A 56,605-nucleotide genomic window follows, 5' to 3' on the forward strand; every position below is an offset into this window, starting at 1 on the left:
GGTTCCTGGGGCTTGCCGACGACAGTTACGGGTCCGAGACGCCCCACCACGACCACTTCTACACCGACAAGGCGATTCGCGCCTGCTACAAGGCGTTCGCCGCCCACGTCATCGGTCGCCGGAATCGCTACACGGGCCTTCGCTACCACCAGGACCCGACCGTCATGGCGTTCGAGCTCGCCAACGAGCCGCGGTGCCGCTCGGACAGGTCCGGGGACACCCTCGTACGGTGGGCGGCCGAGATGAGTGCGCACGTCAAACGACTGGCGCCGCATCAGCTGGTTGCCGTCGGCGACGAAGGGACCTACGGGGAGGCCGGTAACGCCGACTACCCGTACTCCGACTACGACGGCGTCGACTGGCGGCGGCTCAGCGCTCTGCGCACGGTGGACTACGCGACCTTCCACCTCTACCCCCAGGGCTGGGGGGAGACCTCGTCCGCGAAGCCCGGAACCGACGCCGGCCAGTGGGGCGAGCAGTGGATCCGCCGGCATCTGCAGGACGCCCGCAGGCTGGGCAAGCCCGCCGTCCTGGAGGAGTTCGGCGTGCGCATCGACGCCGACAGGGACGTGCCGGACAGTGCCGCCCGGGACGGGGTCTACCGCCGCTGGACCAGGGCCGTCGAGCAGGAGTCCGGAGCCGGATCCCAGTTCTGGCTGCTGACCTCGCGGGTCGACGACGGCTCCTTCTACCCGGACTACGACGGGTTCCGGATCACCTGGAACAACGAGGACGCCAACCCCGCACGTTCGACGGCCCGCGTGCTCAGCGAGCACGCGGCCGCCATGGCTCACTGAACCCGGTGGCGGCCGAGTGGAGGGACACCACTCGGCCACTACCTGTCAGGTATATGTCAACATCGACCACCTCGAGGAGAACGGATGCCTACCAGCCGGACGTCCCAGAGCCGCCACCTCACCTCACTACCGCTCACCCTTCTTGCCTTGTTCGCCCTGCTGGGTGCCCTGTTGGCGCTCGGCCACAACGCCACCGCCGCCGTCACGCGCCAGGACACGGCACACACCGCACGCCCGTCGTCGCAGGCCGCCGCGGCCGGCCTGCCCACCCGGTTGCGGGGCGTCAACCGCTCGGGCACCGAGTTCATGTGCGTGCAGAACCGTGGCATCTTCGACGGCCCTTCCGACGCCGCATCGGTGCAGGCGATCAAGAACTGGAAGACCAACGCCGTCCGCGTGCCTCTGAACGAGGACTGCTGGCTCGGCATCAACGGCGTCAACCCCGCCTACAGTGGCAGCGCCTACCGCAACGCGGTGGCCAACTACGTCAGCCTGCTGCGCCAGTACGGTCAGAACGTGATCGTGGAACTGCACTGGAGCAGCGGTGTGTACACGGGCTCGGGTTCCCAGTGCTCGACGTACGCCTCCAACTGCCAGAAGCCCATGCCCAACCGCGATCACACCCCGGCCTTCTGGAAATCGGTCGCGAGCACCTTCAAGAATGCCGGGGGCGTGTACTTCGACTTGTTCAACGAGCCGTTCCCCAACTCGGTCATGTCTGACTACAACGCCTCGTGGAGGTGCTGGCGCGACGGTGGGTCCGCCTGCACCGGCTTCTCGTACACGGTGGCGGGCATGCAGGAACTCGTGAACGCGGTGCGATCCACCGGGGCGACCAACTACATCATGGCCGGCGGCCTCAGCTACTCCAACGATCTGTCCCAGTGGCTGACGTACGCTCCGTCGGACTCGGCCGGAAAGGTGGCCGCCTCCTGGCACTCGTACAACTTCAACTACTGCAACACGCAGAGCTGCTGGGACTCCCAGATCGCCCCGGTCGCCGCCCGCTATCCGCTCGTCGTCGGCGAGATCGGTGAGAACGACTGCGCTCACGGCTACATCGACACGCTGATGAACTGGCTCGACGCCCGCGGTCTGAGCTACCTCGCCTGGACGTGGAACACCTGGGACTGCCGGTCCGGCCCCGCCCTGATCAGCAACTACAACGGCACTGCGACAGCCTACGGCCAAGGACTCAAGGATCGTTTGGCGCGCGGCTGACGTTCTGTCGGCTCGCGTACGCCGGCCTGTCGGCACGCGTGACCCGAAGCAGGCGGTCGGCCCGAGGGGCGGTGCCGGATATTCACGGCACCGCCCCCTCTGTATCAACTGCTTCTTCTACGCGCACCGCCGCTGTCGGCGGGGGACTTCACCGGCACGCCGGCGCCCCGGGGCCAGGTCCCCGGCATGCCAGGGACTGACGGCCAGGTCCCGCAAGCGGCACCGACCCTCACCGCGGCGGTGGCCCGGTGGACCCGCGGGGAGTGAGTGTGGGCGTGGGCACCTGGTGCGACCCGGGTGTCTGGCCGTCGATCACGGCGAACAGCGTCCGCGCTACTTCGGCCCCGAACCCGTGCACGTCGTGGCTCATCGCCGACAGCGGGGGGTGGGTCAGACGGCACAGCTGGGAGTCGTCCCACGCCACGAGGGACAGGTCGCCGGGCACCTTCAATCCCAGCTCCTGAGCCACGGCCGCGCCGGCCACCGCCATGATGTCGTTGTCGTAGACGATCGCGGTCGGCCGCTCGGGGGCCAGGAGCAGCGAGCGGGTGGCCCGGGCTCCCTCCTCGCCCGCGAATCCTGTCGCCACCTGCGCGGCGCTCTCCAGGCCGAGGCCGCGCATCGTCGTCTCGAACGCCTCCGCACGGATCAGGCTGTGCCCGAGGCCGCTCGGGCCGCCCACCCGTGCGATGCGTCGGTGCCCCAGCGCCGCCAGGTAGCGGACGGCTTCGGACACCGCGGTCGCGTCATCGGTCCAGACGGACGTGAGACCACCGGTGAGAGACGGATGGCCTACTGCCACGACGGGCAGACCGAGCGCCTCGAGAGTGCCGATGCGCGGGTCGTCGGCCTGGAAGTCGACGAGGATGGACCCACCGACCTGGCGCCCCTGCCACCACTGCCTGTGCAGCCCGGCCTCCTCGTCGAGGTCGCGCACCAGGCGCAGGAGCAGCGAGCAGGAGTGCTCGCTCAGGACGCTCTCGATTCCGGAGATGAACTCCATGTAGAAGGGTTCGAGGCCGAGCAGCCGGGCCGGCCTGCAGATCGCCAGTCCCACGGTGTCTACCCGGATACCGGCCAGACTCCGGGCCCTGGTGTTCGGCGTCCAGCCAAGTTCCCGGGCGGCTTCGAAGATCCGGTCGCGGGTCGCCGGGGAGACCCCGGGCTTGGCGTTGAAGGCCAGCGACACCGCGCCCTTGGAGACCCCTGCCCGCAGGGCGACCTCTCTGATGGTGACGCGGCTGGGCGAGACGCTCACGCGGGTTCCACGCAGAAGAGGGCGGCTCGCGCTGTCGGACTATCGGTCCCGGACCAGCCTCGGACCCGGATGCGCGCCTGTTCTCCGGGAAGCAGACTGGTCAGCCCGCGGTCCGCCTCCGCGTCCGGGGCGAGCCGGTCGGGCTGCAGCAGGAGATCACGTACCAGAGAGTGTGCTGTCACCACGATGTCGACCCTATCGCCCTGGCCCGCCACGGGCTCGACCTGGACGTCGAAGCGGGGCCGGGGGTAGGCGAAGTCGCGATCGGGCACCGCGAAGTGCAGCGCCCGCAGCCCGTCCGCGTCCGCGACGAGATACTCCTTGGCCGACCCCGGCGCGATCGCCACGGACTGCGGGATCTGCGAGCGGACGACGGAACGGGCTCCCACCTCGACACGCCAGGTGTGCTCGCCACTGACTCCGCCGTCCGCGGACAGCCGCCGCAGGGAGACCTCGGTGCTCCAGGTGTGCGCCGTCTGATTCACCAGGGCGAGCACCGGCCCTTCGGGGCCGGGCTGGAGGCTGAGCAGGCGATCGGCGTACAGGCGGCGCAGCTCGTAGTACAGCGGCTTGAGCCGGCCGTCGCCGTCGATGGCCGACCACGACGTCACCGGCCAGCAATCGTTCAGCTGCCACACGACGGTGCCCGCGCAGACCGGCCAGTTCGAGCGCCAGTGTTCGATGCCGGCGGCGATCGCGCGTGCCTGCACCAATTGCGTGAGGTAGTGCCAGCGGTCGAAGTCGCCCTCGGGCAGGATGAAGTGGCGGCTCACTCCTCGGTTCAGTTTGTCCTGGCCGTCCTCCGCCTTCTGGTGGTGCAGCATCCCCGGCGAGTCGACGGCCAGAGCCTCACCCGGCAGAGCCCGCTGCAGGGTGGCCATGGCTGGCGGCGCCTGCCAGCCGAATTCGGCGACGAACCGGGGCACACTCTCGCGGTACTCGGTGAAGTCGCGGCGGTTCCAGACCTCCCAGGAATGGTGGGTGCCGTGGTCGGGGTCGTTGGGATGGTGGTCCCAGCTTCCCGACCAGGGGCTTCCGGCGGCGTAGGGCCGGGTCGGGTCGAGTTCGGCGACGATTCGGGGCAGCAGGCCCAGGTAGTAGCCCTCGCCCCAGGAGGCTCCGGCCAGCTCGGGCTCCCAGCCCCAGTCGCGGAATCCCCACAGGTTCTCGTTGTTGCCGTTCCACAGGACCAGGGAGGGGTGAGGCATCAGCCGTACGACGTTCTCGCGCGCCTCGGCCTCGATCTCACCCCGCAGGGGTTGTTCCTCGGGGTAGGCGGCGCACGCGAACAGGAAGTCCTGCCAGACCATCAGGCCCAGTTCGTCGCAGGCGTCGTAGAAGGCGTCGTCCTCGTAGATCCCGCCGCCCCACACGCGCACGAGGTCGACGTTGGCCTCGACGGCCTGCTGGAGCCGGTGGCGGTATCGCTCGGCGGTGACGCGGGAGGGAAGGGCGTCGTCCGGAATCCAGTTCACGCCTCGGGCGAAAAGGCGTACGCCGTTGACCACGAGCGTGAACGCCGTCCCGTGCTCGTCCGCCGCGTGGTCGAGCTCGATCGTGCGAAAGCCGATGCGATGACGCCGCACATCCAGAACCTCGTCACCGTCCGACAGGGTCAGCTCCAGGTCGTACAGGTGCTGCTCGCCGTAGCCGCGGGGCCACCACAGCTCCGGGTCGGGCACTTCGAGGCTCACCACCGCTTCGTCCCCGGTGAACTGCGTCTCGTGCCGGAGGCCGGCAACTGTGACGCGGGCCGTCAGCCGACGTCCCGTGCCGGTCGCGGTCCTCTCCACCTCCAGGTGCACTTCCACGCGTCCCGTCTCCTGCGACACGGTGACCAGCGGCCGCATCCGGGCGATGCGCGCGGTCGACCAGTGTTCGAGCCGGACCGGCCGCCACATGCCCGCGGTGACGAGTGTGGGGCCCCAGTCCCAGCCGAAGCTGCACGCCATCTTGCGTATGTACTGGGAGGGAGCGGGGTAGACGTTCGGCCGCTCGCCGACGATGGCCCGTACGGCTTCGGCCTCCCCGTAGGCCGAAGCGAACCGCACGGTCAGCTCCCCGGAGCATCCGGTGACGTCGAACCGGTACGAGCGGTGCATGTTGCGGGTGCGGCCCAGTTCCCGGCCGGCGAGACCCACTTCGGCCGCCGTGTCGAGGCCGTCGAAGACCAGATCCGTGCGCTCGTGCACCGTACCGGCGTCGAGCCGGCGGGAGTACGTCCATGGGCGTCTGCCCACCCAGGCGACGTCCTCCTCGTTGCTGCCCAGGTAAGGGTCGGGCAGCAGCCCGTGGGCGAGGAGGTCATCGTGCGCGCAGCCCGGAACCCGGGCACTCAGCGCTCTCCCCTCGTGGTGCAGACTCCACCCCTCACTGAGCAGGGTGATGTCCCTCATAGCGCAACTCCCCTCACCGGATGCCCGCTGCCAGGTCCGCGGGCTGAAGGCACGCTAGCCCGTCCACTCACCACCTGTCCATAAACCGGTTGAGGCCGCGACAGGACTGAGGCCATAGCTAACCATTCGCCTTCTAACTGCATAAACTACACGCCTGATCTCACAAGCGGTAACAATTCGGCAACGCGATGAGCGCACGACCTTTACCGGTTCATGCGGTCGCTGCCATAGTTCCCGGCAGCCCGCTCGGGGGAACCGAGCCGCGACCTTGGAAGGAGCCGGGCACATGGCAAGGAAGTCAATGGCGACCGCCGTGTTCGCCGCAACGACACTCACACTCGCCGGATGCAGCGGGGCAGGGGCACCGTCCGGCGAGGCGGCCACCGCGCCCGCCGACGCCGGCAGCGTGTCCGGGGACATCACCGTCCTGACCCAGCGGACGGATCTGGTACAGAACGGCACCATGAAGAAGTACGCCGCCGAGTTCGCCAAGGCGTACCCGAAGGTGAAGGTGAAGTTCGAGGGCATCACCGACTACGAGGGCGAAGTCAAGATCCGTATGAACACGGAGCACTATGGCGACGTCCTCATGATCCCGGCGGCCATAGCGAAGGACGACTACCCGAAGTTCTTCGCGCCGCTGGGCGACACCGCCCAACTGAGTGCGAAGTACCGGTTCATGGACAAGACCGATGTCAAGGGCAAGGCGTACGGCATCGCCAGCTTCGGCACCGCCAACGGGTTCGTCTACAACAAGGCGGTGTGGAAGCAGGCCGGTGTGACCGACTGGCCCACCACGCCGGCCCAGTTCCTGGAAGACCTGCGGAAGATCCGGGAGAAGACGGACGCCGATCCGTACTACACGAACTTCAAGGACAGCTGGCCGCTGACCGCGTGGACCAACAGTCTCGGCTCCGTGAGCTGCGACCCTCAGTCGAGCAACAAGCTGGCCACGACCGACACGCCGTGGGCCAAGGGGAGCGACCTGAACGTCATCGACACACTCCTGCATGACATCGTGCACGAGAAGCTGTCGGAGAAGGACCCGACGACGACGAACTGGGAGAACTCCAAGGGCCTGCTGGCGCGAGGCAAGATCGCGAGTATGCAGCTCGGCTCATGGGCCATCACCCAGATGCAGGACGCGGCACGGCAGGCCGGGAAGAACCCCGACGACATCGGATTCATGCCCTTCCCCGTACAGAAGAACGGGAAGTTCTGCGCCACCCTGCTGTCCGACTACCAGCAGGCGGTGAACACCCACTCCGAGCACAAGGCCGCCGCTCGGGCCTGGATCGACTGGTTCACCGAGAAGTCGGGCTACGCGGAGAAGGAGGGAGCGGTCTCCGCCCTCAAGTCAGCGCCCATGCCGAGCACGCTGAAGGCCTACGCCGACAACGATGTCCAGTTCGTGGAGCGCTCTGAGTCGGGCACCGCCGCGGTCAACGCCATCGACGACGCGGCGGAGATCGGGCTCAACAAGCCCGACTACCGGCAGAAGCTCGTCGACCTCGCCCGCGGCGCGCAGAAGGGGGACCTGCCGGACTTCTTCACCGATCTCGACAAGCGATGGGCCGAGGCCAGGAAGACCGCCGGTTCCTGAGCAACCGTGACGGGGCCCGAGCGCGCCGAGCGTCAGCCGGGCCCCGCCCCCCTCTCCCCCCGGCCCCCACGGACGAGGAAAGGCCTCCCATGTCACACAGCACCCGGGCTCCGGCGGCTGTACCCGCGCCGGCCGGCGCCCATCAGGCGGCCCACGAGGAGTCACAGCCGACCCCCCGCTCCTGGCGCAGCCACCCGCTGCGGAAGGCCACCCCCTGGCTCTTCCTGCTGGTTCCGCTGGGCCTGCTGATCACGTTCACCTACGTACCCGTGGGGAACATGATCTTCTACAGCTTCACCGACTGGGACGGAGTCAGCCCCGACCGCAACTTCACAGGCCTGAAGAACTACACCGAGATCTTCACGCGACCCGAACTCTTCCGCGTCTTTTTCGTCAGCTTCTACTACCTCGCGGCGTCCGCGGTGCAGATCGCCGCCGCCCTCTACTTCGCCGCGCTCCTGAGCTTCGACGTACGTCTGCGCAACCTGTTCAAGGGGATCCTGTTCTTCCCCTACTTGATCAACGGCGTCGCCATCGGGTTCGTCTTCCTCTACTTCTTCCAGGAGGGCGGGACGCTGGACACCGTGCTGTCTTTGTTCGGCGTGGGGTCCGACCACTCATGGCTGGGCGACGCCGAATCCGCCAACGTCTCGCTTGCCGGCGTCTCCGTCTGGCGGTTCACCGGCCTCAACTTCGTCCTGTTCCTGGGAGCGATCCAGTCGATTCCGAGTGAGCAGTACGAGGCGGCGGAACTTGACGGAGCGAACCGGTGGCAGCAGTTCCGTCACCTGATCCTTCCGGGCATCAGACCCGTCATCGGCCTCAGCGTCATGCTCGCCGTATCCGGCTCCCTCTCGGTCTTCGAGATCCCCTGGATCATGACGGGCGGGGCGACCGGCACCTCGACCTTCGTCATTCAGACCGTGAAGCTCGCGTTCCAGTTCAACAAGACGGGGCTGGCGTCCGCCGCGGCGGTCGTGCTCCTGGTCATCGTCCTGCTGATCACCTGGCTGCAGCGCCGCATCCTGCCCGACGACAAGGTGGACCTGGTATGAGCTCCGTCGCCCCGCCTCCTCGTGTCCCCTCCGGCTCCCGGCTTCCCTCCGGACGCCGCCTGCTGTCCAGGACGTTCACCTACGGCTCCCTGGTCATCGCCTCGCTGGTCGTTCTGACACCGCTGGTCGTCGTCTTCCTCACCTCCTTGAAGACGTCGGGTGAAGTCACCGACGGCAGCGGGGCGTTGAGCCTGCCACGGCACTGGCTCAACTTCGACAACTACGCCACCGCCTTCACCGACGGCCACCTGCTCACGGCGTTCGGCAACACTGCCTTCATCCTGCTCTTCTCGATCACCGGAACGGTGATCATCGGCTCGATGACCGCGTACGCCATCGACCGCTACGTCTTCCGCGGCAGGAAGCTGGTGATGGGGCTCTTCCTCGTGGCCACACTCGTCCCCGGAGTGACTACGCAGGTGGCCACCTTCCAAGTGGTCAACAGCTTCGGCCTGTTCGACACTCGGTGGGCGCCCATCCTGCTGTACATGGGTACCGACATCCTGTCGATCTACATCTTTTTGCAGTTCATCCGGGGCATCCCGACCTCTCTCGACGAGGCGGCCCGGCTGGACGGGGCGAACGCCTGGACGATCTACTGGAAGATCATCCTGCCTCTCCTCAAACCCGCTGTCGCAACGGTCGTGATCGTCAAGGGGATCACCGTCTACAACGACTTCTACATCCCGTTCCTCTACATGCCGTCGGAGGATCTGGGGACGATGTCAACCGCTCTGTTCCGCTTCAAGGGCCCGTTCGGCGCGCACTGGGAGAACATCTCGGCCGGCACCATTCTCGTCATCGTGCCGACACTGATCGCCTTCCTCCTGCTGCAGCGCTACATATACAACGGCTTCTCGCAGGGAGCGACGAAATAGCGCAGACAGCACGACACACATCGGTCCGTTGAGGTCATGACTGCCGATGCGGCACCCGCACGGCACACCAGGTCCTGAAGGCCTGGTGACAGATGTCGTAGATTTCTCGTTCCACGGGGGTGGCGCCTTCTCTGTCGTCAGGACCGATACGGGGAGGTCCTGGTGGGCGGCCGGTGCCGGCAATCCACCAGGACTAGATCCGGGGCTCATGCGAGGGGGATGGCCACTACCTTGAATTCGGCGGCCGGGTTGCCGACATTGGAGTTGTTCTTGCCGAAGTTGGCGTCGACGACGTAGAGACGGCAGCCGAACGACTTGGCCGCGCTCGGCCATGCGGCGCCCGGCACGGTGGTCGTGCCGAGGACCCGTCCGTGCGTGAGCGACCGCGAGAGGCCGATCTCGACCACACCCTCGGGATCGGCCACTTCGAGGGTCCGCCCGGTCAGCTGCAGACCGTCGGCGGCGTCCATGGTGCCGTTGAGGATGATCCGCCGGGCGTCGACCGCCCCGCCGGCGGTGTCGGTGGGCACCAGGTAGAAGGCAGAATGACCGTCGGCGGCATCGGACTGGCCCACGATCAGGTGCCTGCCGTCGGGCGTGGCATCGATGCCATTGGCGTTGAAACCCGTGTTGGAGGGGGCCCAGTCGCCGCCCAGCGCCACCTTTTCCGGCACACCGATCTTTGCGTCGTCCCCGATCGGCACCCGGACGAGGGACGGGCGGAGACTGTCCGTCAGCCAGGCCGCGTCCCGGGTCACCGTCACGTCGTTGAGGTATGCGGCGTCGGGAACGGTGACGTCGGCCAGCAGCGCGCCCGATTTCGTGTCGTACACCCGGAAACCGGTGATGACGCCGGGGACGACGCTGCCGCCACCGCCTGTCACCCACAGTCGGCCGAAGCGGTCGATGTCCATGCCGGAGGCCAACTTGTGCGGGCCTGGCGAGGGAGCGAACGGCTTGATCATGCCGGTCTTCACATCGATGCGCTCGATCGAGCCGTCGACCAGCGACCCTGTGTAGGCCAGCCCCTTCTTCTGGTCGATGGCGAGGTTCTCGGGCGAGAAGCCGTTCGGCAGCCGCACCTCCTGGGGGAACGGCTTGGCCGCGTACGCGGCCGGGACCGACGCGGCGGAAGCCGGAAGGGCGGACAGGCCGGCGATCACCATCGTTGTCAGGACCGGGGCCAGAGCTCGCCTGACGGAGCTCTTGCGCATGCTTGTCATGGGATTCCTCTTCGAATTCAGCAGGTTCAATTCAGGTGTGACAACTCCGGCTCGCTGTCCGAACGGGCGTCACGGCGCGGTGTGATCGGGGGCCCGAGGAACGAGGATGGTGTCCGTCTGCGAAGTCCGTCTCGGCTGCGGGGCGTGGTTCGGTCGGCGGCCATCGGCCGGACCTGTACGCGGCCCGAGCTGGGGAGGTCCCATGCCGCGGAGTTCGTCCAGTGGCGCTGCATCGTGTCGGCCAGGCGTGGCCGGCCCGCGTTCAGGCCGGAGTGGTGGGGTGTGTCGGCGATGTTGAGGTACGTGGGCGCGAACCGGGACAGCGACCGGTCGAGGGTCAGGGTGTTGCAGGCGAAGTCGCCGTAGATGATCGCCGCGCCGAGCGCAATCGCTGGGCCGGAGTATGCACTCAGCCGGTATTCGGCCTCGATGGCGGGGACCTGCGTATAGGTGACGCCGAGGTTGGCCGGGGTCTGACTGACGTAGTTGTCGGCGATGACCGGGCTGCCCTGTAGCGGTGCACGTCCCCGGAGTACGTTCTCACGATCGGATTGCCCGGCTTTGGCCGGGCCACCTCGGCGTCGGCCGTCGTGCAACTCGGCAGCAGTACGGCACAGGCGAGCGCGCCGATGGCTTTCCGGGCGCGACAGGCGAGCGACTCGCGCAGGACCGTCGCATCGTTCCCTTCACACGCAGGACAGTTGGATGCGGAGTGAGGTCAGTGGGTGTGCTGGAGCTTGTCGAGGATGTCGGTGGTGGTCGTGGTTTCGCCGAGGCGGGGGAAGATGTGGTGGATGCTGTTGTGGTGTGCGTCGGGGTTCATGTCGGTCATCGCGTCTGCGGCCAGGACGACGTGGTAGCCGTGTTCGTGTGCGGCGCGGGCTGAGGATTCCACGCCGATGCTGGTGGCGACGCCCGCGAGCACGACCTGGGTGACGCCGGCTCTCTGCAGGTCGTCGTGGAGGGTGGTGGCGCCGAAGGCGCTCCAGCGCTGTCGCAGGACGCGCAGGTCTCCCGGCTGCGGGGTGAGTTCGTCCACCGGGTCGGTGAAGTCCGGCTGCGGGGTGAATCCCGCCGGTCCGCTCACGTCGGTGCGTCCGGGGGCGTCGCCCAGGATGGTGACCAGTGCCACCGGCAGGCCGCGGGAACGGAAGGCGGCGGTCAGCTCGGCAGCGTGTTCGATGACCTGCTTGAGGTCGTCGGTGTCCCCGCCCGGCATGGCGAGGATGCCCTTTTGCAGGTCGATGACGACCAGGGCGGGCTTGGCATCAATGGCGGAGAGTGTCACTTCGGTTTCCGTTCTCTTATGCGGGGGGGGGGGGCGTTCGGGTGCCCGCCCGAGCATTTCGACACAGTGTAACGATACGCCGTAACGTAACAATGTTGCGTTACGCTGTCAAGCATGGGACGACCACGCGAGCACGACGAGCACACCGCTACGGCCCTCCTCAAGGCGGCGGAGCGCGCCATCGAGCAGTCCGGCCCGGAGGCGATCTCCATCCGCGGGGTGGCCAGCGACGTCGGCACCACCACCCGCGCCGTCTACAGCCTCTTCGGATCCAAACAGGGCCTCGTCGCCGCGCTGGCCGCCCACGCCTTCGACCTGCTGGGCACGGGCATGGAGCAACTGCCGGACACCTCCGCCCCCGACGACGACCTCATCGAAGCCGGCCTCGTCATCCGCCGCTTCGCCCTGGAACACCCGTCCCTGTTCCGCATCGTCTTCCGCAACACGGCGGACCCCTTCATGCGCAGCCAACCCACCGTCCGCGCCTCCTCCGTACAGGCCCTGACCGTCCTCAAGGCGAAGGTGGCGCGCCTGGTGACCGCGCAACTGCTGGACGCCACACGCGTCGACGAGGCGACCCTGCACTTCCGCGCACTCTGCGACGGCCTCGCCGGGCTCGAACTCGGCGGCGCAGCAGCCTTCCCGGCCGACGACGGCGAACAACTCTGGCGCGCAGGACTCCGCACCCTCGTACGAGGCTTCACCCAGCCCTGAGCCCCGGCTCGCTGCGACCCTGCGCTGCCGTGGCCCGGAGGAGGTGAAGCGGGACGGGTAGCTCTTGGTGAGGGTCCCCCCCCCCTGAATCTGGCCTCCGCCGCCCAAGATGGTCCTGCTCGCCGAGCAAGAGATCGTGGGACTGCTTGCTCGACACGTCGGCGTGCGCAGCGCCCGCCACCTCCTAGCCGCGGGGAGCGAGCATGCAAGCCGCCGAGACACTCATGGGGATAGGCGCCCCGGCCCATTGCCGGGCGCACAGGGGAAACGGCCTGCGATGCGGAGTCCGGGCAGGTAGACGGTCGCGGTCTTCTCGTGGTGGGTGGCAACACCCCGCCGCCGCTTGAGCGGGCTGAGGCAATGTTCGACGATATCGGGGACCTTCCAGGGACCGCGGACGGCGGTACCCGTCATCAGACGCGTCTCCCTGACCATCGGATCCACCGTCGTTTTTGCACTCCCCTTCCCACGAGAACGGACGGCCCCGGCGCGGGTGCACCGGGGCCTACGTGCGTCATGTCTCAGTGAGTTGCGCGGCTCACTCGGTGTGGAGCTCCAATGCCGCACGCACGGCAGACTCCACGGCTCCCTCGATCCACGCCGGCTTGACGGACGTGTGGTCGCCGGCGAAGTGCAACGGCCCTTCGCGCACGGGGATGGCGGGAAGCAACTCGGTGTGCTGCCCGGGCAGGAGCACGGACGCCTCCCCGTAGGCGTAGGGGTCGCGCAGCCAGCTCTGAGTGCGGCCCGCCCCGGTGTAGAAGACCTCGATGCGCTGGCCGTACACCTGCTGGAGGCCGCACAGAGCGTGTGGGTAACGTGCTTCGTCGTTCAGGGAGTCCCAGCGCAGAGCGTCGTCCGCCCAGCTGTAGGAGGCCAGGACCACTCCCCCCGAGCTGCCCGGGACCGGATGGGAAGGGTGGAACATGAACCGGTTGGCGTTGTCCGACACGGAGCCGCCCCCCAGCACGTCGACCGCCGCCGGCTGGTCGCGCGCGACCGCGCGGTTGGCGGCATAGTGGGTGCGCTGAGCCCCAGTGATGTGCCCGGTGGGCACAGAGGGATGGGCGCCGAGCAGGCGCCCGTCCGTGGCGGCGCGGCCGGTGCGGTAGGCGTCGTACAGGCCAGGGTCGACGGCGTTCAGCTCGCGTTTCCAGTCAGCCTCGTCGAACTCCCACCAGCGGCGGCTGAACTCCAGCAGCACCTTGGTCGCGCTGTCGTAGTGCAGTTCGCAGACGGCGCGGCGCTTGCCGTACGACATGGGCGGGGCGATCTGCACGTGGCGCAGTCCGGAGAACGGCACCGTGACGATGGCGGCGTCCGCGGTGAACTGCTCGCGCACGACGGGACCGTCGCGGCCTTCGGAGACGGTGTCCACCCATACGTGCGGGCCCTTGATCCGCACGTGCTCGGTGTCCGGCGAAGGGCGGTCGGGGTGATGGTACTCGATGCGCGTGACACGACGGTCGAACCGCACGTCCTTGCGCACGCGTTCCAGGAGGGCGTCCGGCAGCACGGCCGTGCCGCCCTCCAACTCGTAGAAGGGCGTATCCGGGCTGATGAGGGACGAGCCGGTGAAGCTGTGGATGAAGGACAGAGGAAGGCGTGAGGTGAGGTTCTCCAGGGTGCCGATCAGGTCAATGGTCCGTTCGTCGAGGCCGGCATGCTCGGTCAGGAAGCGGAACATCGACCAGTCACCGAATCGCTGCACCACGCGGGCCCAACCCCGCACCCGCTCAGCCAGCGGCTTGTCGACCCGCTTGCCGTCTCCGTTGACATAGCTGAACTCGTCGCGCACCGGGTCCAGAACGGAGCGCAGGATGGCGGCGGCAGGGGTGTCCCAGCGGGCCCGGGGAACGCCGAAGGACCGGTTGACACGCCGGGGCGCGCGGGCGTAGTCGGCGCGCCGCACGCGGATCCCGTTCACGTGGATCCAGGTGCGGTTGGCAGGACGTCCCTCGTGGTCGACGTCCACGTAGTGGAAACTCCGCTTCTTCAGGCCGAACTGGTCGATCAGCTCCATCACCAGGGGATGGCTGCCGGGGATGCGCATCGCGCCGGCTTCGGCGTACTGGCGCGGGTCGGCGAAGGGCTGCTGTGCGTGTTCGTGGCCGCCGTTGCGGAAGGTCTTGATGCGGCCCCCGGCGCGGTTGCCGTTGGCCTCCAGCACCGTGACACGGTGACCTGCCTTCTTCAGCAGCCAGGCACTCACCAGTCCGGCCGGACCGGCTCCGATGACCAGAACGTCCTTCGGGCGTGTCCGCCGCTGAGCCGGCAGGCCCTGCTCGAGGATGCGCTGGTAGCGCGGCACGAGGGGGCGGTTGTCGGAGTCCAGTACGAGCAGTGCGCGAGCGACGGCCAGGCATCGGTCGAAGTCGGCGCCTCGGCCGGCGCTCGGAGTGGTCGGCGCGGGCAGGGCCGCGGAGACACCGCCGGTCAAAGCCGTCGCAGCCGTGACCGTGCCGGCCAGCGCCGCGAAGCTTCGACGGGAGAAGCCGCCGGCTGAGTGCACCACCTCGTGATCTTCAGTCATGGCGGCCTTTGTACCGGTGGCCGTGACCAGGCGCCCGCTCTCCGCTGCGGCGTTGACTCGAAGGAGCGAAGACTGCGACAAACCCTGACGCCGAGCAGGTCGTCGGCGTGCACGGCTCGGGCGTCCCCGAAGGGATGAATGCCGAGTAAACCCCCTGTGCCGTCACAATCGGTCCCACACACTGCCACATGCGTATTCGCATCCATGCTCTTCGGCGGACCTGAGATCGCGTCAGACAGGCGAGTTGCCGCGCGGGGCTCACCAAAGAGCGGGTCGGTGGAGGGGGAAGGGTGGCCCAGCGGCGCACTCCGTTCGGTGACAGAGCCCGTTACTGGTTCGACAGCACGCTGGCCCGCGGCGCTCCCGCTCTCGTCGGCTGGATGGCGTTGTTGTGTCTGGCTGTCGTCGTCCCCGCCAGTGCGGTGCTGGTGTGGACCGACCCCCACGCACCGGCACCCCTGGCGGACCGGTTGGCGGAGGTATGGCGCCTCACCGGGCAGACACTGCGGCTGGGCGGTGTGACCGGGGCGCCGGTGCGCGTGACGATGTCGGTGCTGCTCGCACTGGTCGCTCTGCTGTACGTCTCGACGCTCGTCGGCCTGATCACGACGGCGCTCACGGAGCGGCTCACCGAGTTGCGACGGGGGCGTTCCACTGTGCTCGAACAAGGGCACGCCGTGGTCCTGGGGTGGTCGGAGCAGGTCTTCACCGTGGTGAGCGAACTGGTGGCCGCCAATGCCAACCAGCGACGCACCGCGGTGGCCGTTCTGGCCGACCGGGACAAGACCGCCATGGAGGAAGCCCTCAGCGCGAAGGTCGGTCCCACCGGCGGCACACGGCTGATCTGCCGCAGTGGTCCCACCACCGACCCGGCTGTGCTCACCCTGACCAGCCCGGCCACGGCCGGTGTCGTCCTGGTTCTACCTCAGGACGAGCCCGACGCCGACGCCGAGGTGGTCAAGACGTTGCTTGCGCTGCGGGCAGCCCTGGCCGGGGAAGGGACCCGCCCCCCTGTCGTCGCCGCCGTCCGGGACGACCGCTACCGCCTGGCCGCCCGTCTCGCCGCCGGCCCAGGTGGCATCGTCCTGGAGAGCGACACCGTCACGGCCCGGCTGATCGTCCAAGCTGCTCGCGGGCCCGGACTCTCCCTCGTTCACCAGGAACTGCTGGACTTCGCCGGGGACGAGTTCTACCTGATCGCCGAACCGCACCTGGCAGGCCGACCGTTCGGCGACGCGCTGCTGTCCTACCCGACGTCGAGCATCGTCGGGGTGATGCGAGAAGGCACCCCCCTGCTCAACCCGCCGGCGCAGACGACCTTGGCCGCCAACGACATGCTCATCGTCATCTCCCGTGATGACGACACGGCCTGGCCGGACAACTGTGCGGAGTTGGTCGAGAAGGCGGCGATGGCATCCGGCCCTTCGACACCCCCGCGACCGGAGCGAGTTCTCCTGCTGGGCTGGAACCGCCGGGCGCCGCTCATCTTCGACCAACTGCGCCGCCGCGCCCAGCCCGGATCAGCCGTCGACGTGGTGGCGAACGGTCATGAAGTGACAGTCCGGCAGGTGAGTGAGGCCGACGCCCACAGCGGCACCGACCTGACGCTGACTCTGCATGAGGGTGACATCACCCGTCCTGAGACTCTGAGGTGTCTGGACCTGCACTCCTACGACAGTGTGATCGTGCTCGGCCAGGACCCTGTTCCCGGACAGCCGCCGGACGCCCCCGACAACAGCACCCTCGTCACCCTGTTGCTTCTGCGCCAACTCGAGGAAGCCACCGAGCGCGAACTGCCGGTTGTCACCGAACTGATCGACGATCGCAACCGGGCGCTGGCCCCCATCGGCCCCGGAGCCGATGTGATCATCAGCGGCAAGCTGATCGGCCTGCTCATGGCACAGATCTCCCAGAACCAGCACCTGGCGGCAGTGTTCGAGGAACTGTTCTCCGCCGACGGCACCGGGGTTCGCCTGCGGCCCGCTACCGACTACGTGCTGCCGGGGTGTGAGACGTCCTTCGCCACGGTCGTGGCCGCGGCACGCAATCGCGGCGAATGCGCTATCGGATACCGAAGCCACGACGACTCGTCGACGAGTCCCGGATACGGCGTGCGGATCAACCCGCCCAAAGCCGAGCGGCGCCGCTGGTCGGTCCAGGACACAGTGATCGTCGTCGGCAACAACTAACGGAAGACTCCGGCATGAACTGCTCCGGCACGGGCACGGGCACGGCTCCGACGGCAGGCAAACGCGTCTGGGCCTACCTTGGCGCGGTCACTGCCGCGAGTGCGGTGCGCCGTGACGGGCCACACGGAGGTCGCACGGGGACGCTCGTCCATCGGGGGGGCCGGACAGGCCCATGCGTCGGCTTGAGCTGCAGCTGGACGGCAGTCCCCATGCGCCCACGCCTCCGACTTCCCGTTGGACGCTGTACCGGTGATTGACCATGCCAGGAGGCGATGGCCTGGTTGCCGTTCGGGAGCTCGGGGGAGAGGAACAGGTTCCAGGAGGTGAGGGGGCGCCGGACGTCGCATGCCCCACGAACTCGCGTGCTGGTAGCTTCGCGTCCGTGATCGTGTATCCGCTGTGGCATGTCGGCCACCAGAACGAAGCCGGCGACGACGGCTCGACAGTGCACGTCGATGAGAGCGGCGTGTTCTGCGACGAGGCGGACGGCGACGACGTGAAGCTGCTCGGTATCTACTCAACCCTCGAACGGGTTGAAGAGCGTATGCGTCAGGCTCGACTGCTGCCGGGCTTCCGTGATGAACCGGACTGCTTCTACTTCGACGCTTGCGAGCTCGATGAAGACGATTGGACCGATGGCTTCGTCCGAGTTCCGCCGGGCGAGTAGGCCGGTGGGCGGAGTCCTGGTGGGATGCCGTTCCGTGTTCACGTAGGCCCCGGGGCTTCGGCGTAGCCCGGACGGCCCTCGCCGGGTCCTCGGGAAGTCGATGGCGGCGGACGCGCCTGGCTACGGTGATTCACCCGTTCGGCGGGTCCAGGACGCCGTTCGGGCGAATTCACTGTCTCATGATGGGTGAACCGCGACCCATTCGTGTGGGAGGTGGCTGATGCACCACATGCGCGCTGAACGAACGACAACGGTGACCGGCCCTGGACGGCGCTGGCATGCTCTCGAACTCGACGGCAGCGCTCTGTGCGGCAAGCCGTTGACCGACAGGCCGACCCTCATACCCGATGGCGCGCTGGAGCGCGAGGATTACTGCCCGCACTGTATGGAGAAGGTGGCAGCCGCGGTCGGCACAAGCCTCGCCGGTGTGTCGACCGACGCCGAACGCGGGAAGCGGCGGGCATGAGCGGGCGCACCAACGGAGGGCCCCCGCGGGCGGGCCTGGCCGTCGGACGCTCATCCGACCGACCGCGGTTGGTGGAGCGATGGCGCGAGGCCGCAGATCGGAACCTCACCTCGACCAAACAGTCGCTGATCGTCACGTGGGGGTCTTTCGGCGCAACGTGGGGAACGGTACGCCTGATCACCCATGGCATCCGGGGCGGGTGGCTCCCCTGGGGCAATGTCTCCGCCGGCGGCGAACACCTGCATCACTACAACTTCGGTATCGCGACCCTCGCCTGTGTCGGCCTGGTCGCCGTACGCGGTGACGACAGGGCCGTGGGCCACCCAGCGGTCGCTGCGGCGTACGGCGCCGGAGCTGCTCTGATCACCGACGAGTTCGCTCTGTTGCTGGATCTGCAGGACGTCTACTGGGCCGAACAGGGGCGCCTCAGCGTCGACGTGTCCCTGGGCGTTCTCGCCGCACTCGGCACCTACCTCACCGCCAAGCCCTTCTGGGACGAGATCGCCAAGATCACCCGACGTCATGTCGCCTCTGCGGCAAAGCGCAGCCTTGCATCAGCAGGTTAAGAGAGACGACCTGCCATGGTGGCGCCGGGCCTCGGTCATGGCCGCCCGGGGAGGAGGGCGAGGAGTTGTTTCGTGTGGCCGGGCAGTTCCGCCTGCGCCAGTCCGGTGACGATGTCGCGCAGCGCCATGGGCTGATCGACGAGGAGGGTGTCGTGGGACAGGAGCCGGGCGGGCACCAGGGTGCCGAGCTCGGCGTCGCTGAGCGCCGCACTCGCGGTGAGTGCGCACAGGGCGGCTGCTTGTCCGCGGATGCGGTCCTGCAGACCGGCGTTGCCGCCGGCATGCGTGATGGTGTGCCGGACGGTCCAGGTGTCGAGGGCGATCCGGTTGTCGTACGTGGTGTGGACCCCGGCTGCGACGCCTGCGACGGCGGCGATGGTGGCGGCGCCGACGAGAGAGACGTGCGCGAGGATCTCGTCGGCGTTCCACTCGCCGTCCGGTGGGGCACCGTTGGGGTCGTCGGCGCCGGCCACGGTGGTGGCGGCGTCGAGCAGAGCTCGGTAGGCGTCCTGGAGTGAGCCGGCGTCCTGCATCTGTGCCACCTGTCTGTGCGGGCGTATGCGGAATGGACCAGGAGCTGAGCGGCGCGGCTCAGGTGTGGGCGCGGGTCATCTCCCAGGGCGCCTGCGGCAGGACCTCGCCGGTCTCCAGCATCGACTTGAGGTTGGCAAGCACGGCCGGCCAGCCGGCCGAGATGCCGTCCAGCATTTCCTTGTTGGGGAGCCTCTCGTGGGTCACGGTGAGGCGGACGATGTCCTGGTGCGGCTCGACGAGGAAGGTGACCACCGACGGCTCTCTCGGCGACGGGGCATCGGGGGCGTCGTCGAAGGTGATGACCAGCCGGGTCGGGGGCATGGCTTCCAGGACGCGGCCCACCACGTCGATCTTGCCCGAGCCGTCGGCTCGCCGGTGCTCCCAGGCCGATCCAGGCTGCCAGTCGGAGACGTTCGCGTGTCCCCAGTAACGGGCCGTCAGGTCGGCGTCGGTCAGGGCCTGCCACACCTGCTCCGCACCGGCGCGGATGTAGGTGACGTAGACGTAGTCCGGCACCGGTGTGGGTGCGTCGGTCATGGCGTACTCCTCTGCCTGGTGCTTGATGGCGCTGATCGCTTGCAGGCGGACTTTGTCGAATCCGGAGATCCACCGCTCGTCGATCTCGTGGATCGGGGCCGGGTTCAGGTAGTGCAGCCGCTCCCGGCCGCGCCGTACGACGGTGACGAGGTTGGCGCGCACAAGAACGTCCAGGTGCTGCGTCGCCGACTGGCGCGCCATGTCAAGACGCTCGCACAGTTCACGCAGCGTCTGTCCGTTGTGCTCGCGCAGCCGGTCGAGCAGGAGCCGCCGGGTGGGATCGGCGAGCGCCTTGAACACCGAGTCGATCGCTGCTGCTTCGAGGTTCACACCGACATTATGCAGGTATCTACCTGCCTATTGTCAACGAGACGCTCCGCGGCCTCCACCACCAAGGGCCGACCGCCGGTGCCCCCTGCCGGCGAGGAGACGCACGAGGCACTGGAAATCATGGAGTCGGCGGGCCATGTCTGTGGGCCGGATCCCGGGTCCGGCACCACCGCCTGACACAGGCCTGACCTGGCACCCCGACCATGACCATGACCATGATCACCGCCGCTGCCGCTGCCGCAGTCGCAGTCGCAGTCGCACAGGAGAACCGAGTGCGGGGCAGCCCGGCCGGGGACGGAGTGTCCATGAGTTCACGGGCCTGCCAGGCCGTGCGCGCCACGCCGGCCGAAGCCGGCCCGCGCGAGGCAGCGGGGTGCGCCGGTCCTCAGCGCCAGGACGGCAAGCGCACCGCTGCGATCAAGGCCGTCACCACGCGCCCGCCCGTCACCGCCCGACCATTACGCCTCAGGCCAACCACAGCGGAGACGCGGGGCTGACATGGCAACGACGACTGGGCCCGCCACCTCGCCGCCAGAGCACGACGGGCGCGGCCACCGCGCCACCGCCCTACCGCACAGGTCGGCTTGCGGAGCCAGGACCCGGCGGGATGTGGACGGTCATGATCAGGTGACAGGTCTCCGTCCCCGAGCCGCGGTAGGCATGGGGGGCGTCGCCTTCGAAAGTGGCAGTCTGCCCGGCCTCGACCGGATGCTCGGCGCCGTCGACGACGAGGACCATGTGTCCGGCGGTGACGCTGACGGTCTCCACGACGCCGGCCTGGTGGGGGTGGCTGGGGTATTCCTCGCCAGGCTCCAGCTTCCAGCGCCAGACCTCCACCGGGGCCGACCCGGAGGTGGTCAGCACGAGTCGCGCCTCGCCGCCCTTCTCGCCGGTCCACAAAGGCATGACCGCATCGGCGGAAACGACCCGGACGCGGCCTTCGGCCGGCCCCTCCATCAGCGCGGACACCGAGATGCCCAAGGTGTCGGCAAGACGGACCAAGGTGGCGAAGTTCGGGTTGCCCTGGGCCCTCTCCAAGGCGACCAGAGCACCCTTGCTGACCTTGGCTCGGCGGCCGAGTTCGTCCAGGGACAGTCCGGCGCGGGTCCGGGCAGCGCGAACGTTGTGCGCGAGTGTCCGCAGTGCCGACTCAGTCTCGGCCATCGCGTCTTCCCTCCAGGCATGCAGATCAGTGCATTGCACCGCACGGTCGTTTGGTTGACGACGGTCGGTCGGTTTGTTGTACGGTGTAGTCGATCCATTGATCGTAAGGAATATACCGTGACCGCTCTGCTGCTAGCTCTGGGCAGCTCCCTGGCCTACGGATGCGCCGATTTCCTCGGCGGCCTCGGCGCCCGAAAAGCCCACGTCCTGCGCACCGTGATGATCGCCGCCCCAGCGTCGCTCACCGTCGAGTTGGTGCTGTGGCCCTTCCTCGGCGCTTCCTTCGCCCCGACCACCTTGGTCTGGGGCGCCGCCTCCGGTGTCGCGTCAGCCGCCGCGTTCGCCCTGCTCTACCGCACGCTCGCGATCGGCCCGATGAACGTCCTGTCTCCGATCACCGCGCTGGTCTCGGCGATGCTGCCGGTCGGCGTGGGGCTGGTGCAGGGCGAAGACCACGCCGTCCGGCAGCGGCGTCGGCCCGTTGATCGTCGGCCGGGCCGTGTCCTCCGCGGTCACGCTGGTCGCGGCCGCGCTGACGTTCCGAAGGCTGGGCCCGGAAAAGCCCGCGTATGCGATGTCAGCGGCAGCCGGCGTGCTGGACTCGGTGGCCAACCTGCTGTCCTGCCTGCCCCCCCCGGAAGGGAGCCCCCATGTTCATCCAGCCCTGGGATGCCGCCCTGGACGACATCGAGTGGCAGACCTGGGTCGCCGACGGACACGACTTCGGCCTCCTCAGCGTCAACGGCCTGCGCGGACATGCGCCGATCGTCGTCCCCACCCACTTCACCGTCGGCAAGAACACCCTGCTGATCCACCTCGCCCGCCCCAACCCCGTCTGGAAGACGATCGAGGTCGACCCGAACGTCACCTTCACTGTCACCAGCGACTACGCCTTCGTCCCCGGCCCATGGCGCGCCAAGCCCGGCACCCCGCTCGTCGACGGAGTCCCCACCAGCTACTACGCGGCCGTCCAGTTCACCTGCCAGGCCGCGATCATCGACGATCCCGAGGACAAAGCCGAGCTGCTGCGCCAGCAGATGGCGCACTTCCAACCTGAAGGCGACCACGCCCTCATCAAGGTCGACCAGCCGCCCTACGGGCGGATGCTGCCCGGCATCCGCGGCCTGCGTCTGGACGTCACCGAGGTCCACGCCAAGTTCAAGTACGACGACCACGAACCCGTCGAGCAGCGCATCGACACCGCCCGTCGGCTCACCGTCCGCGATCAAGGCCTGGACACGCCCGCCGCCGACCAGCAATTGCGGCGTCTGGAGCGCATCGGCGCCTGGAAGAGCTGACCACGCACCGCCTCCCTCGCATCCCGATCACGATCTTGAACGGACTCCCCTGTGACCACCTTCCGCATCAGTCCCGCCGTGGCGGACGCGTTCCCCGACACCCTCATCGCCGTCGTCACCGCCACCGGACTGCACGGCCGCCAACCCTGGCCGGCCACCACCACAGCCCTGGAGACCCTGGAACAGCAACTCGCAGACGGCACCTGGCAGCCCGCCGACGAGACCGACGCGAGGATCGAGGCGTGGCACACCGCCTACCGCTCCTTCGGCACCAACCCCCGCCGTATCCGTCCCAGCGTCGACGCCCTCGGCCGCCGCCTCGCCAAGAAGGGCAGCCTGCCGCGGATCAACCCGGCCGTGGACTCCTACAACGTCATCTCAGTCCGCCACGGCCTGCCCGCCGGCGCCTTCGACCTCGACCACGTCACCGGCGACGTCGAGATCCGCTACGCCGACGGCACCGAGACGTTCACCCCGCTCGGCGAGCCCGACGCCACCGAACACCCCACGCCCGGGGAGATCGTCTACACCGACGCCACCGACATCCTGACCCGCCACTGGAACCACCGCGACGCCCACCGAACCCGCGTCACCGAGAACTCCGCCCACGTCGCCTTCGTCCTCGAAACCCTGCATGCCGGCCGCGACGGACGCCTGCTGAAGACCGCCGCCGCAGAACTGAAGGAGCTGCTCACCCCGCACACCGATCGGACGCAGGTGGTCTTCCTCACCCGGGAACACCCAGATGCCACCCCGTGAGGGCTCCGCGTAGGTGCTGGTCGGCCGCGGGCCGAGGGGAGACGGCGCCGACGGGACTTGGAGCGCGCGAAAGGCGGCCGGGACCTGCGGTTTGCGACTCGAGGCGAACGTATCCCCCGAGGACTCTTGATCGTTCTTGCTGCGAACGCGGTCATCAGGCGACCGCCGAGGACGAAGGAATCACCGTGCTGAAGGAGCCTGTCCGCATCGTCTTCCGCTCCGCTCTTGAGCGGCCGCCCGCTGCGGGACAGGGATTGCGGGTCGGGATCTACCAGGGCCAGGGGCCGGTCGGCAGCGTCGAGGCGGTACGACGCAATCTGGACCGCATGGACGAGGTCGCCAAACTGGCCGCCGGATACGGATGCCATGTGCTGGTCTTTCCGGAGAAGTACACCACCGGTTACGCGATCGGCCTCACGGAATGTCGGGAGCTGGCTGAACACGCCCTGGGACCTTCGGTGGAACGGGCGCGCCTGGCCGCCAAGGAGTGCGGCCTGGCATTGGTTTTGCCCTATCCGGAACGGGACGGCGAACAATTCTTCGACTCGGTCAGCGTGATCGCCGGCGACGGACTGGTACTGGCCAACTACCGCAAGACCCACCTGTACGGGGCCGCCGAGCGCCGTAACTACTCCTTCGGAGACGAGCTGCCGCCCGTGGTGTCTTTGAACGGCATCAGCGTCGGCGTGCTGAACTGCTACGAGTGCGAGTTCCCGCCCCTCTACCAGTCCCTGGCCGAACGCGGCGCGAAAGTCGTCCTCGGCCCGACAGCGGCCGACTTCCACTTCCGTCTCGCCGACGGAACCATGAGCCAGGTCCCCTACCAGGACGCGACACGTCACATCATCCCCGCCATGGCCAGCATCTGGCGTCTCTTCGTCGCCTACGCCAACCGCCGCGGCTGGGAACAGGTCCCCGCCGGATCCTGGCAGTACCGCGGCAACTCCGGGATCTGGGGCCCCGACGGCGAAGCCCTGGTCGCCGCCGGCGCCGAGGACCGCCAGCACGACTGCCTCCTCATCGCCGACTGCCTTCCCGCCACCGTTCCTGCGTTCAGTCCCGAAGGCGACCACACGCGCGACAACCGCCTCGCCCTCTCCCCCGCCCTGCGCCCACCCATCTGACCCATGGTCCGGCGATGGCCGACGCAGGGGCGGTGCGGTTCGGCGCTGGCCGGGCGCCCCAGACGGTGAGTCACGGCCTGGGGCGGCGCCCGGCCGCGATCCGGTCCGGTCCGCCGAGGCGGACCTGTTGGTGGTCGCCGTCTCCGCCAGGCCTCTGGACCAGGGGGCCCCGGCTGACGCGGCAGGAGACGCAGTGCCGCTCAAAGCCTCACGGCCGTACCGCCCCACAGGCGGACGAAAATTCCCAAACACCCCTTACCGGCGCTCCCAATGCACCACCCGAAGCGCGAGCACATGCCGATCCACCCCCGGCGCACACCACAGACAAAGCCGCGAGCGAGTCCCGCAGGACGGCGACCGGATAAGCCTGACGGGCGCAGGCGCTTCATCGCGGTCGGCGGGCCGTCTTCTCTGAAGACGGCCCGGTCGCCCTTGCTGCACAGGGCTGCGGCATCGCCGGTACCCGGGCCGACGGCCGCGGCGACGCCGACAGCCGCCGACTCCGCACGCGCCTACCCGCTCCCACCAGAACGGGCAGGCCCGCGAAACGGGCTCACACACGTCGACGCCCGCCGACGACCATGGCGCAACGGGGGCGTGGGGCGCGCCGATGAGCGGTCGAGGTGTCCGTGTGCCCCTGTTTCCCCATATCCGGGCGTTTGGACCTGGTAAGCGATGGTCCGGGCAGTGTGGGCGGGCAGAGTGGCGGTCGCGATGAGGCCCCGACGACCGGGGCCTCACCGAACGTGAAGGAGCAGGATGCGAGGCTTCAAGACTCTCGGGGCGGGTGCGCTGGCGGTTGCCCTGGTGTCGGGCGTCGGCTGGGCGGCGAACGCATCGGACAGCCAGGCGCCGGCCAAGCCGCATGCAGCCCCTGCGGCTGCAGTGGTCGACGGCTACCAGCTGGTGAAGCTGCCGAACGAGGACGTGGCGAACTTCGAGCGGCGCACGGTGCTCTGCCCGGCCGGGAAGGTGGCCATCGGCGGCGGCGCCGAGGCGCAGGGCGAGGACGCGATCCTCCTCGGATCCTTCCCCACGGACGACGCCCGGGGCTGGATCGGCCTCGGACGCCAGAACGTTCACGACACCGTCGGCATCTCGGTGTACGTGATCTGCGCCAACCGCTGACAGCTTCCGACCCGCGCCCCGTCCCCATCTTCGGGGACGGGGCGCAGTGCTGTGCCGCGTGACGTCGAGCAGCCAGACTTCTCCGCACCGGCACGCCGAGGTCAACTGGCGGCGACGCAGCCCTCCTGGATTCGCGCGAGGCCTGCCGTGTACTGGTGAGGGGCCCGAAGCCGCCGTGCTCGCGGACGGCTCGCTTCGCCTATGCGTCGCGCCTGTGCAGCAGCAGGCTGCCGACCACCAGCGCGACCGCGGCCCACAAGGCGAGCACGCCCAGGCCGGCCCATGGGCCGATGGGCAGCTCGGGCAGATGGACGGTGGCTTGGATCGCGAGCCCGGCGGTCATGGGCGAGATCTGCTGGAGGTGACGTTGCCACTCCGGGTCGTTGACCACACGAGCGACGGCACGAGCCGCTACCGAGACGACCGGCCCGCGGGACGGTGGACGGGCCGAACCTTGCCGATGCGGCGCTAAAGAGGCGGGTCGACCAGCGAAATGCGGGCTGTGATGCGTTTGCCGACCGGCCGGCGTTCGACGACGAGGCTTTCGGCGACGGCCTTGACGATCTCCAGGCCGTGCTGGCCGATCCTGCCCGGATCCACGCCGCGGGCCGCGGGCACGGTGGGCTCGCTGTCCCACACGACGACGTCCACGCTGCCGGCCTGAATCCGCAACTCCATCAGAACGGGGCCGGGGGCGTACTTGCGGGCGTTCGTCACCAGCTCGCTCACCACCAGCTGGGTGAGGTCCCGCACTCGATCGGACACGAGCAGGCGATGGTCGGCACCGGCCTTCTTCAGGAAGGCGGCGGCGTGATGGCGGGCGTCGGCGATACAGCCGTCGTCTCCGCCCAGCGCATAGCCGGCACGCATCACGATATGCCCTGTCTCGCCACAGCCCGCGTCGGTATCAGACACCAACCGCTTCGCCCCCATTCGCCCGCACCCCGCGCCCCCTACCCCCGATACGGCCATCCATGGCACACACACGTTCTTCGGCACCCCACCCGAGCGCATCTGATCGAAAGGGTGGGGCAGAATCGTTCATGAACGCCCCGGCCCCGCGGGGCAAGCCTAGAGTGCAGTCGAGGAGACGGTGACCGAGATCGACAACGCAGAGCGACCGAGTCGGCTCTCCGTCGTGCACAACATGCTCGGTGACGTGCGTGTCGTGACCGTGCAAGGCGAGATCGACCACGACATCAAGGACGCCCTCAGCCAGGCCCTGCTGCCCCAGGACGCCGCGGCGGCGCCGCCGCGGATCGTTGCGGACTTCCGTGGCGTGACCTTCATGGACTCCACCGGAATCAACGTCCTCGTCGCCGCCCACCAGCACGCGAGCGACGCTCAGGGATGGCTGCGCCTCGCCGGCGTCCAGGAGCCCGTCCTCCAGGTTCTGCGAATCGTCGGCCTCGACACCCTCATCGACCTCCACCCCACCGTCGAGCAGGCCCTCGACGCCTGAATCGCCTCAGCCGGCTGCTCGGTGGATCGCGCCGTGAGCGGCACCGCACCGCAGTTTGCAGTTCCTCGCCGAGCGCCTCGGACCGCGCCTGCTGCCCCAGCGCCCACCGGGTCAGGGCGTCCACGGCCGTGTTCAGTTTGATGGTCAGGCGCTGGGACACCTCGCGCAGCACCTCGAACCGCAGACGGTGATGCCTGTGAGCCGTCGGTGACGGGCCGGCAAAGTAAAGGATCTACGAGACGAGCGAGGCGATCGTCGGCACGGTCACCGGCTCCCTGACCCAACCGCGGACGCCGCTGCTCGGCCCGTACGACGCCGAAGACCGCCGCCAGCACGGGGCCGCGCAACGCCCCTCTCCCGAACGGCAGCACGGCGGTGCGGGCTCGTCGGGCCGCTGCCGGGTCAGCGTCGTGGTCGCCACCATGATCTGGAAGTTCACCCCCGAGGCGTGGCGGGCCCGCTCGCGGAGGGCAGGCTCCCTGTCGGCCATGCTCCCGGTGTCGTAGCCTCACCAGGCATCGGCCCCTATTGATCACCGCGAGCGGAGTTGTCGACGGTCAGCATCGCACTGCCCGCTGACACTCCCTGCGATGCACTCGCCATCGCCTACCGGGCCGCACTCCACCTCGCCGGCGTCCTCATCTGGGCACGCCGGTGACCACAGAACAAGAACCTAGACCCGTTCCAGTGGGCGGTGAGGGGGTGGCGGGTGCTCGACCTGGATGGAATCGTCTGGGCGGACGGTCCCTCCACGGCGGACCACCGCCATGACGCCACACTTGAACGTGAACTCGCCGGACAGGGGGTCTATGGCGAAGACCTCCCCGAGCAGCCCCTTGCGGAAGTCGTTGATCTTCGAGCACGGGTTGCGCAGTCCGGTCACCTCAAGCACCGCCTGCTCCCCGAGGTGGAGCAGGGCGCCGGTGGGCAGGCCCAACAGGTCCACCCCGCGCGTGGTGATGTTCTCGCCGAGTTGGCCCGCAGAGACCCTGAAGCCCTTGAGCGCGAGTTCGTCGAAGAGTTCCTCGTGCATCAGGTGGACCTGGCGCAGGTTGGGCAGGTTCGGCTCGTAGGCCATGCGGAACTGGTGGCGGATCGTCTCACCTGCGTGAACGTCTCCTTCCACTCCGAGCCCCGTGAGCAGCCTGACGGAATCGCGATTGGGCTTGCTGAACGAATACCCCTCGTTACGGCTCACTGCGGTCACCTGACCAGGCATCGCGCCGCCCTCCACCCGTCGTCGTTCCGCGGCCGGTCGATTATAGGGGCGGTGCAAGCAGCCTTGTCAGGGAGGCGTGCGGTGGGCGGGACCTCATCGGGCGGATGTGTCAGGTCAGGTCCGGCTCCCGGACGGTCCTGTCACGCCACCGAGCTCCAAAGAGGCAGCTCCTAGCGGAGATCACGATTGATCGGTGCGTTCGTCTCGGACCATCTGGGCGATGTCGCGCAGTTTGACGTTGTGGTGCTGGGAAATTCGGCGCAGCACGTTGAACGCCTCCTCTTCGCTCAGGTGGTGGCGTTCCCTGAGGATCCCCATGGCCTCGCCGATGGCGTGCCGGGACTTCATGGCCTCCTCGAGCTGGTCGACCGCGTGAGCGTCGGCCAGGGCGACTGCGGCGTGGGAGGCCAGCAGCCAACCGGCCGTCTCAATGTCCTTGCCGAACGTCCCTGGTCGGCGGGCGTACAGATTCAGGGCGCCGAAGTCCTGGTCGTGGGTGTACAGCAGTACGCCGGTCATGCTGCCGATCCCCAGCTTGGCGGCAGCGTCGGCGAACCGCGGCCAGGCACGCTGGGGCCGTGTCATGTCCTCGATCCGGAATACGCGCTCCCCGTCCGCGGCCCGGCGGGCGAGATCGAAGCACGGTCCTTCGGCCAGTTCCCCCTGGAGACGGTCGGACTCTTTGACCATGCCTCCGCATGAAGCCAGGGTGACGGACCTTCCCTTGCGCACCGCCAGGATCCCGGCCGCGTCACAGCCGTCGACCAGTCTCACGGCCGACGCGGCGATCTCGTCCAGCGTCCCTTGCACCGAGTCCTGCGCGAGCAGGTTCCGCGCGAGCTCGGCCATAGCCTCGGCGAATTCACGCCACTCCAACTCCACCACCCGCCTCCTTCCGCCGGTTCCGTCGCCCCACCGCAGACCGCACCTGTCCCATCCACGCTACTCGACCGTGGTCACACGGACCGGACCCGCACCACGCGGCGCACGAGACGAACTGCCAGGGGGCAACGGGTCGGTCATCACGACCTGGAAATCGTGATGGCGGTGCCTCAGAGCTTTACGTTCACCGCGAGCGGCGGGCAGGCGGATCAACGCGGCCCTCGTGCTCGCCGGCCGCCCAGACGCCGCCGGCCGCCAGACCATGTGAGGTCCGGCCGGGCTCATCAGCATCTTGACGGGGGGACGTGGCGGGGCCATGGCGGCGACCGTGAAGATCGGTCCGACGCCAAGGCGAAGGTCGACGCCGAGGTGGGACAGGGTGCGCAGGCACATCGAGGGGACACATCAATGACGACGCAGCCGTAGTCGGTGTCCGACGCCAGGCAGTCCGAGCCCCGCGCGACACCGCACCTACCGGGGGCGATAGACAGCGGGACGAGACTATCGCCGAGCTGGAGACGATCGTCCGCTGCGACAATGACCTGCTTGGCGCGACCGCCTCGCAAGACCCCTGGCCGATCCCGGACAACCGCCCCTCTGCTCCTCACGGAGCTCAATCCGATTCGGGCTGCGCGCCCGGCGCCCCCGTCTCATCAGAGGCCAGTCACAGCCTATGAATTTCAGGAATTTGCTCTACCGCTCGAAGATCCCTCACGAATAGGGTTCCGGCTCTACAGCCTCCTGACCCACGTCCACACGTCGCCGGAGCGTGCTGGTGCCGCGGTTGCAGCATCCAGCCGTCCTGACGATATGGGAACGGGTCGGATTGCCCGCCCAGACCGCAAGCCCGGACGTCGGTGGCTGCTCACCCTGCCGCGGCAATCGCTGTGGCCCGGCGTTTGGCGGGCCAAGGCCAGCTGGTGCGCAGTGCCGGGCGGCGATGCATTCTGAGAGGTGGAGTGTCCAGGTCAGTGAGCTTGCTCCGGTCCACCGAGGTCAACGCATTGCACATGAATCAGGGAGTTGGTCATGCCGTCCCCGCACTTCCACGTGAACTCCTCGATGGGCCCGGACGAGGTAATGCGGGTTCTGACGAAGTTCGGTCCGTCGCGCGTCGAAGATCGGCTTCCCCCCTGCCGAATACTTCCAGGGCCACGAGCGGGGTGATGGGCGGACGTGACCGAATCCCCTTCGACGAAGCTGGTCACCGTTACTGCTCGTGATTCGATGCCCCTCGTCCCGGGTGCCTGGCAGTTTCAGGTGACCCCCGCGGAGAAGGGCACCCGTGTCGATGTCAGAGCAGAACGGCATCCCACTGGGGACAAGTCGAAGACGATGTCTTCGGCCCTCCCCTTCGCGGGGCCGGTGCCCCGCAAATCCTTCAAGGCCCCCCTGCACACCACGTAATGGCGCCGCTGATGCACAAGCGGGTGTCATCCCGACAGCGCAGGACCCCGCCCCCATGGGAGTTTCATGACCTCCAAGGATTCCGGGAAGCAGCCTTCACTTGCACGCGCTGTCGTCGTGGTGCGGCACGGAAAGCTCTGGCTGGTACCGACCATCTTGTCCGCACTGGTGGCACTGTGCCTGACGCTGCTCTACATGGGCGGCATCCTCAACCCGAACGGCAACCTGCGTCACCTCCCCATTGCGCTCGTCAACTCTGACCAAGGGCCGCCGCTGCCAGGACAGCAGCAGACCTTAGGCGCGCAGGTGAGCCGGTCGGTCGCTGCGGCAACCCCACCGGACACCGTCGATTGGCGTCAGCTCAGCCTGAGTCAGATGCAGGACCAACTTGCGTCGGGCAAGATCTACGGCGCTCTGGTGATCGGGAGCGACTTCACCAGCTCGGTCGCGGCACTGACAACCACTCAGGCCACCAAGCGGCCTGCCCTGACCGTTCTGACCAACCCAGGGCTGGGCAGCCTGGGCTCCTCCCTCGCCAGCCAGATCACCCAGCGCGCGGCTCATCAGGCGTCTCTGACGATCGGCCGGCAACTGGCGGCCCAGGCTGCCGAGCAGGGAACCAACACCACGAGTCAATCGCTCCTAGGCGACCCCGTCACCGTGACCACCAAGGTGGGCCATCCCATCGGAAGCCACAGCGGCCTCGGCCTGAGCGCCTTCTACTTCACGTTGCTGCTGGTGCTGACCGGATTCGTCGGCGGAAACATCATCAACAACGGCGTCGACGCGGGCCTGGGATACACCGACAACGAGATCGGGCCCTGGCACACCCGACGCCCCACCGTGCCCATCAGCCGCACACAGACACTGCTGCTGAAGATGCTCATGACCGCGGGCATCCTCGTGCTCACCACTAGCCTGCTCATGATCGCCGCAGTCGGGATCCTGGGCATGGACGCCTCGCATCTGCCCCTGCTGTGGATCTTCTCCTACTGCGCGAGCCTGGCCGTGGGCCTGGGAGTGCAGGCCATCAACGCCGCCTTCGGCGGGATCGGCCAAGTTGTCTCCATGTTCGTGTTCATCGCCCTGGCTCTGCCGTCCTCCGGGGCGACCATTCCCCTCCATGCCGTGCCGGGCTTCTATCGCTTCCTGGCGCTGTTCGAACCGATGCGGCAACTGAGCGACGGCATACGGGCCATCCTCTACTTCGATGCCCGAGCCGACGCCGGCTTGACGCGCGGCTGGGTCATGATCGCCATCGGTGGCGCCCTCGCCCTGTTGTTCGGGTTCACCATGGTTCTGTACTACGACCGCAGGGGGCTGCATCGTTTGACCGCGCGCCCCGCAGCCCCGGCGTCCCCCCGCTCGCCGGAGTCGTGATGACCCGCCTACCCCGCTCATCCGGTCCCGCGGGAGGAGGCCGTGCGTCCTGTGTGGGTGGGCGACCAGTTCGGGGACGTGCCGTACAAGGCCGACCACGTCTACCCGCTCTCCTCGCCGCCGCCGACGACTGAGTCGGTGTGCATGACTGCGAAGGAGTCGCCAACACTTCAGGGGGCCATGCCCTGCTTCCTGCGCGGCGGATTCCAGCGTGAGTCATGTTGTGCCGACGCCTCAGGAACGGGACATGTCCGTGCACACCGGCCCCGGCTGCGTCCGCTCGAGGACCCCGCGGTCCGGGCCCGCTTCGACGTTGAGGCGAACGGCTCGTAGCCCTCCCCCGAAGGGCCCTGCCACTCCCCTGCTCGCTACGGCCAGCCACCACACACCCCGGGGGCGAGGACCGTGGCGTCCCTCCTCGAAAGGAACCGTGATGACTCGCCAGCCGATACGCAGGTGCCCGAGGAGGTCGTCCAGGCTTGGCGCGCCCACGCGCGGGCAACGGTCGCGGGCGGCATCGAGGCGCTCGGGATTCCGCTGGACGCAGGCTCGCCCGCTCGGACGGTAACCGGCCGCACCCTGCTGCTCGCCGCCCACAGTGAGCAGGCCACCGCCGAGCAGCTGAGCGTGGACGGGTTCGAGGTGGCCGCCCCCGAGGTCACCGACATATCCGACCGGAAGGTCCACCATGCACACGTTCGTTAGGCGTCGGCGAGAAGCGGATCGTATGGCGAGTTACTGCGGCGGCCTGACATGAAGGAAAGGAAGTCGCCCACGAACGCGCTGCGGTCATAGGCGCCGCCGGCAGTGGTGAGGTCGCGGTGGAAGGCAGTGCGGAAGAGCGCTCGGTGTTCGTCCGCGTCGATGGTTCCGCTGTTGTCCTTGTCGGTGGCGTCGAAGAGCACCTCGGCCACGCGGATGAGCGCGGGACCGGCGAGGGAGGGCACGGCGGCCGCGTACTCGTCCGCGCTGACACGGCCGTCGCCGTCGGTGTCGAGGGCGGCCTGGAGTTCGCGCCACCAGGCGGCGAAGGCGTCGTAGAGACGGCTCTCTTCGGGTTCGTCCAGGTCAAGGCGGGTGGCCAGTTCACGGGCCATCGCGGCGAGGTCGGGCCAGTCGAGGTGGCCGTCGCCGGTCTGGTCCAGCACCTGGCGGAAGAACTCATCCGCCGAGCGCCGGCCCTCTTCCGATGCCGCAGAGACGGTCGGGACCGGGTCGGGCATGGCGACACCGCTCAGTGGGGTGAGGAGGCGGAGCAGAGCCGATGCCTGCTTCATACGAGCGCGCAACGCGGTCACGGTTCGGGCGCGGGGGTCGCCGCTGTCGGGCGGGAGGGAGAGGGTCTCGATGATGGTTTCGACATTGATCCAGCCCTCCGGGAGGAAACGGGTGAGCCCGGCGGCGAGGTAAGCGCCCTGCATGAGGGTCGGGGCGCCGGGCATCTTGGGCAGGCCGGCCTTGCGCCGGTAGGGCTCGGGGAGCGAGGCGACGGTGATCGCGCCGAGGAGCGGACCGACGACAGCCCGGCCGGCCGCCCACAGTGTCGGCGCGCCGTCGAGCAGTGCCGGGGCGGGCAGGTGGTCGAAGAGCCGGTAGAGAATGATGCGGGCTGCCTCGGTGTTCTCCAGTTCGTCCTCGACGACCCTGTCGAAGTACCGCCAGAAGTCGTTCAGGTCCTCGGGGAGTTCCCCGGCGTCGCCGTCGAGCGCGGCGAGGAACCCGCGGTACTTGGCGTACATGCCCTCCATGGTGTTCTGGTCGAGTGGCTGACCGCTCAGTCGGCACATGGTGACGGCGCTATCGTAGAGGGTCGCGATCACCCAGGCGCGGGTCGCCCGGTCCCTGGCGTCGTAGGCGCGGCCGCGGGAGTCGGAGCCGCTCAGGCGGGCGTGCAGCCTGTTGAGACGGGCGGCCTCCCGCTCGCGTACCGCTGGGTCGGCGTCGAACATACGCCGCATGCTGAGGAAGGTGTTGCGCAGCCGACGCCATGGGTGGGCAACGAACGTGGAGTTGTCGGCGAGGGCGGCGCCGATCTGTGGGTGTGCGGCCTCCAGCACGGTGGCGCGGATTACGGCCAGCGCCCACCGCGGGTCGTCGAAGAAGGCGCTGAACTGCGGCTCCGCACCGAAAAGAGGGGCCGATTTCGTGGTCCCAGTCGTCATGACGGGTCTCCGTTCGTCTGGGGCGGCACGCCGCCGAAGCGGCGGTCACGGCGCCGGTAGGTGCGCAGACAGGTCAGGAAGTCAGGGGCCCGGAAGTCCGGCCAGAGCGCCTCGGGGAAGACCCATTCGGCATAGGCGACTTGCCAGAGCATGAAGTTGGAAATGCGCTGCTCGCCGGAGGTGCGGATGACGAGATCGACGTCGGGGGTGTCGGGGAACGGCAGGTGGTCCGCGAAGAGCCGTTCGGTGACATCGTCGGCGGACGTGCCGTTACGGATCAGCGACTTGGCGGCCTCGACGATGTCCCGGCGTCCGCCGTGGTCGAAGGCGACGGTGAGCGTCATTCCCCGGTTGTCGGCGGTCAGCGTCGCCAGATCGTCGAGGTCCTGGGTCAGTTCACGGGGGATGCGTGGGTCTGCGGCCCCGAGGAAACGGCAGCGGATGCCGCGGGCGAGCAGCAGTGGCGCGTGCTTGCGCACCACCTGGCGCACCAGGCTCATCAGGTAGTCGACCTCGGTGCGGGGACGGTTCCAGTTCTCGGTGGAGAAGGCATACAGACTCAGCCACTGCACCCCAGCCGTCCGGGCAGCCTCGATGATGTCGATGACGGTGGTCTCCGCGGCCCGGTGGCCCGCCGTCCGGGGAAGCGAACGCTTCTGCGCCCAACGACCGTTTCCGTCCATCACGCAGGCCACGTGCCGCGGCACCACACGCGCCGGGGTGTCGTCCAGCCGCTGCTCGCGGCCACGCTGTGGCCCGACCGGCCGTGGGTCCGCCGGTTCCGCGCGTGCATAGTGGACGCCGTCGTCCGTCGCACCCAGCCTCGTATCACCCGGAACGGCACAGTCGGCGTTACCGCGCTCCGTCACACCCACCCCGTCTCGAAGCAGCCCTCAACGGGGCATTTCCTGCGAGAAGTCTGGCGGCACGGAAGGGGCCTGACCGGCCGAACGAGGGGACCGTCACCCGTGGCGCATACGCCCGATTTCCGTAGGCGTCGGCGGCGGCCGATGGGATCGGCGCCTTGAGGCTGAGGGACACCACAGCGGCCGGCCACCCGGCGCCTCGCCGATGGAACCCACGAAACCCGGGTTCCGCGCGTGGGCGCCCCTCCGACCAGAATCACGATCCCGCCACGACCGGCCTGCAAGAAGTCCGCCGGCAGGGCGATGGCTGCCGGTCCGGTGTCAGGCCGTCCCCGGGCGGCAGCCGCCCCCGTCGGTGGAGGCGTGTTGCTACGACCCTGACCGCGGACAGCGCGGGTGAGGCTTGCATTCGACATACCGGCGATCGGCGAAGCCGTCCACTCCGCTAACATATTCGAGCTCACGACAATTATATTGAAATATAACAAATCGGCTGAAGACTTGATATCTACGATAATGCGAGGTTTCTCGCGAATAGGCGCCGCCCTTCGGGCGGTTCCATGGCGGCAACCACGCTGCATGCTGCGGGCCGCCGTGACCGTGGTGGGCCTCGGATTCCTCATCGCACTGGAGATCGCCTCGCGTCGATACGGCGAACGGGGGCCGATCACCGACCAGGCGCGAGAGGTGATCTTCGCCCCCAGATCGGGGACCGTGCTGTACGCCAGCATGGCGTTGATGATGGTGGTGCTCACCTGGCGCCAGCGGTTCATCGCGCTCGGCGCGGCGGTCGGCATCGACGTCATCTTCTGGCTCGTGCGACGGGCTGTCGGCGCCGAGATGATGTTCGGCAACGGCGCATTGTGGGTGACGTTGGCCTGCGGTGTCATCGCCGTCACGCGCCGAACCGGCCGGGACCGTGCCTTGCTGCTCAAGGGCGTGGGACTGGCCCTGCTCCTGGTGACCGGCCGCAAGAGCGGCTACACCTGGCTGCTGATCACGTCGAAGACCCGCCCGACGGTATTGGACCAGTACGTGGCCACCGCCGATCACGCCTTGGGTAACCCGTCGTGGGTGGCGGGCCGGATCGTCGCGGCCACCGGCACGGTCGGCGACCACATTCTCGAATGGGTCTACATCCAGCTCCCGGTGGCGGCGGTCGCGGTGGCGCTTTACCAACTGCGCCATGTAGCGGTCGAGCGCCGCTTCCCGGGCCACCATCTGGTGCGCACCTTCCTGGTCATCGGTCTGCTGGGACCCGCGATCTACATGATCTTCCCTGTGGTCGGACCCATTTTCGCCTTCGGCGCCGACGGAGGCCATTGGGCCGCGGCCAATTTGTGGCCCAACACGCCGCCGCCGGTCGGCACTCCGCAACCGATGCGTTTCGACGAGATCACCCCGCGCAACTGCATGCCCAGTCTGCACATCGCATGGGCCACCGCGATCTTCATCCATGCCCTCAAGGGCCCGTGGGTGTTGCGGTTCGCAGGCGCGTTCTGGCTCATCGCCACGCTGGGCGCAACCCTGGGCTTCGGCTACCACTACGGCGCGGACATCATCGCCGGTGTGGTGTTCACCCTCACCATCGACATGGCGCTGCGCTCGCTCGACCGCGGCTGGAATCGGTCGGCCAAGCAGTTCGTCGTCTACGGCGCGGCGGTCTTCAGCGCCCTCTTGGCGTCCTACCGCTATCTGTCGACGGACATGGCCGCCCATCCGTGGGTCTTCGGCCCGCTGCTCATGCTGGCACTGGCCTCAACGGTCTACGGCTATGCACGGATCACCTGGCTGTCCGAGCTGAGGGCCGTCCCGGCCCATGTGCCAGAACCGCGACGCGACCCGCAGCCCGAGCCGGTCTGATCCGATGTGGGACCGGAGGAGCGACACAGGGCGTCTCAGTCGGGCTCCGGCCAGGCAGTGGGGGCGGTCGGCTGTGTCTCGTCGCCAGCTACTCCAGCATGTCGATAGCGGTTCACGGTTCGGACCGTGGGGAGAGCTGGCCCTCCACCCGCGGGTGGAGGCCCGCGCTTCAGTGATGGTGCCCGCCGTGCGTGTCCCCGGTTGGGTGCCCGTGCTGCACGTGGCCGGTGTCGGGTGAGCCGCCCATCATGCTGAGCATGGACAGGCCGCCGGTGCGCCAGAAGCGCACCAGGAGCACCGCGGCCAGGAGGAGGAAGACGATGTTTAGCCAGGTGGTGTAGTTCCAGCTCACGCCCTCCATGGGGATCTTCGCGTCGGCCTGGTCGGGGATCAGGCCGAGCCCTCCGAAGGCGAGTTCGACGATGTACCCGGCGATGACCATCGCGAGGTAGAAGGTGCCGAGCAGGAAGGCGGCCGTCTTGGCGCCGTAGTACTTCCGGTAGATGTTGAGGATCGGCAGGATCAGCAGGTCGGCGAAGATGAACGCCACGACGCCGCCGAAGCTGATGCCGCCCTTCCACAGCACCACCGCCAGCGGCACGTTGCCGATGGAGCACACGAACGAGGCGATCGCCACCAGCGGGCCGACGATCGGGCCCCACAGCTTGGCGGCGAGCGGGTGGCCGTCGAAGAAGAAGGTGCGCCAGAAGGAATCGGGAACCCAGGCGGCGATGGCGCCGGCGATGAGCAGGCCGACGACCAGGTCACGCAGGATCGCCGCCCACTCCATGACGAAGACGTGCGAGGTCGAGGTGAAACCCTCGCGGGAGAACAGGCGTCGGACGAAGGAGCCCTCGCCTGCTACGGACATGTCCATCGCGGCGTGGCCCTCCATCGACCCGGCCAGCCCGTGTTCAGCCTGCTCGCGTGCGGTGCGCAGGAGTTTGTCACGCAGGAAGATCCGGAACAGCAGCGCCAGCACGATGATCATGATCGGGCCGCCGACGAATTCGGCGGCGGTGAACTGCCAGCCCATCAGCAGGGCCAGGATCACGCCGAGCTCGACGACCAGGTTGGTGGAGGCGATCTCGAAGGCCATAGCGGCGGTGAAGTTCGCGCCCTTGCGGAACAGCGAGCGGGCCAGCGCGACCGCCGCGTACGAGCAGGACGAGGACGCCGCGCCCAGGCCGGCGGCGATCGCGAGCGTGCGGGGCCGGTCATCGCCCAGGAGCGAGACCACGGTGGACTTGCGGATCACGGCCTGAACGACCGCGGACAGGGCGAAGCCCAGAATCAGGGCCCAGGTGATCTCCCAGGTCATCGACCCGGCAATCGACAGTGCGTGCAGTACGGCATCCATCTGTGAAGCCTTCCTCCGGCAGGACGGGGCCCGCCACCCACGGACACGCTTCCTCTTTGGTTGCGCGTCGGTCGGGACGGGGTGCGGGGCACCGCCGTGTCGGCGGCGCCCCGCCGGGGTTCAGCCGACGCGCAGGGTCAGGGCTGCGGTGTGGAGCTTGCCACCGGTCTGGAACTGCAGGAACAGCCGCCAGTTGCCGGAGGTGGGCAGCTCGGCGTGGAAGGACAGGTCCGGGCCGCCGTGGTCGCCGGTCACCTCGGTGGTCGGGTGGAGGTGGGCGAACGCGGCGTCGCCTTCGTGGAAGGCGGTCAGGTGGGCGTAGGTGTCCAGGTAGGGCTCAAGGTCGGTGACGGGCTTTCCGTCTTCGACGATCGAGGCGGTCAGCGGATGTGCCATGCCTGCCATGGGGTCGCCCTTGACGGTGACGGTGTACCCGTCGACCTGCGTGCTGGTGGCCGGTGCGGGCAGCGGAGCCTTCACCGCGTCACCGGGCACCGTGACGGTGCGCGAGAGCACGAAGTCCGTGCCCTTGCCCTTGCCGGTGTTCGGGGTGAAGGAGGCGAACATGTGCCAGGAGCCCGGAGCGAGGGAGGACAGGGGCGCACTCCAGGTGCCGTCGGCGGCCATGGTCGGGTGGACGTGCTGGAATCCGGTCAGGTCGGAGCGGATCGCGTAGAAGTGCATCCGCTTGGTCTGGTCGAGGGCGAAATCGGTGACCGGCTTGTCGTCCGGGCCAGTCACCGTGAACCGGTACGCGGCCTGTTTGCCGGACGGCAGCGTGGTGTCCTTCGAGGTGAGGCGGTAGGCGTCCTGGCTGTCGGACAGGCCGTTGCCGGAGGCCATGTGGTCCATGGCCATGCCGGGCATGTCGCCCATCGAAGGCGACGCGCTGGACGAGGACGGTGCGGAGGACTTGCCGCCGTGGTCCATGCCCGGCATGGACGAGGAGTCGTCGGAGGAGCCGCAGGCGGCCAGGGTCAGTGCGAGAGCCGTTACGGCGCCGGCCGCGGCGATCGCGCGGCGGCGCGCGATGAGACGGGAAGAGGTCATCGGAGCTGGGATCTTTCCGGGTGGGCGCACCACACCGGTGGCGCGCGGAGAGGGCAGGGCACGGTGCCGGTCCCGGCCGGTGGCCGGGCCTCGGCGGGTGCCTGTCACGTCCGCGCGATGCACGCCTGAAGCAGATGATCTCGTCCGCCGGCCGGAGGCCCGCGCAGACCGCTCCCGCCCACGGCCCGCAGCCGGGCCGGCGTCCATACGGCCGCAACCGTGACGCCGGCCACGGCAAGGAGGCCGGGCGTCGGCAAGGGGATCCGCTCGTGGGACGGGGTCGCCACACACAGCACCCCGGACATCCCGGCACCCCCGGCGGCCCGGAGGGCCGGGCCCGGCTGATGCGTGGCGGGCGCGTGAGCCGTGGTCATCGGGGAGGCATGGTGGCCGGCGGGCATCGACGCGGGTGCGGGCATGGAGCCGTGGCAGCCCTCGGCGGCACTCGCCGGGGAGCCGTGCATGAGGAACAGGCCGAAGAGCACCGCGCACACGGCCAGCAGCCGGGCGATGTCCCGCCTGCCCGCATGTCCGCTGCCCACGTGCCGTCCCCTTCCTTCCTGGCTTTTCCGCGCGCCGCCGCGGTCGCCCAGTTCACCATACCGGTGCGGGGTATCCACCGCTCGGGTGCATCGAGTCGCAACCGACGACCTGGCGGGCAAGTCAGCAGCGAGTGGCGGCAGCCGGGGGGCCTGCGGTCACCCGTCAGGATCGCGTCTTGAGCCGTACGTTACGCGTCGTCAACTCCGCCTGGTCCAGGCCGAATCGCATGTACCGCAAGAAGGCATCCGCTGCCGGTACCACCGCCAGTTCCTCGTCCAGCACCGTCCGGTAAGCGGCACCCGAAGGCAGCCGCACCCGAAAGGCTCGCAAGGGTTTCTCCACTCCGTCTGCAACGTGTCGCAAATGATCACGACAGCTCCAGAGAGGCCAGCTGGTGGGGAGCTGGCGGAGGGTGTCCTTTTCCGCGGCGGCATAACCGGTCAAGCCGTGCAGCAGCACGACCGGCTCCCCCGGCCCGCACCGGTTCCGGCAGACAAGCCGAACCAGGACCGCAGCGCCGCGACTGCCACTGTCAGACCCAGGTGGCACCATCACCGTAGTGAACGCCCTGAGGCGTCCTCAACTCACCTCCGCAACAAACGAAGAGGAGCATTCCCCTTGCGACTGCATCGCTTAGCGCCCGTCATTGCCGCGGGCATCCTCGCCCCGGCCCTCCTGCTCGCCACCCCGTCCTTCGCCGCCACAGCGGCACCGACCGCAGTGACAGTTCCCGCGGCGTCCTCGCCCGCCGACGAGCCGGACGCCGACGACCTGAGGGTGGCCATATTCCGGATACTCGCCGACCCGGACAGCGGCCGGCGTGTGACACGAGAAGCCAACGCCCTCCTGGACGCCAACGACCCCGACGCGATGCGCGCCTGGCTGAAGACCGGCTACCGCATCGCCCAAGCCGAGGACGACCGGGTCGCCATCACGCGCCTGCTCGCCGACCCCGACAGCGGTCGGCGCGTCATCGCCGAGGTCAACGCCCTCCTGGACACCAACGACCCCGACGCGATGCGCGCTTGGCTGGAGACCGGCTACCGCATCGCCCAGGCCGAGGACGACCGCGTCGCCATCGCCCGCATCCTCGCCGACCCGTCCATCAGCCCGGCCCTGCGCGCGGCGGCCAACGCCGCCCTCGACGACAACACACCCGAAGCACTGCGCCACTTCCTGGAAGTCGGCAGGCACCAGGTCGCCTGACCGGCACGGCGCCGCACCACAGCGCCTCGCCCGGGTGGCACCCCCTGCCACACGCCCGGTCGCCGGAACGCCGAGAATCCGGGCGGGGTCGCCTGCACCTCCGTGTGCTGGCGGCCCCGCCCGGCAGGCCCGTGCCGGCTCGGCACCCTCCACAGAGCCCTGTGCTCTCGCCGCCCAGTGCAGCATGGGCCACTGACACCTCCGACAGCAGAAAGCCCACTCTTCGATGACCACACAACTCCTACGCACCGAGCGCAGCGGTCCGCAGACCGCTTCCGACGTGACCGACCTGCCATTCAAACCTCAGCTCGTCAAAGCGGTGTTCCGGGACGTGGCCTCGCTGCACGTCTCCCGGCCGGCCGCGTGGGCCGCCGCGTCGGTGACGCGGACCGTGCTGACGGAGATCATCGACGGCGCGAGAAGCGTGGCGGGCGAGCATGCCAGGACGAGGCTGACTCCCAGGGACCTCATCTCGGCGATCGACCGGAACGTCGAGGTGGAGGTGGGAACGGCGTGGTACCTGCACAGCCCGACCTTCCACGGCCTGATGGGCGAGGTGCGCAACGCCGATGGTGCGCTCGTGTCTCTTCGTGAGCGCCGCGGGACGCGTACACCGGGTGGTGTGGCCGGCGCCCACCGGTTCGAGGCCGGAGTGAGAAGGCTACTGGGGAGCCGGGGGGTGAGGGCGGTCCCGGCGATGGTCCGCGACCTGGACGGAATCGCGAGCGTGTTCCTGACGGCCCTGGCCCGGGACGCGACCAAGGTCGCCCGCGAGGGCGGGGTCAAGCGGTTCGGATCGGTCAGTCTGGTGGCGCCGGGCGAGCCACCCCCGGCCCCGCTGCTCAAGGACCCCCTCCTCGCGCTGTCGACCCGCCGCGCGGACGGGCGGACTGTTGGCGGGGACGACGTCCTGGCCGCCGTCACGATGCAGCTGTTCGGCGATCTCAGACAACGCGCCATCACCGAGGCAGCCGAGATGACACGGACCACGTCGGCCAACTGATCGGGCCCGCCCTGCGCTCTGCCCTCTGCGCAGGTTCCCACCTGTGCACGGCTCCCGGAATCTGCCGCCCGCATTCGGCTCCGGTCGGCTCGCGAGAACAGGCTCGTCGCATGGGCGCGGACCGCTGGCCGCAGGCACCCCACGGGGAAAGTCTTCCGGTCAGCGCAACCGGGCTCCGGCCGCCGCCAGTCGGGTGTACCAGTCGCGCATCCGTGCAGCTGCGCCACCGTTGAGCAACTGGTCCACTGCGCTGCCGGCCGCGCCTGGCGGGGGTGAGTTGTGTCCAGCGTCCTCCAGAGCTTGCTGCTGGTCGGTGCTCGGTGCAGGGGACAGGGAGGCGCCGCGGCCGACGAGGGCGTAGCGCCGTCCGTCGACGGTCAGCACGAGGGTGCCGAGCCGGGTGAGGCGGCCGGTGACGGCGCGGGGGTCGGCTTGTACGACGGTGCCGAGGGAGCGGTCCCGCACGTGCAGGCTGTCAGGGCGCAGGGTGACCAGGACGGGCTCACAGCGGACGCCGTTCCACACGCTGCGCCTCCAGTGGACGATTGCCGAGTGTCCGGTGTCTGTGCTCATGCCACCGATCATGACATGTTGTGAGTGAGCCATGGGCTTCAGGGAGTTCGGCCCTTCTGGACTGGCGTCTTGGCTTTTGCTGGGGTTCTGAACCGGGCAACGGTCGCGTCTGAGAAGCCGGTCGCGGTGTTCTCGTAGCGGGCCGCGATGCCTCGCCCCTGCTTCAGGCGGTTGACGCATCGCTCGACGGTGTTGCGCTGCTTGTACGTCTCGCGGTCGAAGGCTGATGGCCTGCCACCCCGGCTTCCCCGTCGCTGCCGGTGGCCTCGCTGGTCCGCCGGGACCGGGATCACCGCCTGGATGCCGCGCGAAGCACGCGCAGATCTGCTGTCGATCGCAAGTGCCTGGACACTCCGTGGTGCGTCACGCCATGCGGCGGCCTGCACCGCACGGCTGTGGGGCCGCAGCGTCGTTGGACACGGTGCACCCCCGAACCGGGCCCCCCGGGGACGTCATGGCAGATCCCTCCGGGGCTCGTGACCTCTCCGGCCCCAGGTCGAACCCTTTCCGGCCGTCGGCCGGGCCTGGACCATGCACGCCCGTCCGGACGAGCTGCCCCTGTCACCGGCCGCTGCGCCGACCCGAGTGGTGGAACCCGACACCGTCGCAAACCGGTCCGGCGGCTGTCACTTCCTGGCCGCGCCGGGTTCCCCGCCGATGGATTCCTGGTAGGCGTCCGCGTAGGTGGGAGAGTCCTTGATCAGGTCGTCGCAGAACGCGGCGACGTCGGTGCCGATGAGTTCCAAAACCCCCTTGCCCGCGGCGACGCCCTCCTCGAAGAAGTCGACGATTCCAGGGAGGAGCGGCCCGTCGGACAGGCTGACCGGTCCGACCTTGAACAGGTACTTCTGCATCTCCCTGTAGACGATCTGGTAGTCCGGTGGGAGTGCCTTGACCCGGGCAACGTGCGCCCGCCACTGTTTCTTGCCTTCGATGATGTCCTGGATGCTCACGTCAGCCTCCCAGCCGGCTCAATTTCCTTGCGACGTTCCTGTTCAACTGCTCGCGCCACCGGTCACGATGAGTCCGGGCCCCCGCTCCGCCGGCCAGCGCCGTGCAGAAGCCCTGAATGTCGTCGCCGAGCACCTCGCTGACGCTCTGCCCGTCCGCTGCCGACACTTCGAGCAGCCCCAGGGCGGAGTCGAGGATCGCCGTCAGGTTGCGGCCGGTGAAGTCTCCGTAGGGGAAGAGGTGGGCGACGATCTGGTCCCACACCTCCCGGTAGTCGTCCGGCAGAGCCTCGACCCGGGCTCCGAACGCCTTCCAATCCCTGGTGAGATCGCTGCCTGTGACCTTCTCCCAGAAGTTCATCTCCCGCCCTCCTTGAGTCTGTCGATGCGTGATGAGAGGTACTGCCATTTCGCCCAGAACGTTGCGAGTTGCTCGCGCCCGGCGTCGTTGAGGGCGTAGAACTTGCGCGGTGGACCGACCCCGGACGGCCGTTTCGTCACTTGGACGAGCCCGTTCCTCTCCAGCCGCAGCAAGATCGTGTAGACCGTCCCCTCGACGACGTCGGCGAAGCCGAGTTCGTTCAGCTGGCGAGTGATGGCATACCCGTAGGTTTCCTCGCTGCCGATGATTTCGAGCACGCACCCTTCGAGCGTGCCCTTCAACATCTCCGTCAGGTCGTCCATCGCGGGTGCTCCTCAGCCCTACCAGTACTGCGTGATACCGAGTACCACTATACGGTATCACCGAGTAGCGGAACAGCGACGTCTCCGGTGGGCGCGATCCCGGGCCGACTCGTTCGGCGACAACCCGGGCTCCGACGAACGCCGCAGCCCGGGTTGTCGTCATCCGGACCGCCGGGCCGTTGCCGACCGCGTGAACGACTCCGTCGAACTGGCCCCCGACAGTCGTACCCCCGGTCAGGCCGTCGTCGTCAGGGTCCACGTTCTTGTCCGGCCGCGCACCGCTGGCGCGTCATACGCGCTCCGGTCTCCGGGACGCGGGTGCCGGCGCCCTTCCGCAACCCGGGGCCGGTCGCCAACCGCTCCCGGGGACAGCGCGAGCAGAAGAAGGTCCGCGACTCCCCTATCGGCACTCGGCTCATTAGACGTCTTTCGACAGAGCAAGGCCCGGACCAGGTGTCCGGGCCTTCGCCGTGCCCGGGATCGTTGCTCCCGGTCGCTGCTGTCCGGGTCTCCGCTTGCGGCCCTACGGTATGAGGGAGCCCTCCCCCCAGGACGAGACGCAAGCACCTGAGTCCTGTCACTGTCCCGCTTGCTCAGCCGAACTCGCCTCGGAGGCAGTACCGGTGACCACCCGCCAGGCAGGGAGGACGCTGTCGCGGTACTCCAGCTCCCTGCGCGCGATCTGCTCCAGGCCGTGCAGCATCACCTCGGTGTGTGGGCGGTGGTGGTGATCCACGAAGGCGACCACGCAGCCGGCGCCCCGCTCCCCAGGCCGGTGCGCCTCGGAGAGCATGGCGTAGGTCTTGCCCGCGCCCGGTTCCGCGCCGAGGTGCATCCGGAGCTTGCCGCGGGCCATGTTCACCCTTCGAAGCGGTAGCCCGTGCCGGGCTCGGTGATGCCTCGGGCCGTGGTCAAGGGCAGCAGCGCGGGTGCAACCGGCTTGTTTACCGCGGGAGTTGACGGAACCAGGGTGCCTCCCGGCCCGCCAACTCCCCGATGGGTCGCGTGAGGCCATCAGCTCTTCGCCGCGAGGTCCTTGAGTGCGACGTTGAGCTCCAGGACGTTCACCCGGGGTTCGCCCATGAAGCCGAGGGTGCGGCCCTGGGTGTGATCGTCGACGAGCTTCTGCACCTGGGCGACGGTCAGGCGGTTCTTCTCCGCGACGCGGTGGACCTGGAGGTCGGCGTAGTCAGGGGAGATGTCCGGGTCCAGGCCGGAGCCTGAGGAGGTGACCGCGTCGGCGGGGATCCCGGCCCGCTCGACCTTGAAGTCCGCGGTCGAGTTGTCCTTGATCACGGCGGCCACGGCGGAGACGACCTGGGCGCAGAGCGTGCCCTTTTCGGCCTTCGCCGTGCACTTGCCGTCGATGGCGCCGTTGTCCGCGGAGCGGTTGGTGGCGCCGGACAGGATCAGCGAGTACTGCGTGTTGACGCTGTTGCTGCCGAGGCCGTTCTGTGGGCGGCCCTGGAACCACTTGAGGTCGGGCGCAGGGGTCTCCTGGCCCTTCTTCAGCGGCAGGTTGTACGACTGGCCGATGAGCGCTGAGCCGACGACCTTGCCGTCCGCCTTGATCTCGGAGCCGTTCGCCTTGTCGCCGAACAGCCCCTGGGCGATGCCGGTGAGGACCAGCGGGTAGATGAAGCCGGTCACCAGCGTCAGTACGAGCAGGGCGCGCAGGCCCGCTCCCAGCAACCGGGCTGTGTTGGTAACGGAGTTGTTCATGGCCTTCAGCCGATCCCGGGGATGAGGGAGATGAGCATGTCGATGAGCTTGATGCCGATGAAGGGGGCGATCAGACCGCCGATGCCGTAGATCGTGAGGTTGCGGCGGAGCATCCTGTCGGCGCTGACCGGCCGGTACTGCACGCCCTTCAGGGACAGCGGGACCAGAGCGATGATGATCAGCGCGTTGAAGACGACCGCGGACAGGATCGCGGAGTCCGGCGAGGACAGGCCCATGACGTTGAGCTCGTCCAGGCCCGGGTAGACCGCCGCGAACAGCGCCGGGATGATCGCGAAGTACTTCGCGACGTCGTTGGCGATGGAGAACGTCGTGAGCGCGCCCCGGGTGATGAGGAGTTGCTTGCCGATCTCGACGATCTCGATGAGCTTGGTCGGGTTGGAGTCGAGGTCGACCATGTTGCCGGCCTCCTTCGCGGCCGACGTGCCCGTGTTCATCGCGACGCCGACGTCGGCCTGGGCGAGGGCGGGGGCGTCGTTGGTGCCGTCACCGGTCATCGCGACCAGCTTGCCGCCCCCCTGCTCCCGCTTGATGAGCGCCATCTTGTCCTCGGGGGTGGCCTCCGCGAGGAAGTCGTCGACACCCGCCTCCTCGGCGATCGCCTTGGCCGTCAGCGGGTTGTCACCCGTGATCATCACGGTCTTGATACCCATCCGGCGCAGCTCGTCGAACCGCTCCCGCATGCCGTCCTTGACGACGTCCTTGAGGTGGATGACGCCCAGGATCCGGGGGCCCCTGTCGTCCTCGACGGCGACCAGCAGCGGGGTCCCGCCCGCCTCCGAGATGCGGTTGGCCAGGGTGTCGGCGTCCTCGGCGACGGCGCCGCCCCGCTCCTTCACCCAGGCGATGACCGAACCGGCCGCGCCCTTGCGAATTCTGCGTCCGTCGACGTCCACGCCCGACATGCGGGTCTGGGCGGTGAAGGCGATCCACTCGGCGCCGGCCAGCTCGCCCTGCTGACGCTCGCGCAGGCCGTACTTCTCCTTGGCCAGGACGACGATGGAGCGGCCCTCGGGCGTCTCGTCGGCCAGCGACGACAGTTGGGCGGCGTCGGCGACCTCGGCCTCGGTCGTACCGGTCACCGGCACGAACTCGGACGCCTGACGGTTGCCGAGCGTGATGGTGCCGGTTTTGTCGAGCAGCAGCGTGGAGACGTCGCCGGCGGCCTCGACGGCGCGCCCCGACATGGCGAGGACGTTGCGCTGGACCAGGCGGTCCATGCCCGCGATGCCGATGGCGGAGAGCAGGGCGCCGATCGTGGTCGGGATGAGGCAGACCAGCAGGGCCACCAGCACGACCATCGTGAGGTGGCTGCCCGCGTAGTCCGCGAGCGGCGGCAGCGTCGCCACCGCGAGCAGGAAGACGATGGTGAGGGAAGCCAGCAGGATGTTCAGGGCGATCTCGTTGGGCGTCTTCTGCCGTGCCGCGCCCTCGACCAGGTTGATCATCCGGTCGATGAAGGTCTCGCCCGGCCTCGTCGTGATCTTGATGACGATGCGGTCGGAGAGGACCTTCGTGCCGCCGGTGACGGCGCTGCGGTCGCCGCCGGACTCCCGGATGACGGGCGCCGACTCGCCGGTGATCGCCGACTCGTCCACGGAGGCCACGCCGTCGACGACGTCACCGTCGCCGGGGATGACGTCGCCGGCCTCACAGACGACCAGGTCGCCGATCTTCAACTCGGCGCCCGGCGCCTCCTCCTCGGAACCGTCCTTGCGGAGCCGACGTGCCACGGTGTCGGTCTTGGCCTTGCGCAGGGTGTCGGCCTGCGCCTTGCCACGGCCCTCGGCGACCGCCTCCGCGAGGTTGGCGAAGACCACGGTCAGCCACAGCCAGGCGCTGATGGTCCAGCCGAACCAGTCGCCCGGGTCCTTGAAGGAGAACACCGTGGTCAGCACGGAGCCGATCCACACCACGAACATCACGGGCGACTTGACCATCACCCGAGGGTCGAGCTTGCGGCAGGCGTCCGGCAGCGACTTGAGCAGTTGCCGGGGATCGAAGAGGCCCGCTCCGACACGGCCCTCGGCGGCCTTGTGCCCGGTGGGTACGTCGCTGTGCGGCGCCCGGGTCGGGGTGGCTGTGGACATCGAGTCCTCTTGCTTCTCTGTACGGGTCGTCATGACGCCAGCCCCTCGGCGAGCGGGCCCAGCGCGAGCGCCGGGAAGTACGTCAGACCGGTGATGATCAGGATCGCGCCCACCAGCAGGCCGGTGAACAGCGGCTTCTCGGTGCGCAGAGTGCCCGCGGTCACGGGGACCGGCTTCTGCTCGGCGAGCGAGCCGGCCAGCGCCAGGACGAACACCATCGGGAGGAACCGGCCCAGGACCATCGCCAGGCCCAGGGTGCTGTTGAACCACTGGGTGTCCGCGTTCAGACCCGCGAACGCCGAGCCGTTGTTGTTGGACGCGGAGGTGTAGGCGTAGAGGATCTCGGAGAACCCGTGCGCCCCGCTGTTGGTCATGGAGTTACCCGGGGTGGGCAGCGCCATCGCAGCCGCGGTGAAGACCAGCACCAGCGCCGGGGTGATCAGGATGTAGCAGGCCGCCAGCTTGATCTCGCGGGTGCCGATCTTCTTGCCCAGGTACTCGGGCGTGCGGCCCACCATCAGACCCGCGATGAACACGGCGATGACCGCCATGATCAGCATGCCGTAGAGGCCGGAGCCGGTGCCGCCCGGCGCGATCTCGCCCAGCATCATGCCCAGCATGGTGATACCGCCGCCGAGACCGGTGAAGGAGGAGTGGAAGGAGTCCACCGCACCGGTCGAGGTGAGTGTCGTCGACACCGCGAAGATCGACGAGGAGCCGACCCCGAAGCGGACCTCCTTGCCCTCCATCGCCCCGCCCGCCAGTTGCAGCGCCGGGCCGTGATGGGCGAACTCGGTCCACATCATCAGGGCGACGAACCCGGCCCAGACGGTGGCCATCGTCGCGAGGATCGCGTACCCCTGCCTGACGGAGCCGACCATGACGCCGAATGTGCGGGTCAGTGCGAACGGGATCACCAGCAGCAGGAAGATCTCGAACAGGTTGGTGAAGGGGGTGGGGTTCTCGAAGGGGTGGGCGCTGTTGGCGTTGAAGTAGCCGCCGCCGTTGGTGCCGACCTCCTTGATGGCCTCCTGCGAGGCGACCGCCCCGCCGTTCCACTGCTGGTGGCCGCCCATGAACTGGCCGACCTCGTGGATGCCGGAGAAGTTCTGGATCGCCCCGCAGGCCACCAGAACGATCGCGGCGACGACCGAGAGCGGGAGCAGAATGCGGGTGACTCCGCGCACCAGGTCCGACCAGAAGTTGCCCAGCTCGCCGGTACGGGACCGCGCGAACCCACGGACGAGGGCCACCGCCACCGCGATGCCGACGGCCGCGGAGACGAAGTTCTGCACGGCGAGCCCGGCCGTCTGCACGACGTGGCCCATGGCCTGTTCGCCGTAGTACGACTGCCAGTTGGTGTTGGTGACGAAGGACGCGGCGGTGTTGAACGCCTGGTCCGGCTCGATCGCCTTGAAGCCGAGCGAGCCGGGCAGGTGGCCCTGAAGACGCTGGAGCAGGTAGAGGAACAGGACGCTGACGGCGGAGAAGGCGAGGACGCCGCGCAGATACGCCGGCCAGCGCATCCCGGCGTCGGGGTTGGCGCCGATGCCCTTGTAGATCCACTTCTCCGCACGCCAGTGCTTGTCGGAGGAGTAGACCTTGGCCATGTAGTTGCCTAGGGGGACGTAGGTGAGCGCCAGCGCCGTCATGAGCGCGAGCAGCTGGAGCACGCCGGCGAGTACGGGACCCATGTCACCCGCTGCGGTAGCAGCTGATGTCATCGTCAGAACCTCTCCGGGAAGATCAGGGCGAGGACGAGATAGCCCAACAGGGAGACGGCCACTATCAGGCCGACGACGTTCTCGGCGGTCACAGCTTGGTCACCCCCTTGGCGACGAAGGCCACCAGCGCGAAGACCGCGATCGTGATGACGACGAAGGCCAGATCGGCCATCGCGAACTCCTAGAAGAGGTTCGAGAAAAGTACGGACGATTAGAGGAAACCTCCTGTGTGGCCGGTTTCGGTCGTCCGTTGACGCCCCTCATACGGGGACGCCCACACCCTTGACGGGTCTCTTACGCCCGTCCCGTCGGCGCAGGTCAGGACGGTCGGAAGCGCAGCCTGCAGATGACCGCGTCCGTCTCCCGCCGCACCGGGTGCGCGACGACGGCTCCCCACTGGTTCTGCAGCAGCCGCTGCCACAGCCGCTCCGGCTCGACCTCCGGGATGAGGGCGGTGACGCGAACAGCGAGATGACCGACCACACCAGTGCGCGGATCGCGACCGGCAGCTCGAAGGGGCCGAGGTTGAACGCGCCCTTCCTGCGATCCAGCCCTCGGCGCACCCCAGGTGGAGAACGATCGTCAGGCCGTAGGTGAGCGCCGGCAGGATCGTCGATGCCGTGATCAGCTTCAGCAGTGCGGCACCGGGCAACGCGACCCTCAACACGATTCCCATGACGAAGATCAGGATCGTCCCCGGGATCGGCGTATGCGTGCGTGGGCTGACCCGGCGCATCAGCTGGTGGGCAGGCAAGCGTGCATCGCACGACATCGCGAAGACGATCCGCGAGCACGCGGCCATCACCACCGTCCCGGCTCCAAAGAGAAGGCGAACGAGATCGCTGCCGGGAGCACTCGCTCCATGACCGGACCGAGCTGATCGTGCATGATCGCTGCGACCGGCGAGTCGCCGGCGGTGATCCGCGGGATGTCTTTGATCGCGATGGTGAGGGCGATCAGGACACCCAGGGATCGGTGCTCCGATCCACAAAGTGCAGCGACGCCTGATCCACTGGTCAGCGTCTGCTGAGGGCGAGTTCGGCTGTACGGGCGGGATGGTGCACGAACTCGGACACGCCCTCGGTCTGCCGGACTCGGCCTCGACCGACGGCACACCGACGTCCGCCGACTTCTACGACTACCCGAACACCCACTTCGACCAGAGCCAGAAGAACCAGATCCTGAACGGCCCCTACGGGAGCTTCCTGTCCTGACGCCGACCGCCGGCGGCGGGGCATCGGTACGATGCCCCGCCGCCGGTCAGGGCAGGGGTGACGGGGTTGCGGTCATGCCATGTCTCCCGGGAATCCGGGTCTCAGCCGGCCTGCACCGCGGAATACGGCCCGGCTGCGAAGGCCGTGCGGTCCACCTTGCCGTTGGCGTTCAGCGGCAGCTTCTGCAGATGCGTGAACCGCCTCGGGATCATGTAGACGGGCAGCCGGGCGCGCAGGAACGCGGTGAGGTCGCCCTGCGAGATCGCCTCGCCCGTGTAGTAGGCGACCAACTCGGCATCGCTCTCGTGTTCCTGGACCACCGCGACCGCGTCGCGCACGGCGGGGTGCCGGGCGAGGGCCGCGTCGACCTCGCCCAGCTCGATGCGGTGGCCGCGCAGCTTGACCTGGTGGTCGAGGCGGCCCAGGTGCACCAGGGCGCCGTTCTCCCGGCGCACCCGGTCGCCAGTGCGGTACCAGTGGTCCGGGGTCAGCGGCGCCGTGCCGTCGTGGACCACCGCTGCCCGGCCCGGGCTCCACTCCAGGAAACGGGACACGTCGTCGGCGGGATCGAGGTAGCCGTCGAAGCGCTGGACGCCCCGGACGCACAGCTCACCCGTCTCGGCGGGCTCGCCCCGGTCGTCGAGGATCACATGGTCCAGGTGCGGCGGCACCTCGCCGATCGGCAGGGTCCCGTTGGAGCCCGCCGCGAGCAGCGACCCCTTGCCGCCGAGGTCCTGCCCCGAGCAGACGATCGCGACCTCGGTCGGCCCGTACAGGTTCCACAGCCGTGCCCCGGGTGCCGCCGCAGCCCACTGCTCGACCTGTTCGGCGAGCAGCCGCTCGCCACCGAACATGACGACCTTCAGCGACGGCATCGAGTCCGGTGCCAGCGCTCCGGTACGGGCGGCGATGCCGCCCACCGACGGAACGCAGAACCAGTGCGTGACCCGCTTGGCGTTCACGTAGGGCGCCGGCCGTACGACGTCGTGGGGCCGGGGCACCACGAGGGCGCCTCCGGCCGTCCAGGCGGCGAAGAGTTCGAGGACCGCGGCGTCGAAGGAGATCTCCACGTTCTGCGAGACCCGGGCCTCGGGTGTGACGGCGCTGTACTCGACCAGCCAGCGCAGCGTCGGCACCACGTGCGCATGCCGGATCGGCACACCCCGGGGCCGGCCCGTGGAACCGGAGGTGTAGAGGATGTACGCGACGTCCTCCGGTGACACCCGTACGACGGGAGCCGACTCCACCTCCTCTCCGTCCGCTCCTGCGCCGGCCACGTCGGCGTCGGTGAAGGTGACCAGTGGAGGCAGCTTCCGGCCGTCCGTCCCGGCGCTCTCCGCAGCGGCCAGCTCACCGGCCCGTGCCGTGGCGTGCTCGTCGACCACGATCAGGTCCAGATCCGTCATGTCCGCGACGGCGCGGAGCCGGCCGGCCGGGAAGGCGGGGTTGAGCGGGACGACGGCCGCGCCGAGGCGGAGCGCGGCCAGATAGCCGGTGTAGGCGGTGAGGCTGCGGGCCGCGAGCAGACCGATCCTGGCCGGGCGGTCCGGCAGTCGCCGGGCCATGACGGCGGCCATCCGGGCTGCCGCGGCGTCCAGTTGCCGGTAGGTGAGCGCGGTGTCCCGCACGTCCAGCGCGATGCGCTCGGGATGGCGTTCGGCGCTGGCGGCGAAAAGGTCGACGAGAGTGGCGGGTTCCATCGGACACGTCCTGTTCTTCGCGGTTTCCGGGCCGTACGGCGAGGGGACGGCGGGCGGTGGCAGCCGGACTGGGGCCGGAACCCGCACCTCGAGCACGGGGCGTCCGCCCGGTCACGGGGAGTCGGCACGCCTTGGGCGACCGGGCGTGCGCACACCTCGCTCTCGGGGGGTGTTCACACGAGTTGCTCCAGCGTCTTCCACAGCTCCGGCCACCAGTCCGTCACGTACATGTGGCCCCCGGCGAACTCGACGGCGTCGAAGCCGACGGAGGTGAAGGCCTTCCAGTCCAGCCACTCGGTCTCGGGCACGAGGTGGTCCTGGTCGCCGCGGATCGCGGTGATCGGCACGGGAAGCGGATCACGGGCGGGCGGCGGGTAACCGGCCAGCAGATTCACGTCCGCCCTCATGACCGGCAGCAGGATCTCCCGGAGCCGGGGGTCGGCGTACTCCGGTATGTCCCGGCACGCGACGGCCCTGGCCCGCGCGACGACCTCCTCGTCGTCACCGTCGAGCCGCTCGGCCTGCCGGTGGGAGGGGCTGACGGAGCCGCTGACCACCAGGTGCCGGGGCAGCGGGCCGCCGGTGCCGACCAGGTGCCGGACGGCCTCGAAGGCGAGCAGAGCACCGAAGCTGTGCCCGAAGACGATGAACGGCCGCCCGTCCGCGGCGGCTTCCCGGATGCGCCGCGCGGTTCCGGCGGCGGCCTCGGAGAAGTCACGGTAGAACGGCTTGCCGAACTCCCGCTCCCGCCCGGGGACCTGGATCGGTACGGCGCGAAGTACGGCGGACTCCTGGAGCTGCCAGGGGCGGTAGACGCCCGCACCCGCGCCCGCGTAGGGCAGGCACATCACTGAGGTGGTCATACGGTGTTCTCCTGGCCGGGGGGTCGGGTGGCGGCGTCGGCACACAGGAGACGGAGCTCGTCGTCGAAGGCGCGCAGCAGGGCGGCCGACCGGCCCTGCCAGGGGCTGCTGAGCGGGGCCTGGGCGACGCAGTGCAGGGTGCCGGCGGGCAGCTCGGTCACCTGCAGCTGGATCTCCGCGTGTCCCCCGACGGGTGGGACGGGGAGGGCGCGGATCCGCACCGGGCCCGCGGCGTGTTCCGCACGCTCCCAGTTCTCGAAGGCGAACAGCGCCTGGTAGACGGGCATCCGCCGGCCGGAGGCCGTCCGGGCGGCACGGATGATCTCGTCGCACGGCAGCGCGGAACCGATGACGCTCTCACGCAGGGCTCCCCAGACCCGTTCGACGGCTCCGGGCCCGGACAGTTCGGGCATGCGCACGGGCAGTGTGTTCGTCAGATAGCCGATCTCGTCGCTCTGGCCGGCCGTCCGGGCGGCCACCGGCGTTCCGACGCAGAAGCCGGCGCCGCCGGTGAGTTCGGCGAGTGCCCGGCCGAGGGCCGCGAGCAGCACCGCGTACGGCGAGCAGCCGCTGTGCCGGGCTCGGGCACGCACCGCCTGCCAGATGGCAGCCGGTAACTCACTGCTCTCCTCGGTCAGTTCGGCCTGGGCCAGCTGCCGCTGACCGGGTCCGGGGCCGGCGGCGGAACCCGGGAGGGGCAGGTCGGCCGCCCCGTCCAGCATCGTCCGCCAGTGGGTGGCGAGTTCCGCGCGCTGATCGGGGGCCAGGGCGGCGGGCTCCGCCCGTTCACGGACGGGCAGCACGGGGTCCTCGCCGGTGACGGCCAGGGCGTAGGCGCGGGCCAGATCGGCGGCGAAGATCTCCTGGGACATCCCGTCGAACGCGATGTGATGCACCGCCAGGTAGACCGTGGCTCCCGTGTCGTCGGATGCCACGCCCGCCCGGAACAGCCGCCCTGCGGCAAGGTCGAGGGAGTCGTCCGCCAGCAGGGCGGCGGTCGCGTCGTGACCGCCGGTTCCCGCGGGGAGGTACAGCGGGGGCGGGACCTCCCGGGGAGGGAGCACCTTGCGCCACAACTCTCCCCGCTCGACGACGAACGCGGTCCGCAGCGCCTCGTGGCGGGCGGCGACCGCGCTCAGCGCCGTTGCCAGCGCCCCGTGCTCGACCGGACCGTCGGCGCGCATCAGGGCGAGGGCCCGGTTGGCCCGGGCCGACGGCGCGATCTGCTCGCCGACCCAGAACTGCCGTTCCAGCGCGGAGGCCCGCTGCACCCGGACCGTTGCCTCGTCACTCACGGACCATCTCCTTGTCGGTGTCCGCGGACTCCTCGGCCGGCGCCGGCGGGGCGTCCATGTCGCGCAGCGCGCGGCTGCGCAGCGAGACGAGCACCAGGACGATGTAGGTGGCGCCGAAGCACAGCAGGGTTCCGCGCAGCCCGATGCCGTGGATCGACCAGCCGGCCACCAGGATGCCGATCGGGGCGGCGCTCATCCCGACGGCGGAGGTGAGGGCGAAGACCCGGCCGAAGACGGCTGCCGGGACCTTCTCCAGCATCACCGTGGACAGCGCCGGGTTGAGCGGGCCGGCCGCCAGGCCGAGCAGGAAGGAGATCACGATGCTCAGCACCACGCCCGGCATGCCCGCGAGGGTCAGTCGCAGGGCGCCGATGCCCAGGAAGCAGCCGAGCAGGGTCCAGCGGCGGCTGGTGAGCCAGCGGGCGCTGACGGGACCGTACCCGAACGTGCCGACGACGGCGCCGCAGCCGGAGGCGGCCACCAGCCAGCCCAGGTACTGGCCGCTGTCGAGCACCTGGTCCGAGTAGACGGGCAGGATGACCGGGTTGAAGGCGTCGTCGAGGAAGTTGGTGACGAAGACGAACGCCGTCATGGCGCCGACCACGGGTATCCCGCGGACCAGTTTGGCGCCCTCGGCGAGCTGCCGCAGGAATCCCTCCCGGGGCTGCCCGGCGGAGGTGTGACCGGGGCCGTGGGGCACACCGACCGCGACGAGCAGGGCAGAGAGCATGAAGGAGGCGGAGTCGACGTACATGCCGGTCACCGGTCCGGACACGGCGACCAGCAGGCCGGCCAGCGGTGCGCCGACCAGCAGGCCGAGCCTGGGAGCGCCCTGCATCCAGGCGTTCGCGCTCGCCAGCCGGACCCCGCCCTGCTCCGCGAGCGGTTTGATCAGACTCTGCCGTGCGGCGCCGGTCGGCGTGGAGCCCAGGCTGCGGCCGAAGAGCAGTCCCATCAGGACGGGCAGCGGCAGCCCCACGGTGTCGTCGAGCAGCGGGACCAGTCCGATGGAGACGCCCGCGACGACGTCGCACAGCACGCTCATCCGTTTGCCGCCGACGCGGTCGATCCAGACCCCGCCGACGGCGCCGGCGAAGATCAGCGGAAGGGTGTTGGCGAAGCCGGCCAGTCCGGTGGAGACGGAGCTGCCGGTGGCGTGGAGGACGTACAGCGGGACGGTGATCACCGTGATGGCGTTGCCGAACGACGACAGGTAGTGCGCCAGCAGCAGTACGAACAGCGGCCGGCGGCGTGGCGCCGCTCGCCCGGGTTCCGCCGCAGTGGTCATGGGGTGTCCTCCTGACGGGTGGGGGGCGAGACCTCGCGGACCGGGGCGCCGCTCGCGTCGGCGAAGAGGCGCTCCAGGTAGTCCTCCGAGACCCCGACCAGACCGGGTACCGCGGTGTCCGGCGGGGTGCCCGGCCGCAGCGGGTTCCCGCGCGCCAGGAGCCGTGTGGTCAGTTCGGCGGGCGTGGTGCCGGACCCGATGTCCCGGGGCCCGGCGTCGAAGCCCGCGCCGCGCAGCAGCCGGGCCAGCCGTGCGGACAGCAGCGGGGTGCCTCCGCTCGCGGCGAAGGCGTCGTCCGGTCCGGCGGTGTCCCGGTCGAGCGCCTCGCGCCAGGCGGCGGCGACGGATTCACG

The 56,605-nt window shown here is 69.0% G+C and carries 55 protein-coding genes and 3 pseudogenes (2 of these 58 only partly in view); 22 read left to right on the top strand and 36 right to left on the bottom strand.

Annotated features, from left to right (window positions below; translation table 11 throughout):
- Positions 1-797: the 3' portion of a cellulase family glycosylhydrolase gene (locus BG482_RS02270; protein ID WP_370745739.1), read on the top strand. It extends 430 nt beyond the left edge of the window; 797 of the gene's 1,227 nt are visible here — the last part of the coding sequence; the start codon falls outside the window, past its left edge; its stop codon occupies positions 795-797.
- A gap of 147 nt (positions 798-944) precedes the next feature.
- On the top strand, positions 945-2,018 hold the full coding sequence (locus BG482_RS02275; protein ID WP_370745737.1) for a glycoside hydrolase family 5 protein: 1,074 nt from the start codon (positions 945-947) through the stop codon (positions 2,016-2,018).
- A 229-nt stretch (positions 2,019-2,247) separates the two neighbouring features.
- Here BG482_RS02275 and BG482_RS02280 read toward each other — a convergent pair whose 3' ends face one another.
- Together BG482_RS02280 and BG482_RS02285 are read right to left on the bottom strand one after the other, a co-directional pair.
- Entirely contained in the window at positions 2,248-3,276 is a 1,029-nt protein-coding gene (locus BG482_RS02280) for a LacI family DNA-binding transcriptional regulator (protein ID WP_069767113.1), read from the bottom strand.
- Positions 3,273-5,672, bottom strand: coding sequence for a glycoside hydrolase family 2 protein (locus tag BG482_RS02285; protein ID WP_069767114.1), 2,400 nt, complete (start codon positions 5,670-5,672; stop codon positions 3,273-3,275). The genes BG482_RS02280 and BG482_RS02285 overlap by 4 nt, the downstream gene beginning before the upstream one ends.
- A gap of 286 nt (positions 5,673-5,958) precedes the next feature.
- On the opposite strand from BG482_RS02285, the gene BG482_RS02290 reads away from it, so the two are divergent.
- From BG482_RS02290 to BG482_RS02300, 3 genes are all read left to right on the top strand, one after another.
- Positions 5,959-7,275, top strand: coding sequence for an ABC transporter substrate-binding protein (locus BG482_RS02290; RefSeq protein ID WP_069767115.1), 1,317 nt, complete (start codon positions 5,959-5,961; stop codon positions 7,273-7,275).
- A gap of 89 nt (positions 7,276-7,364) precedes the next feature.
- Positions 7,365-8,330 (top strand): carbohydrate ABC transporter permease, encoded by a 966-nt coding sequence (locus tag BG482_RS02295; RefSeq protein ID WP_069767116.1) that lies wholly within the window; start codon positions 7,365-7,367, stop codon positions 8,328-8,330.
- Positions 8,327-9,208 (top strand): carbohydrate ABC transporter permease, encoded by an 882-nt coding sequence (locus BG482_RS02300; protein ID WP_069767117.1) that lies wholly within the window; start codon positions 8,327-8,329, stop codon positions 9,206-9,208. Before BG482_RS02295 ends, BG482_RS02300 begins: the two co-directional genes overlap by 4 nt.
- A gap of 206 nt (positions 9,209-9,414) precedes the next feature.
- Here BG482_RS02300 and BG482_RS02305 read toward each other — a convergent pair whose 3' ends face one another.
- The 3 genes from BG482_RS02305 to BG482_RS02315 all read right to left on the bottom strand — a co-directional run bounded on the left by BG482_RS02305 (position 9,415) and on the right by BG482_RS02315 (position 11,719).
- Complete coding sequence (locus BG482_RS02305; RefSeq protein ID WP_069767118.1) at positions 9,415-10,422, bottom strand: hypothetical protein; 1,008 nt, start codon at positions 10,420-10,422, stop codon at positions 9,415-9,417.
- 35 nt (positions 10,423-10,457) lie between these two features.
- Entirely contained in the window at positions 10,458-11,027 is a 570-nt protein-coding gene (locus BG482_RS02310) for a hypothetical protein (protein WP_069767119.1), read from the bottom strand.
- A gap of 122 nt (positions 11,028-11,149) precedes the next feature.
- Entirely contained in the window at positions 11,150-11,719 is a 570-nt protein-coding gene (locus BG482_RS02315) for an isochorismatase family protein (protein ID WP_069767120.1), read from the bottom strand.
- A 114-nt stretch (positions 11,720-11,833) separates the two neighbouring features.
- Between BG482_RS02315 and BG482_RS02320 the strand changes: the two genes are divergently transcribed.
- The gene (locus BG482_RS02320; protein WP_069767121.1) at positions 11,834-12,433 is read left to right on the top strand and encodes a TetR/AcrR family transcriptional regulator; all 600 of its coding nucleotides are present in this window, start codon (positions 11,834-11,836) and stop codon (positions 12,431-12,433) included.
- A gap of 538 nt (positions 12,434-12,971) precedes the next feature.
- Here the strand turns inward: BG482_RS02320 and BG482_RS02325 are convergent.
- Complete coding sequence (locus BG482_RS02325) at positions 12,972-14,966, bottom strand: FAD-dependent oxidoreductase (RefSeq protein ID WP_069767122.1); 1,995 nt, start codon at positions 14,964-14,966, stop codon at positions 12,972-12,974.
- 290 nt (positions 14,967-15,256) lie between these two features.
- On the opposite strand from BG482_RS02325, the gene BG482_RS02330 reads away from it, so the two are divergent.
- The 4 genes from BG482_RS02330 to BG482_RS02340 all read left to right on the top strand — a co-directional run bounded on the left by BG482_RS02330 (position 15,257) and on the right by BG482_RS02340 (position 18,854).
- Positions 15,257-17,155: an NAD-binding lipoprotein gene (locus tag BG482_RS02330; RefSeq protein WP_069767123.1), complete on the top strand. Its 1,899-nt coding sequence runs from the start codon at positions 15,257-15,259 to the stop codon at positions 17,153-17,155.
- Between the two features lie 382 nt (positions 17,156-17,537).
- Positions 17,538-17,822: a hypothetical protein gene (locus BG482_RS02335; protein WP_069767124.1), complete on the top strand. Its 285-nt coding sequence runs from the start codon at positions 17,538-17,540 to the stop codon at positions 17,820-17,822.
- A 220-nt stretch (positions 17,823-18,042) separates the two neighbouring features.
- Positions 18,043-18,288, top strand: coding sequence for a hypothetical protein (locus BG482_RS43355; protein WP_141746531.1), 246 nt, complete (start codon positions 18,043-18,045; stop codon positions 18,286-18,288).
- Positions 18,285-18,854, top strand: coding sequence for a hypothetical protein (locus BG482_RS02340; protein WP_069767125.1), 570 nt, complete (start codon positions 18,285-18,287; stop codon positions 18,852-18,854). The genes BG482_RS43355 and BG482_RS02340 overlap by 4 nt, the downstream gene beginning before the upstream one ends.
- 35 nt (positions 18,855-18,889) lie before the next feature.
- On the opposite strand, the gene BG482_RS02345 is transcribed toward BG482_RS02340, so the two are convergent.
- The 3 genes from BG482_RS02345 to BG482_RS02355 all read right to left on the bottom strand — a co-directional run bounded on the left by BG482_RS02345 (position 18,890) and on the right by BG482_RS02355 (position 21,419).
- Positions 18,890-19,387 carry a hypothetical protein gene (locus tag BG482_RS02345; protein ID WP_069767126.1) on the bottom strand — a complete coding sequence of 166 codons (498 nt, stop codon included), beginning with the start codon at positions 19,385-19,387 and terminating at the stop codon, positions 18,890-18,892.
- Positions 19,388-19,445: 58 nt separating this feature from the next.
- Complete coding sequence (locus BG482_RS02350) at positions 19,446-20,234, bottom strand: metalloregulator ArsR/SmtB family transcription factor (protein WP_069767348.1); 789 nt, start codon at positions 20,232-20,234, stop codon at positions 19,446-19,448.
- A 588-nt stretch (positions 20,235-20,822) separates the two neighbouring features.
- A complete protein-coding gene (locus tag BG482_RS02355) occupies positions 20,823-21,419 on the bottom strand; it encodes a helix-turn-helix domain-containing protein (protein ID WP_069767127.1) in 597 nt (198 codons plus the stop codon).
- Positions 21,420-21,536: 117 nt separating this feature from the next.
- On the opposite strand from BG482_RS02355, the pseudogene BG482_RS46005 reads away from it, so the two are divergent.
- The 5 genes and pseudogenes from BG482_RS46005 to BG482_RS02380 all read left to right on the top strand — a co-directional run.
- Positions 21,537-22,062 (top strand): annotated as a pseudogene (locus tag BG482_RS46005) (EamA family transporter); the annotation flags it as partial.
- A gap of 7 nt (positions 22,063-22,069) precedes the next feature.
- A complete protein-coding gene (locus BG482_RS02365) occupies positions 22,070-22,717 on the top strand; it encodes an FMN-binding negative transcriptional regulator (RefSeq protein WP_069767129.1) in 648 nt (215 codons plus the stop codon).
- 51 nt (positions 22,718-22,768) lie between these two features.
- On the top strand, positions 22,769-23,476 hold the full coding sequence (locus BG482_RS02370) for a B3/4 domain-containing protein (protein ID WP_069767130.1): 708 nt from the start codon (positions 22,769-22,771) through the stop codon (positions 23,474-23,476).
- Positions 23,477-23,661: 185 nt separating this feature from the next.
- Positions 23,662-24,600, top strand: a complete 939-nt coding sequence (locus BG482_RS02375; RefSeq protein WP_218108760.1) for a nitrilase-related carbon-nitrogen hydrolase — start codon at positions 23,662-23,664, stop codon at positions 24,598-24,600.
- A gap of 759 nt (positions 24,601-25,359) precedes the next feature.
- Positions 25,360-25,728 (top strand): hypothetical protein, encoded by a 369-nt coding sequence (locus BG482_RS02380; RefSeq protein ID WP_069767131.1) that lies wholly within the window; start codon positions 25,360-25,362, stop codon positions 25,726-25,728.
- Positions 25,729-25,927: 199 nt separating this feature from the next.
- Here BG482_RS02380 and BG482_RS02385 read toward each other — a convergent pair whose 3' ends face one another.
- Positions 25,928-26,119, bottom strand: coding sequence for a hypothetical protein (locus BG482_RS02385; protein ID WP_069767132.1), 192 nt, complete (start codon positions 26,117-26,119; stop codon positions 25,928-25,930).
- Between the two features lie 77 nt (positions 26,120-26,196).
- Positions 26,197-26,598, bottom strand: a complete 402-nt coding sequence (locus BG482_RS02390; RefSeq protein ID WP_079141526.1) for an ATP-binding protein — start codon at positions 26,596-26,598, stop codon at positions 26,197-26,199.
- Between the two features lie 223 nt (positions 26,599-26,821).
- On the opposite strand from BG482_RS02390, the gene BG482_RS02395 reads away from it, so the two are divergent.
- Positions 26,822-27,190 (top strand): STAS domain-containing protein, encoded by a 369-nt coding sequence (locus BG482_RS02395; RefSeq protein WP_069767134.1) that lies wholly within the window; start codon positions 26,822-26,824, stop codon positions 27,188-27,190.
- A gap of 232 nt (positions 27,191-27,422) precedes the next feature.
- On the opposite strand, the gene BG482_RS02400 is transcribed toward BG482_RS02395, so the two are convergent.
- The 3 genes from BG482_RS02400 to BG482_RS02410 form a co-directional block, all read right to left on the bottom strand.
- Positions 27,423-27,680, bottom strand: coding sequence for a hypothetical protein (locus tag BG482_RS02400; protein WP_069767135.1), 258 nt, complete (start codon positions 27,678-27,680; stop codon positions 27,423-27,425).
- Between the two features lie 183 nt (positions 27,681-27,863).
- Positions 27,864-28,409 carry an MOSC domain-containing protein gene (locus BG482_RS02405; protein ID WP_069767350.1) on the bottom strand — a complete coding sequence of 182 codons (546 nt, stop codon included), beginning with the start codon at positions 28,407-28,409 and terminating at the stop codon, positions 27,864-27,866.
- Positions 28,410-28,589: 180 nt separating this feature from the next.
- The gene (locus tag BG482_RS02410; RefSeq protein WP_069767351.1) at positions 28,590-29,285 is read right to left on the bottom strand and encodes a GAF and ANTAR domain-containing protein; all 696 of its coding nucleotides are present in this window, start codon (positions 29,283-29,285) and stop codon (positions 28,590-28,592) included.
- A gap of 1,479 nt (positions 29,286-30,764) precedes the next feature.
- On the opposite strand from BG482_RS02410, the gene BG482_RS02415 reads away from it, so the two are divergent.
- Entirely contained in the window at positions 30,765-32,078 is a 1,314-nt protein-coding gene (locus tag BG482_RS02415; protein ID WP_069767136.1) for a YhgE/Pip domain-containing protein, read from the top strand.
- Positions 32,079-32,534: 456 nt separating this feature from the next.
- Positions 32,535-32,783: a hypothetical protein gene (locus tag BG482_RS02420; protein ID WP_069767137.1), complete on the top strand. Its 249-nt coding sequence runs from the start codon at positions 32,535-32,537 to the stop codon at positions 32,781-32,783.
- Here the strand turns inward: BG482_RS02420 and BG482_RS02425 are convergent.
- Entirely contained in the window at positions 32,780-34,240 is a 1,461-nt protein-coding gene (locus tag BG482_RS02425; protein ID WP_069767138.1) for an oxygenase MpaB family protein, read from the bottom strand. The genes BG482_RS02420 and BG482_RS02425 overlap by 4 nt on opposite strands.
- The gene (gene uppS, locus BG482_RS02430; RefSeq protein WP_256096241.1) at positions 34,237-34,971 is read right to left on the bottom strand and encodes a polyprenyl diphosphate synthase; all 735 of its coding nucleotides are present in this window, start codon (positions 34,969-34,971) and stop codon (positions 34,237-34,239) included. The genes BG482_RS02425 and uppS overlap by 4 nt, the downstream gene beginning before the upstream one ends.
- A 714-nt stretch (positions 34,972-35,685) precedes the next feature.
- Here uppS and BG482_RS02435 point away from each other — a divergent pair.
- On the top strand, positions 35,686-36,969 hold the full coding sequence (locus BG482_RS02435; protein ID WP_069767139.1) for a phosphatase PAP2 family protein: 1,284 nt from the start codon (positions 35,686-35,688) through the stop codon (positions 36,967-36,969).
- 169 nt (positions 36,970-37,138) lie between these two features.
- Here BG482_RS02435 and BG482_RS02440 read toward each other — a convergent pair whose 3' ends face one another.
- The 4 genes from BG482_RS02440 to BG482_RS43360 form a co-directional block, all read right to left on the bottom strand.
- Positions 37,139-38,329, bottom strand: coding sequence for a permease (locus BG482_RS02440; RefSeq protein WP_069767140.1), 1,191 nt, complete (start codon positions 38,327-38,329; stop codon positions 37,139-37,141).
- A 120-nt stretch (positions 38,330-38,449) separates the two neighbouring features.
- On the bottom strand, positions 38,450-39,379 hold the full coding sequence (locus BG482_RS02445) for a hypothetical protein (protein WP_069767141.1): 930 nt from the start codon (positions 39,377-39,379) through the stop codon (positions 38,450-38,452).
- 104 nt (positions 39,380-39,483) lie between these two features.
- On the bottom strand, positions 39,484-39,921 hold the full coding sequence (locus BG482_RS02450; protein ID WP_069767142.1) for a hypothetical protein: 438 nt from the start codon (positions 39,919-39,921) through the stop codon (positions 39,484-39,486).
- Between the two features lie 163 nt (positions 39,922-40,084).
- Positions 40,085-40,381, bottom strand: coding sequence for a hypothetical protein (locus tag BG482_RS43360; protein ID WP_141746532.1), 297 nt, complete (start codon positions 40,379-40,381; stop codon positions 40,085-40,087).
- A gap of 159 nt (positions 40,382-40,540) precedes the next feature.
- Here BG482_RS43360 and BG482_RS02455 point away from each other — a divergent pair, with 159 nt between their 5' ends.
- Positions 40,541-41,128, top strand: a complete 588-nt coding sequence (locus BG482_RS02455) for an ALF repeat-containing protein (RefSeq protein ID WP_069767143.1) — start codon at positions 40,541-40,543, stop codon at positions 41,126-41,128.
- Positions 41,129-41,354: 226 nt separating this feature from the next.
- Positions 41,355-42,131, top strand: coding sequence for a hypothetical protein (locus BG482_RS02460; protein ID WP_069767144.1), 777 nt, complete (start codon positions 41,355-41,357; stop codon positions 42,129-42,131).
- Positions 42,132-42,290: 159 nt separating this feature from the next.
- On the opposite strand, the gene BG482_RS02465 is transcribed toward BG482_RS02460, so the two are convergent.
- The 11 genes and pseudogenes from BG482_RS02465 to BG482_RS46010 all read right to left on the bottom strand — a co-directional run.
- Complete coding sequence (locus tag BG482_RS02465; protein ID WP_141746533.1) at positions 42,291-42,704, bottom strand: hypothetical protein; 414 nt, start codon at positions 42,702-42,704, stop codon at positions 42,291-42,293.
- A 626-nt stretch (positions 42,705-43,330) separates the two neighbouring features.
- Positions 43,331-43,657: a DUF1048 domain-containing protein gene (locus tag BG482_RS02470; protein ID WP_069767146.1), complete on the bottom strand. Its 327-nt coding sequence runs from the start codon at positions 43,655-43,657 to the stop codon at positions 43,331-43,333.
- A gap of 1 nt (position 43,658) precedes the next feature.
- Entirely contained in the window at positions 43,659-44,015 is a 357-nt protein-coding gene (locus BG482_RS02475) for a DUF1048 domain-containing protein (protein WP_069767147.1), read from the bottom strand.
- Positions 44,012-44,338: a PadR family transcriptional regulator gene (locus BG482_RS02480; protein WP_069767148.1), complete on the bottom strand. Its 327-nt coding sequence runs from the start codon at positions 44,336-44,338 to the stop codon at positions 44,012-44,014. The genes BG482_RS02475 and BG482_RS02480 overlap by 4 nt, the downstream gene beginning before the upstream one ends.
- 646 nt (positions 44,339-44,984) lie before the next feature.
- Positions 44,985-45,194: pseudogene (locus BG482_RS02485) on the bottom strand (sensor histidine kinase KdpD); the annotation flags it as partial.
- Positions 45,195-45,352: 158 nt separating this feature from the next.
- Entirely contained in the window at positions 45,353-46,060 is a 708-nt protein-coding gene (locus BG482_RS02490) for a potassium-transporting ATPase subunit C (protein ID WP_069767150.1), read from the bottom strand.
- 5 nt (positions 46,061-46,065) lie between these two features.
- On the bottom strand, positions 46,066-48,201 hold the full coding sequence (gene kdpB / locus BG482_RS02495; protein ID WP_079141528.1) for a potassium-transporting ATPase subunit KdpB: 2,136 nt from the start codon (positions 48,199-48,201) through the stop codon (positions 46,066-46,068).
- On the bottom strand, positions 48,198-49,862 hold the full coding sequence (kdpA, locus tag BG482_RS02500) for a potassium-transporting ATPase subunit KdpA (protein ID WP_069767152.1): 1,665 nt from the start codon (positions 49,860-49,862) through the stop codon (positions 48,198-48,200). Before kdpA ends, kdpB begins: the two co-directional genes overlap by 4 nt.
- A 32-nt stretch (positions 49,863-49,894) precedes the next feature.
- Positions 49,895-49,984, bottom strand: a complete 90-nt coding sequence (gene kdpF, locus BG482_RS02505) for a K(+)-transporting ATPase subunit F (RefSeq protein WP_069767153.1) — start codon at positions 49,982-49,984, stop codon at positions 49,895-49,897.
- A gap of 226 nt (positions 49,985-50,210) precedes the next feature.
- Positions 50,211-50,375, bottom strand: a complete 165-nt coding sequence (locus BG482_RS44855) for a hypothetical protein (RefSeq protein ID WP_256096246.1) — start codon at positions 50,373-50,375, stop codon at positions 50,211-50,213.
- A gap of 148 nt (positions 50,376-50,523) precedes the next feature.
- A pseudogene (locus BG482_RS46010) lies at positions 50,524-50,694 on the bottom strand (amino acid permease); the annotation flags it as partial.
- 190 nt (positions 50,695-50,884) lie between these two features.
- Between BG482_RS46010 and BG482_RS40405 the strand changes: the two are divergent.
- Entirely contained in the window at positions 50,885-51,106 is a 222-nt protein-coding gene (locus BG482_RS40405; protein WP_079141529.1) for a hypothetical protein, read from the top strand.
- 101 nt (positions 51,107-51,207) lie between these two features.
- Here the strand turns inward: BG482_RS40405 and BG482_RS02515 are convergent, their stop codons facing one another.
- From BG482_RS02515 to BG482_RS02535, 5 genes are all read right to left on the bottom strand, one after another.
- On the bottom strand, positions 51,208-52,806 hold the full coding sequence (locus BG482_RS02515) for an amino acid adenylation domain-containing protein (protein WP_069767154.1): 1,599 nt from the start codon (positions 52,804-52,806) through the stop codon (positions 51,208-51,210).
- 173 nt (positions 52,807-52,979) lie between these two features.
- Positions 52,980-53,669 (bottom strand): thioesterase II family protein, encoded by a 690-nt coding sequence (locus BG482_RS02520; RefSeq protein ID WP_069767155.1) that lies wholly within the window; start codon positions 53,667-53,669, stop codon positions 52,980-52,982.
- A complete protein-coding gene (locus tag BG482_RS02525; protein WP_069767156.1) occupies positions 53,666-54,964 on the bottom strand; it encodes a condensation domain-containing protein in 1,299 nt (432 codons plus the stop codon). The genes BG482_RS02520 and BG482_RS02525 overlap by 4 nt, the downstream gene beginning before the upstream one ends.
- Positions 54,957-56,252, bottom strand: coding sequence for an MFS transporter (locus BG482_RS02530; protein ID WP_069767157.1), 1,296 nt, complete (start codon positions 56,250-56,252; stop codon positions 54,957-54,959). The genes BG482_RS02525 and BG482_RS02530 overlap by 8 nt, the downstream gene beginning before the upstream one ends.
- Positions 56,249-56,605: the end of a condensation domain-containing protein gene (locus tag BG482_RS02535; RefSeq protein ID WP_069767158.1), read on the bottom strand. 1,455 nt of this gene lie beyond the right edge of the window; 357 of the gene's 1,812 nt are visible here — the last part of the coding sequence; its start codon lies beyond the right edge, outside the window; it ends in the stop codon at positions 56,249-56,251. Before BG482_RS02535 ends, BG482_RS02530 begins: the two co-directional genes overlap by 4 nt.

It is taken from the genome of Streptomyces sp. LUP30, from assembly GCF_001746365.1.
Classification (GTDB): Bacteria; Actinomycetota; Actinomycetes; order Streptomycetales; family Streptomycetaceae; genus Streptomyces.

Excerpts from the sequence above, each read along its gene's own strand:
- BG482_RS02465 (WP_141746533.1), bottom strand. The coding sequence starts at position 42,704 with ATGAGCACAGACACCGGACACTCGGCAATCGTCCACTGGAGGCGCAGC.
- BG482_RS02305 (WP_069767118.1), bottom strand. The coding sequence starts at position 10,422 with ATGCGCAAGAGCTCCGTCAGGCGAGCTCTGGCCCCGGTCCTGACAACG.
- BG482_RS02445 (WP_069767141.1), bottom strand. The coding sequence starts at position 39,379 with ATGACCTCTTCCCGTCTCATCGCGCGCCGCCGCGCGATCGCCGCGGCC.
- kdpB (WP_079141528.1), bottom strand. The coding sequence starts at position 48,201 with ATGACGACCCGTACAGAGAAGCAAGAGGACTCGATGTCCACAGCCACC.
- BG482_RS02425 (WP_069767138.1), bottom strand. The coding sequence starts at position 34,240 with ATGACGACTGGGACCACGAAATCGGCCCCTCTTTTCGGTGCGGAGCCG.
- BG482_RS02405 (WP_069767350.1), bottom strand. The coding sequence starts at position 28,409 with ATGCCTGGTCAGGTGACCGCAGTGAGCCGTAACGAGGGGTATTCGTTC.
- BG482_RS02460 (WP_069767144.1), top strand. The coding sequence starts at position 41,355 with ATGACCACACAACTCCTACGCACCGAGCGCAGCGGTCCGCAGACCGCT.
- BG482_RS02530 (WP_069767157.1), bottom strand. The coding sequence starts at position 56,252 with ATGACCACTGCGGCGGAACCCGGGCGAGCGGCGCCACGCCGCCGGCCG.
- BG482_RS02440 (WP_069767140.1), bottom strand. The coding sequence starts at position 38,329 with ATGGATGCCGTACTGCACGCACTGTCGATTGCCGGGTCGATGACCTGG.
- BG482_RS02490 (WP_069767150.1), bottom strand. The coding sequence starts at position 46,060 with ATGAACAACTCCGTTACCAACACAGCCCGGTTGCTGGGAGCGGGCCTG.
- BG482_RS02400 (WP_069767135.1), bottom strand. The coding sequence starts at position 27,680 with ATGGCCGACAGGGAGCCTGCCCTCCGCGAGCGGGCCCGCCACGCCTCG.
- BG482_RS02285 (WP_069767114.1), bottom strand. The coding sequence starts at position 5,672 with ATGAGGGACATCACCCTGCTCAGTGAGGGGTGGAGTCTGCACCACGAG.
- BG482_RS02380 (WP_069767131.1), top strand. The coding sequence starts at position 25,360 with ATGCGAGGCTTCAAGACTCTCGGGGCGGGTGCGCTGGCGGTTGCCCTG.
- BG482_RS02480 (WP_069767148.1), bottom strand. The coding sequence starts at position 44,338 with ATGGACGACCTGACGGAGATGTTGAAGGGCACGCTCGAAGGGTGCGTG.
- BG482_RS02345 (WP_069767126.1), bottom strand. The coding sequence starts at position 19,387 with ATGCAGGACGCCGGCTCACTCCAGGACGCCTACCGAGCTCTGCTCGAC.
- BG482_RS02355 (WP_069767127.1), bottom strand. The coding sequence starts at position 21,419 with ATGGCCGAGACTGAGTCGGCACTGCGGACACTCGCGCACAACGTTCGC.
- BG482_RS02520 (WP_069767155.1), bottom strand. The coding sequence starts at position 53,669 with ATGACCACCTCAGTGATGTGCCTGCCCTACGCGGGCGCGGGTGCGGGC.
- BG482_RS43355 (WP_141746531.1), top strand. The coding sequence starts at position 18,043 with ATGCACCACATGCGCGCTGAACGAACGACAACGGTGACCGGCCCTGGA.
- BG482_RS02300 (WP_069767117.1), top strand. The coding sequence starts at position 8,327 with ATGAGCTCCGTCGCCCCGCCTCCTCGTGTCCCCTCCGGCTCCCGGCTT.
- BG482_RS02295 (WP_069767116.1), top strand. The coding sequence starts at position 7,365 with ATGTCACACAGCACCCGGGCTCCGGCGGCTGTACCCGCGCCGGCCGGC.
- BG482_RS02320 (WP_069767121.1), top strand. The coding sequence starts at position 11,834 with ATGGGACGACCACGCGAGCACGACGAGCACACCGCTACGGCCCTCCTC.
- BG482_RS02475 (WP_069767147.1), bottom strand. The coding sequence starts at position 44,015 with ATGAACTTCTGGGAGAAGGTCACAGGCAGCGATCTCACCAGGGATTGG.
- BG482_RS02340 (WP_069767125.1), top strand. The coding sequence starts at position 18,285 with ATGAGCGGGCGCACCAACGGAGGGCCCCCGCGGGCGGGCCTGGCCGTC.
- BG482_RS02435 (WP_069767139.1), top strand. The coding sequence starts at position 35,686 with ATGCTGCGGGCCGCCGTGACCGTGGTGGGCCTCGGATTCCTCATCGCA.
- BG482_RS02290 (WP_069767115.1), top strand. The coding sequence starts at position 5,959 with ATGGCAAGGAAGTCAATGGCGACCGCCGTGTTCGCCGCAACGACACTC.
- BG482_RS02325 (WP_069767122.1), bottom strand. The coding sequence starts at position 14,966 with ATGACTGAAGATCACGAGGTGGTGCACTCAGCCGGCGGCTTCTCCCGT.
- BG482_RS02515 (WP_069767154.1), bottom strand. The coding sequence starts at position 52,806 with ATGGAACCCGCCACTCTCGTCGACCTTTTCGCCGCCAGCGCCGAACGC.
- BG482_RS02415 (WP_069767136.1), top strand. The coding sequence starts at position 30,765 with ATGACCTCCAAGGATTCCGGGAAGCAGCCTTCACTTGCACGCGCTGTC.
- kdpA (WP_069767152.1), bottom strand. The coding sequence starts at position 49,862 with ATGGGTCCCGTACTCGCCGGCGTGCTCCAGCTGCTCGCGCTCATGACG.
- BG482_RS02390 (WP_079141526.1), bottom strand. The coding sequence starts at position 26,598 with ATGCGTGCCGGCTATGCGCTGGGCGGAGACGACGGCTGTATCGCCGAC.
- BG482_RS02365 (WP_069767129.1), top strand. The coding sequence starts at position 22,070 with ATGTTCATCCAGCCCTGGGATGCCGCCCTGGACGACATCGAGTGGCAG.